Genomic DNA, 57671 nt, shown 5'->3' with positions numbered 1-57671 from the left:
CATATAATTTTTTAAGAGACAATGAACATTTAGGGAATAATATTATATTATTAACTTTAGGTGGATCATATGCATATGGAACAAATGTGGAAGGTAGTGATTTAGATATTAGGGGTGTAGCATTAAATAAGCCGCAAGAATTGATAGGACTGAGTAATTTTGAACAATTTCAAAATAGGGAAACAGACACAACCATTTATTCATTTAATAAAGTAGTAAATCTTTTATTAAATACCAATCCTAATATTGTTGAGATGTTTGGCTGTAAAGAAGATCATTACTTGGTTTTAACGGATATAGGAAAATTATTAAAAGATCATATAGATTTATTTATTTCACAAAGAGCGATAGATAGTTTTGGAGGATATGCAAACCAACAATTAAGAAGACTACAAAATGCATTAGCAAGAGATCATTATCCACAAGCTGAAAAAGAGCAACATATATTAAATAGCATAAACAATCAAATTTCTCACTTTGAAAGAATTTATGCAGCAGAATATGGAATTAAATTATATATTGATAAATCTGATAAAGAAGATTATGAAAATGAAATTTTTATGGATATAAACACAAAACATTATCCATTGAGAGATTTTAATGGTATTTATTCAGAAATAAATAATATAGTAAAAGAATATGGAAAATTGAATCATAGGAATAGAAAAAAGGATGATTTACATTTAAATAAACATGCACAACATTTAATTAGATTGTATTTAATGGCAATTGAAATATTAGAAGGAAATGGCATTCACACTTATAGAGAAAATGATAGAGAATTACTGCTATCTATAAGAGGTGGAGCATATATGAAAGAAGATGGGAGTTATAGACAAGAATTTTTTGAAATGGTAAATGATTTAGATAAAAAATTAAAATATGCTGAGAAAAATACGACATTGAAAAAATCTCCAGATATGAAAAAGGTAGAAGAATTTGTAATGGAAGTAAATAAGAAGGTGATTTGCAATGAAAAATAAAATTCCAAGTAATGTAAAAATAATAATGAAAAAATTCATAGAGAATGGACATGAATGTTTTTTAGTTGGTGGATGTGTTCGAGACATGTTATTAGGCTTAGCTCCAAAAGATTATGATTTATGTACCAATGCCATTCCTGAACAAGTAGAAAAAATATTTCATAAAACAATACCTACTGGAAAAGACTATGGAACCATTACTGTAATGATTGACAATGAAGGATATGAAGTAACTACATATAGACTGGAATGTGATTATGATGGGAGAAGACCTAAAGTTGTTAAATTTTCTAATATATTAAAAGAAGATTTATCAAGAAGAGACTTTACCATAAATTCTATGGTAATGGATATTAAAGGTAATGTCATTGATTATTTTGGGGGAGAAGAAGATTTACATCGTAAGGAAATAAAATGTGTTGGAGATGCAGCCCAGCGGTTTAAAGAAGATAAACTTAGAATTCTTAGAGCTTTTAGATTTGCAAGTCGATATAATTTTACTATAAGTGATGAAATATACAATGCTATTCTTATAGATAACAATATTTCTAATTTAAGTAAAGAACGCTTAAGAGAAGAATTGAACAAAATAATAGTGAGTGAAAAACCTAGTGTATGGTTAATAAAAATGAAACATTTTGGATTATTAGAACAAATAATACCTAATATTTCTAAATGTTATGATTTTGATCAACATAATCCTAATCATAATAAAGATGTTTTTAAACATATATTATCAGTTATAGATAATATACAACCAAAGTTAGAGTTAAGACTAGCTGCTTTGTTTCATGATATAGGAAAACCAAATGTATTTACTATAGATGAAAATGGAATAGGGCATTTTTATTCTCATCATAAAGAATCTTCAAGAATATGCAGAAAAATTATGATAGATTTAAGATATTCAAACAAAGAGATAGAATATGTTTCTGAATTGGTTTATTATCATATGACAAGATATGAAAAATTAAGATCATCTTCAGTTAAAAAATTTATAAACAAAGTGGGAATAGATAAATTGGAAGATATATTTAAATTGTTTATTGCAGATAGGGTAAGTACCAAACCGCCTTATGATTTTGAAGAAATTTATAGATTGAAATTTGAATGTGAAAAGGTATTATCTGAAAAACAACCATTAAATATAAAAGATTTAGATATTACAGGAAGAGATCTAATAAATTTAGGTGTTCCACAAGGCAAGGATATAGGAATAATATTAAATAAATTATTAGAGAAAGTATTAGATAATCCCAAATTGAATAAAAAAGAATATTTGTTAGACGAGGTAAAATCATTATTTAAATAATATGTTCATTAAAATATATGTAAAATCATATAAAAAAAGTAAAATGAATATTGTATTTCAAAAAAAAATATGGTAATATAAACTCGGTTGACATGGAGACAGTCAAACCCACTCATTTTATCCATTTAATTGCATAGACCTATAGCAAATTCTGCTCTGATCTATAAGACAGGGACTGAAACGGCGAAGGGGAAATTTGTATCAAAGTATTTTTGAATTTTTTGCATGAGATTATGCATTTTTGAATCTTGTGTATGAAGTCATATTTTGATGAAAACCTTTTTATGCCTTTGGTCATAAAAAGGTTTTTTTAATGGAAGGAGGACAGAAAATGGAAGAATTTAAAAAAGAAGATTTTGTAGAAGATCCACGTTACAAGCAATGTAATAAAGAAGCATTAATGGGAATCGGTCTTGGAATTTTAAATTTAATTTGGTGGTACGCATGGGGATATGGATTAGGATCTACTTCTCCTGAAAAGTATACTTATGTATTTGGACTTCCTATGTGGTTTTTTATGAGCTGTATAGTAGGAGCTATTCTTTTTTCAGGTCTTACGATTGTTATGGTAACAAAGTTTTTTAAGGATATGCATTTAGATAAAATGGATGAAGATGAAATATAACAAAGAGGAGATAAGTTAGATGAATCATGTTAATTTTAATGTATTGATTCCTTTGATACTATATTTTATAGGAGTTTTTGTAATAGGTTTTTATAGTATGAAATTTGTTTCTAAAGCAAGTCAATCCGAAGGAGAAGAAAACGGTTTTTTATCTGAATATTTGGCAGGAGGGAGAGATTTAGGAGGCTTTGTTCTAGCTATGACTTTAGTAACTACTTACTTAAGTGCAGGAAGCTTTATTGGAGGACCAGGAGCTGCGTATACATTTGGAATGGCATGGGTATTTCTTGCTATGAGTCAGATGCCAACTGGATATTTTACTTTAGCTGTTTTAGGTAAAAAATTTGCAATTGTAGCTAGGAAAATAAATGCAGTGACTATTACGGACTTTATTAGAGCTCGTTATAAAAGTGATGCTTTGGTTATGATTTGTTCTTTATCTATTGTTGCTTTTTTTATTGCAGCTATGGGTGCTCAATGGATTGGAGCAGCAAGACTTATTGAAGGATCTGTTGGAATTTCATATCAAAGTGCACTCATTTTCTTTGCCATAACAGTTTTAATGTATACGACTATTGGAGGATTTCGTGCAGTAGCTTTAACAGATACATTACAAGGGATTATTATGACAATAGGAACGATAGCTTTATTTGTAGCTACGATTCATGCAGGAGGAGGAATTTCTTCTGTTGTTCAAAAAATGTATCAAATTAATCCAGGGCTAATTACTCCATATAGTATAAAAGAAGGTTTTGCAACAAAGGCATGGGTTACATCTTTTTGGATTTTAGTAGGGTTTGCAGTTGTAGGACTTCCTAGTGTTGGAATGCGTGCTATGAGTTATAAAGATACTAAAAGTTTAAAAAAAGGAATCATCTATGGGACTATTGTTTCTATCATATTAATACTGGGAATGCATTTGATTGGAGCATTTGGAATTGCAGTAGTACCAGGAATTGATTCGGGGGATTTGGTTGTTCCAACTATTACTACAAAGCTATTTCCAGCATGGATTGCAGGGATTATTTTGGCAGGACCATTAGCTGCTGTTATGTCTACAGTAGATTCTCAACTTTTAATTGTAGTAGGAGCCATTGTAAATGATGTTTATTCTAATTATATAAATCCTAAGGCAAAAAAAGATAGCAAAAGAATGGCAAAGATGAGCTTTGTAAGTACTATAGTAGTAGGAATTTTAGTGTTTGTTACTGCATTCAACCCACCACCTATTATGGTATGGCTCAATCTTTATGCTAATGCAGGTCTTATATCTACTTTTTTATGGCCTATCATATTAGGGCTTTATTGGAAAGGTGCCAATACAAAAGGAGCATTTGCATCTATTATTACAGGAGTAGGAAGTTATATTTTATTTAGTAAAATATGGGAAAGACCATTAGGTATGCATACCATTGTACTTCCTTTAGCATTGTCTTTGATTGCTTTTATTATAGTGAGTTTATGTACAGAAAAACCATCTAAAGAAGTAATTAAACTGTTTTGGGGAGTTTAAGAAAATTATTTTTTCCTCTATTTTTTTAAAAATAGAGGAATTCTTTTCTTCTATGAATAACTATAGTATAATAAACATAGTTTTAAAGCTGTTTTAGAGGAGAGAAATATATGAGAAATACGGATGCAGTTATGATAAAAAAAGCAATTGTTCATGTACTAGATAGAAATAGTGATGAACCTATTTTTACGGATTTTGAGCAAGACATACAAGAGGATGTACATGAATTTTTAGAAAAGCATATTATTAAATCTTTACAAGATGAGGAAAATAGAAAAGGAAAATTTCGTGGAGGAGTAACAGCTGTAAAAGATGCATGTATTAAAATTTTTACAGAAGAACAAGATTTTATAGAATGTTCAAAAGAAATAGCAGCTCATTTATTTAAAGCCATGAAAAGCAATAATAATATTTCTTCTTCGGATTTGGTGATTTGTTTATATGAATCTTTTGAAAAAAATTATGTAGGAATTTTAAAGCTTGACTATAAAAAGTCTTTTATTCATCAAGTAGAATTTGTAGAAGATAAGCTTAAAGTTTCTATTATACCTCAAACCATTAGTTTGCCTGGAATGAGTCAGAGACTTCAAAAATGTGCTTTTATAAAAGAAATTGATGAAGAAGATGAATATGATTTGATTGTTTTAGATAAACAAAATTATGGAAATGAGGAAGATGGAGAGATTGCACAATTTTTTGTTCAAAATTTCTTAAATTGCAGTATACTAGTAGATAATAGAGACAAAACAAAATTATTTAAAAAGGCTACTGAAAAATGGACAAGAAGAAATTTAAAGGAAGATATAGATAAAGCTCAAGAAGTAAGAGAAGAAGCTATAAATTCTTTGAAAAATTGTGCAGAAATAGATGTAGAAAAATTTACTCAAAGCATATTTGGAAATGATCAACAAATGCAGGAAAATTTTATTCAGCATCTAGATCAAGAAGGTCTTCCAGTAGAAAATTTTGATATTGATAAAAAATGGGTAGAAAAAAAGATGAAAAAAAGAAGTATCAAAACAGATACAGGAATAGAAATCAAAGGAGAATATGAAGATATAGAAGATAAAATGAAATTTGAAATCAGAAGGAATGGTGATGGTACTGTAAGTATTATTATCAAAAATGTAAGAAGTTTTCAAGAAAGATAAGGAGGAGAGAAAATGTTGAAATTTTTAGATATCAAAAAACAAAATATAACAGTTTTAAATAAAATGATTATTCATATGAATGCTCACTTTATTACAGACACTTCACAATCTTGGATTTTTAGCAATATAAAAAAAGAAGAGGGAATTTGTGAAGTCTATATCCATTACATATCTCCAGAAAATAATAAAAAGATGATGATGGAGCAACCTTTATGGAAAAGTTATATAAATGAAGAATTAAGAGATGAATCAACAAAAGAAAAGTTTTTTGAAAATATCTGTGAACCTATCATTCATGTAATTATAAATATTCACCATGATTATAAAAATTTATCAGAGGATTTATTTGAATTTGTGTATGGAGCGATCAAAAAAAATAATCCTGGGATAGAAGAAATCATTATTGATCGATTTATCTATACAGAGATTATTGAATCAGAAAAAGAATAAAAATTTTTATAAGTTTAAAAAAGGACACAAGATATAGTGATATCATGTGTTCCTTTTTAGTTTTGGTAGATTTATTCTAATATGTTTTTGATAGCACTTCTACAAACTTGGGTTACAAGATCCATATCTTTTTTTTCTATAATAAGAGGAGGATTAAAATAAATAACATCTCCAAGGGGACGCAAAAGAACTCCCATTTTAAGAGCTTCTTTATAGACCTCATATCCTATTCGTTTTTTACTCTCAAAAGATTTTTTGTTTGATGGATCTTGTACAAGTTCAATCGCATTAATTAAACCAATATTTCTTATATCGCCTATATATGGATGATTAGAAAAAGTTTCTTGAATTAGAGTATGGAAATACTCTCCATTAAGCTTTGCTTTTTCTAAAATATCTTCTTCATCAAGAATATTCAAAACCTCTAAAGCAGCTGAACAAGCAAGAGGATTTCCACAATAAGTATGACTGTGCATAAAGGCTTTTCCATCATTATAATCAGCATAAAAGGCATTAAAAATAGTGTCTGTAGTAACTGCAAGAGCCATAGGCATATAGCCACCTGTTAGCCCTTTTGATAGACACATAATATCAGGAGAAATTTGAGCATGTTCACAGGCAAACATCTTTCCAGTTCTACCATAGCCTACTGCAATTTCATCTGCAATCAAGTGTACATTATATGTATTACAACAGTTTCTTAATTTTTTGAGATATGCAGGAGGATAAATCTTCATTCCTGCTGCTGCTTGCACAAGGGGTTCAACTAGAAATGCACTTGTTTCATAGCCATATTTTTCAAAAGCTTTTTCTGCATTTTCAAAGCATTCTGCATTGCAATAATCACGAAAGTTTCCGTATTTGCACCGATAACAATCAGGACCTTCTATACGCACAATATCAAGTAACAAGGGCTTATAAATTTCAGAATACAAATCTACACCACCTACAGATAGTGCACCGAGAGTTTCACCATGATAAGCATCAGACAATGCCATGAATTTCTTTTTTTGAGGGTTGCCTGTTTGATAGTGATATTGAAAACTCATCTTCATGGCTGCTTCTATTGCTGAAGAACCATTATCTGTAAAGAAGAATTTAGTAAGCCCTTTCGGAATTTTTTTTGATAGTCTTTCGCATAGGTTAATAGCAGGTGTATGACTAAAATTTGCAAAGATGACATGTTCTAATTTATCAAGCTGCTGTTTTATAGCATCGCTAATTCTTTCATTACAATGGCCTAAAAGATTGCACCACCAAGAGCTTACCACATCAGCATATGGCTTGTTTTGTGTATCATAAATATATAATCCTTTTGCATGGTCTATTATAATAGGGGCAAGTTCTTCGTAATCTTTCATTTGAGAGCATGGATGCCAAATATATTTTAAATCTGATTGTATTAAATTCATATCTATACCTCCTTAAAAATGTCTGTAAGAATCGTAAGATCCATATCTAGATCACAAGCATGTTGAGCGACACATCCTATTACAGAAACTCCAGTCAAGGATTCAATTTGTTTTTTGTTATCTACATGAAGGAAATTTTCTTTGTTAAAGCTGTTTAATATAATTCCTTTTATGTTTATTCCAAGTTTTTTTGCATATTCTACTGTAAGAACGGTTTCATTTATTGTTCCAAGGCAAGAGGATGCAATAATAATAATATCTAGCTGTAGCATTTTTATAATATCAGTTAACATAATGGTCTGAGTATCTATTCGTAAGGGGCAGATAATTCCGCCACTTCCTTCAACACATATGTATTCATATTTGAATTTTAGTCGATCAAAATCTCTTAAAATAATACTTTTATCAACAGGATGATTTTCAATTTTAGCAGCAAGATGTGGAGATACTGCTGTTTCATAAATAAACGAAACAAGATTTTGAGGATCATCTTTGATTCCTGAAATATCACATACATATTTTGCATCTCCCGGAACAAGTGATTTTCCTGTTTTTTGTGCTCCACTTAAAGCGGCTTTATAATATCCTGCGTGGATGCCATGATCCCGAAGTTTTTTAACAATAAGAGCTGTTACAAAAGTTTTTCCTACATCTGTTCCAGTAGCTGTTATAAATAATCCTTTATTCATAGCATTTTCACTTCAAATCCAAGTTCTGAGATTATGCTAAGATCCTCATCAATGCTGATACCTGCTGTTGTTAGCATATCACCTGATATAGCACCATTTGCTCCAGACTGTAAGACGCTTTTACCTTTATCTTGTAAAAGTCCTCTTCCTCCAGCAAGACGTAGGGTAGCTTTAGGAAGAATAAAGCGAAAAATTGCAATGATTCTTCGTACTTCATTAATTGTAAGCAATGAAAGATTCTCGTAAGGAGTTCCTTTAATAGGATTTAAAATATTGATAGGAATAGATTTTATAGAAAGTTTTCTTAAATCAAGTGCCATGTCGATTCTATCCTCCATAGTTTCTCCAAGACCCATAATACCTCCACTACATACTTGAAGTCCAGATTTTTGAGCATCTTTTATAGCGTTGATCTTATCATCATATGTATGAGTTGTGCATATATTTATAAAATTGCTGCGTGAAGTTTCAAGATTATTGTGATATCTTTTTACACCTGCTTCTTTTAATTTGACAAATTGTTCATAGGATAATAATCCATGGGAAGCACACAAAGCAATATCACAGTTGGAAGTTATATTCTTATAACTTTTACATATATTTAGAACTTCTTTATCTGTTAATTTTCTACCAGATGTTACAACAGAATATCTTAGAATTCCCTTGCTATGATTATATAAAGCCTCTTTAAGAAGTGTATCATCATCAAGCAATGGATATTCTTCAACATGGACTGTATAATGAGAAGATTGGGCACAATATTTGCAATCTTCGGAGCATTTGCCGCTTTTGCCATTAATGATTGTGCAAATATCAAACCCATTGCCACAAAAATATTTTCTTATCTCATTAGCAGCTAAGCACAACTCTTCTAAATCTGCATGGATCAATTTTATTGCATCCTGTCTATGGATTTTATGTTTATTCAATATTTTTCTTTTTAATTCTTGAATCATTTGTGTAGGCCTCCTGTTTTTTAAAAAAAGTATAACACATACAAAATTGATTGTAAACTAAATAAACAAATAAGGTTTACAATATACTAACAAAAATTATTTAAAGAAATACAAAAGCTGAGATTTTTAAGGAATTTTCCCTTGAAAATCTCAGCTCATGAATTTTAGAGATATACAATCTGTAGATAAACTATTTTTTTATAACTTGATCTTCAGCAAACTTTATTAAATCTTCCATAGATTTTCCACCTACATAGTCTCCGCTATTTTGGCGATACGTAAGATCATTTGTATTTTCTACCTTTTGAGTTATAAGTTCACTTGAAATTTCAGTATCATATGTGGTAAAAGTTTTTTCATTTCTTTTGAATGTTCTTTTTTTCATAATTCATCAATCCTTTCAATTATAGTTTTTGTAGAAAAAAAAACCTTATACTTGGAAAAAATATAAAATAAATTACATATATAGGAATAAATCAGTTCTTTGACAATTTATTAAAATGTGTTATAATACATTATGTAAACCACCCCGCTCCACATCATTTTTAAAGGGGGTATTATTATGTTGAAAAATAAAAAGAAATTATTTTTAATGGCTATGATTATTATAATAGGTTTGATGGGCACTATAGCTTATTTTATGTTATGGAATCAACAAGAGCCTCAAAAGCTATCTTATAATCAATTCATGGATTATATTAAAAATGAAAAGGTTCAACGAGTATATTTATTAGATGAGCCCAAGATTAAAGGAATATTAAAGGATGGAAAAGAATTCATAACAGACAATCCAAGAACAGAAAATTTCAAAGAAATTCTTTTGACCCATAATGTTTTGGTAGAAGAAAATAAGGGAAGTCTTGTGGTTACTAATATTATTAGCTTTATAGGATTTATTATAGCTATTAGTGTTATGGGGTTTTTTTTATCTAAGCAATCTTTACGACAGACTTCTAGAGAGTTTTCAAAAATGTCTAGTATGGAAGCTATTGACCAAGGAAGTATAAAAATTACTTTTTCAAGTGTAGCTGGAAATGAAGAGGCAAAAGAAAGCATAAAGGATTTAGGAGATTTTCTACAGAATCCAGATAAATATGCAAAATATGGTGCAAGAATTCCAAGGGGAGTAATTCTTTATGGGCCTCCAGGAACAGGAAAGACTTTACTTGCTAAAGCTTTAGCAGGAGAAGCTAATGTTCCTTTTTATGCAGTTTCTGGATCAGATTTTGTACAAATTTATGCTGGATTAGGAGCAGGAAGAATAAGAAGTTTATTCAAGAAAGCAAGAGAAAAAGAAAAATGTGTAATATTCATTGATGAAATAGATGCTTTAGGGAAAAAAAGAGATGGACTAGGTGGAAACGATGAAACAGATCGAACTCTAAATGCATTGCTAACAGAAATGTCAGGATTTCATGATAATGAAGGAATTATCGTAATGGCAGCAACAAATAGACTAGATACTTTAGATGAAGCATTACTTCGTCCAGGTAGATTTGATAGACAAATTGAAGTTTCACTTCCTGATGTAAATGCTAGATATGAGATTTTAAAATTATATAGTGAAACAAAGCCTATTTCAAAGGATATTGATTTAAAGAATTTAGCACAGGAAACAGTGTATTTTAGTGGAGCTCAATTAGAAGCTCTTTTAAATGAAGCAGCTATTTTAGCTGCTAAAGAAGATGCAAAACAAATTGATACACATCATATAGACAAAGCTTTTTATACAGTGATTGCAGGAGAAGAGAAAAAAGATAGAAGTACAATTTCTCAAATTGACAGAAAAATTACGGCTTACCATGAAGCTGGACATGCATTAGTGACAAAGCTGATTGCTCCTGAAAATAAGGTAACAAAAGTTACGATTATTCCAAGTACAAAGGGAGCGGGAGGATTTAGTATGAATATTCCTCCAGATAGAATGTATCAAACAAAAAAAGAAATGCTTAGCCACATAAAAATTGCCTTAGCAGGAAGATGTGCAGAAGAGATGATTTTTGGAGAAGAAAATATTACCACAGGTGCAAGTAATGACATACAAAAAGCTACAGAAATAATCGTAACCATGATGAAAAAATTTGGTATGAATAAAAAAATAGGTATGATTAATTATGATGTTCTATATGGAAATAAGGGAAGCATGGATCATAAGTTATTAGAAGAATGTACAAAGACCATGGAAAATTTATATAAAGAAACGAAAGAATTATTACAACTTCATAAAGAATTATTGGATAAAATCGCACAACAACTTCTATGTAAAGAAACTTTAAATGAAGAAAATATCAAAGAGATCATTCAAAGAGTTGCTTAAAAAATAATGAAAAATTAAGGCATATCTACTCTTTTAAAATGTAATAAAATAGTGTATAATATATTTAATGATTCCTGGAGTGTGCGTGAAAGCCTTAAAATTCAACCTACAAAGGACATACGGGAGCTCGTGTTCCTTTACTGATGAAATGCCTCCAAAGAGTGGACTTCAAAAGTGAAGGATAGATCACCCACTTAGGTGAGTGGCGGGTATGAATTTTCAGGTAAACGGCATTCTGGGGAGGGCTATATAGCCCTCTTTATTTTTTTTGAGTGATAATCCATTTTAAAGTTTTAATGCTTATGCTTTTAGACAATATAATGGCACTCATATAAACAATAAATCCTATGCTTATACTTAAAGCAATATTGATCAAAGGAATAAAATTCATACAGGTACATTGAGCATAAGTAAACTTTATAGAAATAATCATCAAAATTGTTGATAAGATAGGTTTTAGAATATGATTGAAAAAATGAAAGTCTAATGGCATAAAGTGATTGAGACTTTTTATATTTAATAGACAAATAATAAATGTAGATAAAATGAAACCCAAGATAAATCCATTTTCTGCAAAACGTGGATTTGCTACTAGATAGTAAGTACAAATTAACTGAATGACCATTCCCAAAAGGTGATGAATTGTTGTGACTACTTGTTTTCCCATTCCATGAAGAATTCCAGATACCGTATGATGTAGACACAAAAATACAGTTGCACAGGAAAGATAAGATAGGTATGTATCTACATAATCTACATCATATAAAAAGCTACATATTGGTTTGGAAAAAAATAAGAATATAGCCATGATGGGAAGGGAAATAAGTAAAGTAATTCGAATGGCAATATGAGATTTTAAACGAATTTCTCTAAAATTTTTCACAGCCATTTCCTGTGATATAGATGGAATAATGTTGACTACTAAAGCAGAAGTTACAATAAAAGGTAAAAATAAAAGGGGCATAGCCATTCCAGTGATTTTTCCAAAAGTAGCTATCGCTGATTGAAAGCTATAGCCTGATAATTGCAATCTCTGTGGAATAAGCACTGAATTTATAGATTGCATGATGACAGCAATAAGCCTTGTAAGTGTAATTGGAAGAGATATATATATAATTTTTCCTAAGAGTGTTTTATTTGTATTTTTTATTTGAAGATTTGGAATATAAATATTTTTATGAGATTGAAATTTAAAAATAAGCCATAATAAACCTGCCAATTCTCCTACAGCTATTCCTATGACTGCGATCATAGAAGCATGTTTTACTTCTAAAGGAGAAAGTAAGTACAAACTCCCTAATACAAAAGAAATCCTTACAATTTGTTCTAAAATTTGAGATATTCCAGGAGGTTCTACGTTTTTCATACCATAATAATATCCTCTAAATATAGATGATAATGTGATAAAGACAATAGAAGGAGGTAGTGCTATAAGACTTTCATAGGTGTCTTTGTTTTTAATAAAATAAAAACTTATATGTTTGGCATAGAAAACAAGGAATATACAAAGAATTAAGCTTATAAAAAAACCTAAGATTAAAGCTGTTTTTAAAATTTTTCTACATGTTTTTTCATCATGTAAAGAAAAATAATGAGCTGTAAGCTTAGATACAGCAACAGGAATCCCAGCAGTAGTAAAAGTAATCAATATCATTAAAATAGGGAAAACTAAATGAAAAAGACCTATTCCTTCTGCACCTATGATACGAGAGAGAAAAATTTTATAGGCAAATCCTAAAAATCTTACAATAAAATTTACAATTACTAAAATAAAAGTAGCATAGATAAATGAATTTTTTCGCATAGAAAACCCCTCTTTATATAGCAATTTACTGTTTATACATATTCTAATAAGAAGGGATATATTACAAAAATTATAGTATTTTTAATAGGAGGATAAACAGTATAAATGTTTTTAAAATGTTTACCATAGGGTATAGATATATAATATGATAAATATATAATTTTAAAGAATAGGAGGGCTGATATGGAGAATATGGTTTTTTTAGTTGCAATTCCAAAAGGACCTCTCTACAATTGTTGTGTAAAAATACAAAGGTCTCTTTGGAAAGAATATGATTTAGGAAAGGATTTACTACCTCAAATTCATTTGACTATAGATGGGTTTTATTATAAGGATGAAAAAGAAATCAATGAAATACAAAAAAAATTAGAACGAATTCTTTTAGAAAGTAGTCCTTTTGAAATAAGATCAAATGGGTTTGGTTATATTCCTAGTCCTCACAAATGTATTACCCTACATATTGTAAAAACAGAAGAACTAAAAAATATTTACTCCTTTATACATAAAAGTATGCAGGAGAATGGATTTAGAGTAAGGGAATTTAGTCCAGAAGAAATGATTTTTCACATTAGTTTGGCGGGAATACATGGAAGAGAATGGAGTGAAGAAGAGATGAAACAAGCTTGGGAAAAAGTAAGAAAATTTCAATTTATAGAATCATCTCTGATTGATCATTTAGAACTATGGTATCCTAATTTAAATCCTAAAAAAAGATTGATAAAAAAACTAAAAATTGGGCAAACAATAAATAAAGATAAAAAAATGGAGGCGGAATAATGGAGCTAGTTTGTCCTATTTGTAATGGTATGGCAGTTTATTTATTAAAATGTCCTATATGTGGAAAACATATGGAGAATAAAGGACCATTTACTGATTTTTTAGATGATTATAGTCCATATTTACCTATAAATATTACACAGTTAAGTGATGGAGTAGATGAAAATAAGTGTATGCATTTATTTTACTGCGAAAGTTGTCGCTATGATAAAAGAGTTCCTATTCATTGTGTAAAGATATAAAAATTCCTAATTTTTTTAGGTCTTTTGATTTTAAAATAAAAATATATTTCATTAAAATGTACATAATAAATATGGAAAAGTAAAAAATATAGTAGAAAAGATAAGGAGGTGTTGCTAATGGAAATGAATACAAGAGATACGATTATGAAAAAATTACTAGATGCTCAAGAAAATGTTCGTGATTATGAAATGTTTTCAAAGAAAGTACAAGATCAAGAAGTTGCAAGTACTTTTAAACAATTTGCAGAAGAGTCAGGGATGCAAGCAAGAAAGTTACAACAATTTATTGATAAATATGATAGAAATTAATAAAGTGCGGAATTCCGCACTTTATTAATTTGTAGCAAAATAATATAAAGTCTTGTATAATGGAGAGGAGTATATAAAATGTACCATAACAAAGTAAATATTCAATAAAAGATTTAGATACAGGAGGTTATAATGGACGTTTATAAAAATATTTCTTTAGATAAGAAAGCTCCTCAGCATCTTTATATACAGTTATTTCAAAAAGTACGTCAATTGATTCTAGACAACAAAGTAAGCGCCAATGAAAAGCTTCCACCTATTAGACAGCTTGCCAATGATTTAGGGGTAAATACAAGTACAGTTGTGAATGCATATGATCTTTTGGAAAAAGAAGGATTTGTACATAAAAAAATTGGTAGTGGGACTTTTGTAGCACCTCGAAAAGAAGAAAGTTTCTCAGGAGATTTATTTGAAAAATATCCTTTAGATGAGGATTTTAAATTAATGGATAGAGGACAGATGCAAATTAAAGAAAATATGATTAGCTTTGCTAGTGCTACACCTACTTCGGATTTGTTTCCAGTAGAGGATTTTCAAAGACTTTTAAATGAAGTATTAGATAGAGATAAAGGAGATGCTTTTAGTTATCAAGAAAGTCAGGGATATTATCCTTTGAGAGAAGCTTTAGTAGATTATTTAAAAGAGATTTGTATCCATACAAAATTTGAAAATGTTCAAATTATATCAGGAGCACAACAAGGTATTGATGTGATCTCTAAAGCGTTTGTAGACTATAAAGATACTATTATTGTAGAAGATCCTACGTATACAGGTGCCATTGGAACATTTAAGTCAAGAGAAGCAAAAATTGTAAGTGTTCCTATTGAAGCAGATGGAATTAATATAGAAATTTTAGAAGAAAGCATTAAAATGTATCATCCCAAATTAATTTATTTAATGCCTAATTTTCAAAATCCTACTGGATATTCTTATAGTAAAGAGAAGAAATTTAAAATTATTGAATTAGCTCAAAAATATGGAGTTTTTATTGTAGAAGATGATTATTTAAGTGATTTAAGTTTTTATAGTAAGGACAATACTACCTTAAAAAGTCTTGATACAGAGGATTGTGTTATTTATATTAAAAGCTTTTCAAAAATTTTTATGCCTGGATTGAGACTAGGATTTTTAGTTCTTCCTAAAAGAATACATCATAAAATTTTAGCTGCCAAACATACATCGGATATTTCAACTTCAGGGCTTAATCAAAGAGTCTTTGATTTGTATTTAAGAAAAGGTATATGGAAAAGACATATTGAGTATATGGAAAGAATATACAAAGATCGATTTGATCAAATGAAAATTTGCATAGACAAATACTTTAAATCCTTAGATCTTGAATATATACTTCCATCAGGAGGTTTGAATTTTTGGTTTGCTCTTCCACAAGGATATGATGCAGATCAACTTTATTTGGAAGCTGCCAAACATAATATACTGATTTTACCTGGATCTATATTTTTTCCTACCAAATCAGAAAATAGATTTTTTAGACTTAGTATTGCTTCTGTATATCCTAAAGATATTGAAGTAGGAATGAAAAAATTAGGTCAAGTGATCAATACGTTTATTCAAAAAGATTCTGTACAAAGAAAATCATCAGATGGATATACACCACTTTTATAGAAGAATAAAAAAAGTCATTTAAAAAATCATGAGGTGATAAAAAATGAAGGCAAAATTTATTATAAATCCTTCATCGGGAAAGCAGTTGCTTCAAAAAAAATTAGATAGAATCATTGGAAATTTAATATTAGAAGGAACTCTAAATCATATAGATGTACTTATATTAAAGAAAAAGGGCGATGCTTATGAGAGTGTAAAAGCATTAAAAAAAGATGAATATGATTATGTGGTTGCTGTAGGAGGAGATGGAACCGTCAACGAAGTAATTAATGGAATTATGATAGGAAAAAACAAAATACCTCTAGCCATCTTACCAGCAGGAACTGTAAATGATTTTGCCAATTATCTACAAATCCCTACAGATGTATGGGGATTTTGTAATATGCTTAAAAAAAATCAAAAGAAAAAAGTAGATGTAGGAAAAATAGGAGATCGCTATTTTATTAATGTATTAGCAGGTGGAATTTTAACAGATGTAGGGTATAAGGTTTCATCTAATGTAAAAACATGGCTAGGAAAATATGCTTATTATGTAGAAGGAATGAAAGAAATTCCTAAGCAAATGTTTAAAAGTATTAAACTTTCTATGGAAACAGAAGAATGTCTAGGAGAAGAAGATACCTTTATGTTTATCATTAGTAATACTCCTATGGTAGGAGGATTTAAAAGATTAGCTCCTAAGGCTAAGATTGATGATGGGATGCTTGATATATGTATTATAAAAAAATCGGATATACCTGAATTTATTGGATTATTTTTTCAAGCTATGAAAGGAGAACATATCTATCATCCTAAAGTAGTGTATTTACAATCTTCTAAAATAAGATTAGAATGCAAAGATTATACAAAAGTAAACTTAGATATAGATGGAGAAGAAGGAGGAGCTCTTCCAGCAACAATTGAGGTGATTCCAAAAGTTTTAGAAGTTTTTACACCTTAAAAAATACTTATATTCGAAGAAGGAAATGGTATAGAAGCTGTAGAAAGATATAAGATATAAGTAAAAATATATGGGAACGGGAGTGAATACTTTGAGTATAACAATTAAAGATGTAGCAAAGAGGGCAGGTGTTTCCATATCTACTGTTTCTCGTGTGATTAATGGATCTAAACCTGTAAGTAGTGAAATTAGACAAAAGGTATTGCAAGTTATTGAAGAAACAGGATATCGTCCCAATCCTGTGGCAAGAAGTCTAGTAATGAAAAAAAGTCAATTAATCGGTGTCGTTATTCCAGATATATCTAATTTTTTTATTGGAGAAATATTAAACGGAATAGAAGAAGTAGGGAAAATGTATGGATACGATATGATTTTATGTAATACATATGCAGATGTGGAACAGGAAAAAAGATATCTAAACTTTTTAAGATCTAAACAAGTAGAAGGAATTATATTTATGACATGGAAATTTCAAAATATTGTAGATGAATTAGAACATATAGATATTCCAATGGTTACCATCAATAGAAACACTAGTGAATTAGAAATTCCTTCTGTATCTATTGATAATTTTGAGGCTGCTTATGAAATAACAAAATATTTAATTGAAAATGGACATAAGAAAATTGCACTCATTCGAAATACTTTAGATCAAGATGCTTTTGGATATGATCAATATAGAGGATATAAAAAAGCATTAGAAGAATATAATCTAGCATTAGATGAAGAATTGATTCAATACGGAAATTTTAAATTAGATGAAAGCTATGAGATTGTAAAAGAATTTATAGAAAAAGGAAACCTCCCTAGTGCAATTTTTGCTACCAGTGACGTAATGGCTATAGGAGCTATAAACTGTTTATTAGATCATGGATATAAGGTTCCAAGAGACATTTCAGTAGTGGGTTTTAACGATATTAAATTAGCATCTATGTATAGACCAAAGCTTACAACTATTCATCAACCTATTTATGATATTGGTGCTGTAGCTATGAGAATGATTGTAAAACAAATTGAGAAAGAAGAAGTAGATAATAAAGTGGTGATTCTTCCTCATGAGCTCATTGAAAGAGAGAGTAGCAAAAAAATATAAAGTATATTTTTTCTTCTAAGTAGGAATAATAAAATTGCAAAGTCCTACATTAGGAGGTGTATAAGCTGTGAAAAAAGTTGCTGTAGAAAAATCATTAAAAAATATAAAAAGTTATTTAAGTATACAAGGATACGAAGTAAGAGATTTAGAAAGTAGTAGAAAAAATTTAAAAAATTTTGATGCCATCATCGTATCAGGACAAAATAGTAATATACTAGGAATGCAAGATACAAATACAAAAACATCTGTAATCAATGTATCAGGAATGACTCCGGAAGATGTGGCTACTCAGTTAAATAATACTCTTAGCTAAAGACCTCAAATGAGGTCTTTTTTGTAGTCATTTTGTAAAAAACATATTATAATATAGGTATTGTTGTGATAGGAGAGATAGAAAAGATGATAAAAAGTGAGTTTTTACCTATTTGTAAAGAGGATATGCAAAAAAGAGGTTGGGAGCAATTAGATTTTATTATTATTACAGGAGATGCATATGTAGATCATCCGAGCTTTGGAACAGCTGTTATTTCAAGAGTATTAGAAGATGCAGGATATAAAGTAGGAATTATTGCCCAGCCAGATTGGAGAAGTACTTCTGATTTTAAAAAATTAGGAAGACCAAGACTCGCTTTTTTAATAAATGCTGGAAATTTGGATTCTATGGTAAATCATTATACAGTGAGTAAAAAAAGAAGAGATAAAGATTTGTATTCGCCAGGAGGAAAAATGGGTCTTAGACCTGATCGGGCAAGTATTGTGTATACCAATATGGTTAAACAAGCATATAAAAAAGTACCTATTATTTTAGGAGGGTTAGAAGCAAGTTTAAGAAGATTTGCTCACTATGATTATTGGAGTGATAAGGTAAGAAGATCCCTGTTATTTGATAGTGAAGCAGATCTTTTGATATTTGGAATGGGAGAGCGACAAGTTATTGAAATTGCAGATCTTTTAAATAATGGATTAGATATAAAATATATTAGGCATATTCAAGGTACATGTTATACAGTAGAGAATTTAGAAGAGGTGTATGATTATATAGAGGTTCCTTCTTATGAGGAAGTATCTACAGATAAAAAAGCTTATGCAAAAGCTTTTAAAATTCAATATGAGGGACAAGATAGTATTAGAGGAGAAGTGTTAATACAAAAGCATAAAGATGTTTATATTGTACAAAATCCTCCAGTACTTCCTTTAAGTCAAGTGGAATTAGATAGAGTGTATAGTCTTTCTTATATGAGAAATTATCATCCTGTTTATGAAAAAATGGGAGGAGTTCCTTCTATTCAAGAGGTGAAACATAGTATTATTAGCGAAAGAGGATGTTTTGGAGGCTGTTCTTTTTGTGCACTTACTTTTCACCAAGGAAGAGTGATTCAAAGTAGAAGTCAAGAATCTATCATAGAAGAAGCACAAAAGATTGTAGGAGATAAAGATTTTAAAGGTTATATTCATGATGTAGGAGGTCCTACTGCAAATTTTAGGCATGTAGCTTGTGAAAAACAAAAAAAACATGGAACATGTAAAAATAAACAGTGCTTATACCCTAATCCTTGTAAAAATTTATATGTGGATCATGAAGAATATTTAGATCTTTTAAAAAAAATAAGAAGCATAGAAGGTGTAAAAAAAGTTTTTGTTCGCTCTGGACTTCGATATGATTATATTATGGCAGATAAAAAGGATGAATTTTTACAAGAATTATGTAAACATCATGTAAGTGGACAATTAAAAGTAGCACCAGAGCATATTTCTCCTAAGGTATTAGATTTAATGGGTAAACCAAGAAGAGAAGTATATGATAAATTCGTAGATAAATATTATAAAATCAATGAAAAAATAGGGAAAAAACAATTTTTAGTTCCTTATTTGATGTCTAGTCATCCAGGAAGTGATTTAGAGGCTGCTATTGAAATGGCAGAATATTTAAGAGACATTCATTATCGTCCAGAACAAGTACAAGACTTTTATCCTACTCCGGGAACTTTATCCACTTGTATGTTTTATACAGGATTTGATCCAAGGACGATGAAAGAAGTATATGTTCCTAAAAGTAGAGAAGAAAAAGCTATGCAAAGGGCACTACTTCAATATAGGAATCCTAAAAATTATGAATTAGTCAAAAAAGCACTTCTTTTATCAAGAAGAAAAGATTTGATAGGATATGGTCCCAAAGCTTTGATTCAACCTAAAGGAGAAGATAAGAAAAATATAAAAACAAAAGATATAAGAGGAAAAAAACATAAAAGAAAAAGAAAGTGATTTGACGAAAAAATTTCTTTCTTATAAAATATTAAAAGAATAGAGAGGTGAAAAATTGTGATTACAAAAGAATTAATAGAGCGTATTAATTTTTTAGCAAAAAAATCAAAGCAAGAGGGATTAACAGAAGAAGAGAAAGTGGAACAGAAAAAATTAAGAGAAGTTTATTTAAAAGGTTTTCGTGAGAACTTTAGAAAACAACTAGAAAATATTGAGTTGGTGGACTAAAAAGAATAAATGTAAATTTATTCTTTTTTTGTAAAAGAAAAAGGAAAATGATTAGTTATATAGAATATATATTATGAAAAGAGTATATCAAAAACTTACATTCTACTATGGTAGTTGAAAATAAATTTTTAATAAATGTAGAGGGGGATTTAAAATTGGCAGAATGTCAATATGTAATATTTAAACTTGAGGGAGAATCTTATGGAGTAGATATTATGAATGTAAAGGAAATTACAGAATATAAACAAACTGTAAAAGTTCCCAATACACCTAATTTTGTAGATGGAATTATTAATCTTAGAGGAGAAATTATTCCTATCATTAACTTAAAAAAAAGATTTCATTTAGAGGATATAGGAATTCATTCAGATACAAGAGTCATTGTAATTCATTTAAAGGAAAAACAGGTAGGATTTGTTGTAGATGAAGCTTCACAGGTATTAAGAATTACAGAAGAAAACATTGAACCTGCACCAGATATGATTGTAGGAGTAGATAAAAAATATATAACTGGAGTTGGAAAATTAGAAGATAAGATTGTTTTACTACTAGATTTAGAATATGTTTTGACAGATGAAGAAAAGGAAAAAATACAAGAAATTTCTGAATTCTAATATTTGTTGACGAGAATAAGGAAATTTATGATGATTCTATAGTTAATAAAGGATTTATGGTGAAATTTTAAAAAAATAGATTTTTGTGTAGATAAAAAAAAAGTATTTGACAACAGCAAAGGTCAAATTTCAAACTATAGCTAGTGTATAATAAATTAAAATACACAAGATATAGGAGGAACTTTACAATGAAAAAGGCTTTGCTGTTTTTTTTAATCTTAGTGACGACTATGCTTTATGCAAAGATAGGTTTTGTAGATGCAAAGACAAAATGGAGTATACAAAGCAACTTTGAAAAAGAAAAAAAATTAATTGAACAGCTTTTTAAAGAAAGAGCGAATTTATGGAATGAGATTTATAAAGAAGATATGGATCAAGAAATTTGGATGGAAGAATTACAAAAAATTGTAACAAATCCTTTGTTATCTTTTGATGAAGAAGCATTTAGACAAGTATATGAATATCCTACAGATATGGATAAAGTCGTAGATGTAAATATTTCAAATATAGAAGATGTAGTGTGTAAAAAAAATGAAATAACAGCTAAGGTAAATATTATATGGAAAATGGAAAGTTTAGATACAAAATATGAAGAGGAAATTACCTATAATGTTCTCCTAAAGCAAGAAGGCGAGCATTGGAAGATTTCTGACTATAATCTAAATTAATAAAACTGTCTATATAGACAGTTTATTATTTGTATATATAATATTTTCAATAATAGAAGAAGGAATTTGATTATTGTTGAAGAAATGTTTTAGAGAATAATGTCGAATGAAGACTAAAATACATATGGCTTTGTCAAGAAGTATATAAATAGAGGTGGATTATGTATAAACCTGCATTAAGTGTAAAAAAGATGAATGAGATATTAGGACATACTATTGATGCCATTGAAAAGGGAAAAAATGAAATATTTGAGATTGCTGAAAGATCTAGAAAAGAATGTAAATCATTAGAAGAAGAACTTCTGATCATAAAAAAAAAGGCACTTCATATTATTAATGAAGTAGATATGTTAGAAGGATTAGAAAAAAAGAGTAGATATAGATTAGCTATGGTGAGCAAAAATTTTAGTAAATATTGCGAAAAAGATATCAAAGCAGCGTATGAGGAAGCAAGTGAATTACAAGTAAATATAAGACTAAAAAGAAATGAAGAAAAAGAATTACTAAGACAAAGATCAGACTTGGAAAAAAGACTCAAAAGTGCTTATGAGGTAGTAAAAAGTGCAGAAACGTTAGTTTCACAAGTAGGTGTTGCATTAGGCTATCTAAGCGGAAACTTAAAAGATGTACTGGAACATTTAGAAGGAATTCAACAAAAAGAAGAAATAGGGATTCGAATCATTAAAGGACAAGAAGAGGAAAGACAAAGAGTAGCTAGAGAAATTCATGATGGACCTGCACAATCTATGGCAAATGTAGTCATTAAAGCAGAAATTTGTGAAAAACTTCTTCAAAAGGATATAGATCAAGCAAAATATGAATTAGAACAGTTAAAAGGTATTGTAAGAGGATGTTTAAAGGATGTAAGAAAGATTATATATGATTTAAGACCTATGTCTTTAGATGATTTAGGATTAGTTCCTACCATTGAAAGATTGATTATAAATTTTAAAGAAGAAACGAAGATACCTGTAAATTTTTCTGCAAATTGTACACAAGAAGTAGAAAAGACAGTTGTGCAACTTTCACTATTTAGAATTATTCAAGAAGCTTTAAATAATGTAAGAAAATATGCAAAAGCATCTACTGTAATTGTCAAAATAGAGTCTATGGATGATAAAATAAATGTTTTAATCATAGATGATGGAGTAGGTTTTGATATGGAGAAGATATCACTTACAAATAAACAAGAGAGTGGATTTGGTTTATTTATTATGAGAGAGAGAGTAGAACTATTAAAAGGGAAAATTGATATTCAAAGTAGTGTTGGAATGGGAACGAGGATAAAAGTAATCATTCCTTTAAACGATGAGGAGGGAAATTAAGTGTATGATGTAATAAGAGTCTTAATAGCAGATGATCATGAATTGATGAGGCAAGGGTTAAAACAAATTATAGAGTTAGAAGATGATATTAAAGTAGTAGAATTAGCAGTAGATGGAGAGGATACTATTAAGAAATCTCAAAAACTTAAACCGGATGTAATTTTATTAGATATAAATATGCCTAACATGAATGGAATTCAAGCTCTAAGAAGATTAAAAGATATGGGAACAGATTCTAAAATTATTATGTTAACTATTCATGAAGATCAAGAATACTTATTTGAGACGATCAATATAGGAGCATCAGGTTATGTATTAAAGGATGCAGAATCTTCTAGCTTAGTAAAAGCTATAAGAGATGTTTATTTGGGTCATTCTTATATTCATCCTTCTCTTGCTTCTAGTCTGGTAAAAGAGTATAACAAACATGATAAGTCAGATGATCTGTATAAAAAAGATAAATTAACGAGGAGAGAGTATGAGGTATTAGGTTTAATTGCAGAGGGAAAAAATAATAGAGAAATTGCTGATAATTTGTTTATTAGTGAAAAAACAGTAAAAAATCATGTGTCTAATATATTTAGAAAAATTGAAGTAAGTGATCGAACCCAAGCTGCTATTTATGCGTATAAGCATAATATAAAAAAAATATAGGAGGGAGTAATATGAATACAAGTGATGTTTTTTCTTTCCAAAAGGGTTGGGAAATCATTGATAAGAAAAAGAAAGAAAGAGTATTTGAGTTTTGTCAAGACTATAAACAATTTCTTGATCGAGGAAAAACAGAAAGAAAATGTGTTGAAGAAATGATTAAAAAAGCTAAATTAAATGGATATAAAGATATAAAAGAATACATAAGTGGAAAAGAAAAGATTCAAATTGGAGAAAAAATTTATGTAAATCAAAAAGGAAAAGCACTAGCACTATTTGTAATCGGACAAGAAAGTATAGAATCTGGAATGAATATTGTTGCAGCGCATATTGATTCCCCAAGACTTGATTTAAAACCTTTTCCTCTATATGAGGATGGAGAATTAGCTCTTTTAAAAACTCATTATTATGGAGGTATTAAAAAATATCAATGGACAACAATTCCTCTAGCAATGCATGGGGTGTTTATCAATAAAAATGGAGAAAAGATAGATATTTGTATTGGAGAAGAAGAAACAGATCCTGTATTTTATATTACAGATTTATTGCCACATCTTTCTAAAAATCAAAATGAAAAAAAATTAAGTGATGCAATTACAGGAGAAGGTCTCAATGTTATTATAGGTAGTATTCCTTGTGAAGATGAAGAGATAAAAGAAAAAATAAAATATAATGTATTGCATTTATTATATGAAAAATACAATATGGAGGAAGAAGATTTTTTAACTGCTGAAATTGAGATTGTTCCTTCAGGAAAAGCGAGAGATGTAGGAATAGATAGAAGTCTTGTAGGAGCTTATGGTCAAGACGATAGAGTATGTGCATACACTGCTTTTAAGGCTATACTCAATATAGATCATCCTGCTCAAACAGCCGTTGCATTGTTTGCCGATAAAGAGGAAATAGGAAGTGTAGGAAATACGGGTATGCAATCAAGATTTTTTGAAAATGCAGTTGCAGAGTTGATTAGTTTGCAAGAAATAAATTTAGTAGATTTAAAGCTAAGAAGAGCATTATCAAACTCAAAAGTGTTATCTGCAGATGTAGGAGCTGCTTTTGACCCTAATTTTCCTGATGTTTTAGATAAAAGAAATGCAGCCTTTTTAGGTAAAGGAGTTTTAGTTTCTAAATATACAGGTGCAAGAGGAAAATCAGGATCAAATGATGCCAATGCAGAATTTTTAGGAGAAATAAGAAATATTTTCAATAACCAAAATGTTTTATGGCAGATTGGAGAGTTAGGGAAAGTAGATCAAGGAGGAGGAGGAACAATAGCTTATATTCTTGCTGGATATGGAGCAGAAGTCATAGATTGTGGAACTCCTCTTTTAAGTATGCATGCTCCTATGGAGATTGCTAGTAAATTTGATATATATATGACCTATAAGGCATATAATGCTTTTTTGGATAGATAAAGTTTAAGAAAAATGAGTAAAAAATCGGGTATATACTCGATTTTTTACTCATTTTGAGATGTAAGCATAAAAGTTTTAAATGTTTCTGCTAGAGGAGATAAAATCCTAGGTTTGTAATATACAAAATAAAATTTACGCGAAGTATCTACATGAGCAAGTTCTATTTTTTTTACAAGATTAAATTTTATTTCATCTTGTATAGCCAAATTAGAAATAATACTCATACCTAGTCCATTTCGTACACATTGTTTTAAAGCACCAGTATTTTCTATGTAAGCTACCACATGTAGTTGCTCTAAAGATAAATTGTGCTCCTGAAGAATTTGTTCAAATATTTTTCTAGTACCAGAGCCTTTTTCTCTTAGTATGATTTTTTCTTTTAATAAAAAGTCAATAGATACATGATCCATATTTTTATAAGGATCTGTATTGGGTGCAATGAGTACTAGATTGTCTTTAAAGACTTGGATATATTCTAGATGCTTATGCTCTACTTTTGCGCCTACAAAGCCAAAATCTATTTTACCATTTAAAATGGACTGGACTACTTGTGTTGAATCATAATGTAGAAGATTGTATTGTACCTCAGGATATTTTTTATGAAAAGATTGAAGTAGTGGAGGCAATATATATTGTTCAGGAATTGTACTACAAGCAATTTCAAGGGTGCCTTCTATTCTATCTTTAAAAGATTCTAAAGAAAATAGTGCTTGCTCTCTTTTGTTTAAAATTTCTATAGCATGTGTAAATAATATTTCACCAGCTTTTGTTAAGGTCACTTTTTTGTTAGATCGATTGATAAGTACTGTACTTAATTCATTTTCTAAATTCTGAATATGATTGCTAATAGTAGGTTGGGTTAAAAAAAGGGCATCCGCTGCTTTGGAAAAACTTTTTAACCTAGCAATGGTTATAAAAGTTTCAAGTTGTCTAAAGTCCATTAGGTCACCCCCTAGGTTTATGGTCTATATTAATAGTATCATTTACTAGAATAATTATCAAATATTTGTTTTTTTTAGAAAAAATAAGGTATACTGAATATATAAAATAAAGCATATGATATATAGTAATCATTTTACCATCTTTGAAGGGAATGGTTTTATGAATATTCAAAAACTTAAAATTTTGCTAAAACAAAAAGAAGGAATGAAATTAGATTTTAAGGAGAGCTTATATCTTGAGACTGAATCACAAAAAAAAGAATTTGCAAAGGACGTTATCGCTATTGCGAATAGTATTGGAGGAAGAGGCTATTTAATTATAGGGATAAAAGATAAAGAAAAGAAAATAATAGGTATGCATCCGAATCATTTAATAGAAGAAAGATTACAACAGATTATTAGTCAAAGATGTGATCCACCGGTTAATATTAGAGTAGAGCATATTTTGTATGATGAAAAATATATAGGGGTTATTACCATTTTTAAAAGCTTTCAGAGACCACATCAAATGAGACAAACTGGAGCTTTTTATATACGAAGAGGATCGACTACAGATATAGCAAGGAGAGATGAAATTGCAAGTATATTTCAAGAAGTAGGATTGATTCATAATGAACTTACACCTTTATATAATCTAAAAATTGATGTTTTAAATAGAGAATTGATTAATCAATATATGAATAAAATGGGGATGAAAGATTATGAAAATTTTAAAAAACAAATTTGGAATAGTCTTGGTATTATTCATTTAGATCATGAAACAAATCAAACGTATCCTACTATTGGAGGGGTCTTACTTTTTTGTGATAATCCTCAAATATATTTAAGTTATTGTGGCATTAAAATCATTACATTTGATAAAGGCAAAAAAATTATTCATAGCATAAATGGAAATATTATACATATGCTCAATAAAAGTAAACAATTTATATCTAATTATTTAAAAAATATAGATTATCCTAAAGAAGCTATTTATGAATGCATTGCAAATGCTGTAGTTCATAGGGATTATACAGATATATTAAGAGATGTTGTAGTTGTAATAGGAGATCAAAAAGTAGAAGTGAGCAATCCAGGAACACTACCAAAGGGTAGTAATATTCATACTATTATGAGAGATTCAAACCCTTCTAAAAGAAATCATTGGCTTTATAATAGACTTTTATTATTAGATGATCATAATCAATTTATAAGGACGGGAATAGGGTTAGAAAAAATAAATAAAATTTTTGAACCTATAGGGAAAGTAAAATTCTTAAATTTAGAAAAAAGAAATATTTTTAAAGTAGTGATGCCTGGAATAAAATAGTCATAAAAAAAGATAAAAGGAAAGCTTTTATCTTTTTTTATGACTATTTTGAGATTTTGTTTCAATGAAGGTAGCTTTTATAGAAAGAACCATAGTAAAGGGATCTTTTTTTTTGAATCTATTTTTGGTACAAAGTTCTAGATGATGTGAATTTTTTATATAAAAAAGAATCATATGAAAATCTAATGGGAGTATATTTTGGATAAGAGTAGTTAAAATTTTTTCGTCATAATTTTTTTGTACATAGATTTTAGGAATACAAAATTCTTTAATATCTACATAAGACTGTATTCCATCACTATAAAAGACAAGAATAATTTTTATACCTTCTTTAGAATAATAAATGAATTCCCATTGATTTTGTAAAGGATGAGTAAATACTTGGCAATAAAATTTATGATTTGTCATTTTTTTCAATGTTTTTGTAAGTTGCATCCATTTCATAGGAAAAAATTTTTCATAGATAGGGACAAGATTCTTTTGTTTTTCCATATACAGGAGACCTCCTATTTAAAAAGGTTGTTTCTTTTATTATATATGAACAAATAAAAAAGATTATTACTTTGTATACTTAATTTTAAATAGAGGAAATAATAAATGTATGATAAAAAGGTAGAATGTATTGAAAAGAAAGGATTAATTCTTATGAAGTTATTGAAAAGATCCATAAAAGTGTTCAAAAAAACAAAAGGAATTTATAAACTCATCAAAGATCCGAAGGTTTCTAAATGGAAAAAAATAATGATAGTAGGCTCTATTGTATATGTAATAAGTCCAATTGATTTAATACCAGATCCTATCTTAGGTTTGGGATGGATAGATGATGCTGTAGTAGTAGGTTATATGATTTCTAAAATTTCTAAAGAACTAGATAAATATATACAAAAGGATGTAGAAGATTTTGAAAAGAAAAAAGTTATTGAGGATGTAGAATATAAAATAGATGATGAGAGATAAGAATGAGTTGCGTAGTGGATGATTATACTAAATAAATTGGGTATATAATAAAAAAATTGTAGGAGGTAATGACCATGAAGATTTATACAAAAACAGGAGACAAAGGAGAAACTAGTTTGTATGATAATACAAGAGTAGATAAAGACAGTATAAGGGTTGAAAGCTATGGAACCATTGATGAATTAAACTCCATATTAGGAGTAGCAAGAAATTATATAAAAGATCAAAAAATTAAAGATATATTATATGGTATTCAAAGACAATTGTTTGATGTAGCAGGGGAATTGGCTACAAAGAATCGTGAAAAATTTCCAGAAAAAATAAAAGAAGAACATATAGAGGAATTAGAAAAAACAATTGATATTTATGTAGGAAAGATGGATACAGTCAATCAATTTATTATTCCAGGAAGCAACATAGAAAGTGCTTATTTACATGTAGCAAGAACTGTTTGTAGAAGAGCAGAAAGAAGAATTCTTACATTAAGTAGAAAAGAAGAAGTAAGTCCTATTTTGATTAAATATGTAAATAGACTTTCTGATTTGATATATGCATTAGGAAGATTTTTAGAAACAGATTTAGTATATGTAGAATTTGAGAAACTACCTAACTAGATGAAATGAAAAAGACGAACGATATATAGAATTTGAAAATCAATGTACACTATATAAGAAACTATGCTATAATATCAATATGAAAAAATAAAAGAGGTGAAATTTGTGAAAGAGGATGTAGCACAAATATTATTCAGTGAAAAAGTATTGAATGAAAAAGTAGAAGAGTTAGGAAAACAAATTGCAATGGATTATAAAGACAAAGATCTTTTGGTAGTAGGTATATTAAAAGGTGCAAATGTATTTATGAGTGACTTAATAAGAAAAATTGATCTCCCTATATCTATTGATTTTATGGCTGTATCTAGTTATGGACTTTCGACTACTAGTTCAGGAGTAGTGAAAATTATAAAAGATTTAGATGATAGTATAGAGAAAAAAAATGTTTTAATTGTAGAAGATATTATTGATACTGGTCTTACTCTTCATTATTTATGTAAAAATCTTTTGTCAAGAAAGCCTAAAAGCTTAAAAATATGTACGTTATTAGATAAACCAGAAAGAAGAAAGATAGATTTAAAGGTAGACTATAAGGGATTTGACATACCAGATGAATTTATTATTGGTTATGGAATTGATTATGCTGAAAAATATAGAAATCTTCCTTATGTAGCTATACTTAAAAGAGAAGTATATGAAAAATAAATAAGACAAGAATAAAAAAATAATTATTCCTCATAATAATATAGAAACTATTTATATTGTATAGGAGTTGATAATATGAACACTAATTTTGAAGAAGTAAAACAAAGATTTAAAAATGCAGATGTAGATGAACAAATAAGAATATATACTACGACTGAAGGACTAACTGTAGAACAATTTAAAGAACTTTTAAGGATGTTTCCTATTCAGTATTTAGACAAATTAGAAAGAGCTATGGCATAGATTTTAGTGTTTTTTATTAGATTGTAAATCAACCCGTACTTTATAGTAAATAGAGTGCGGGTTGATTTACATCCTATTTACACTTTTTTTATATAATTTAATATTTTAGACCACTCTAAAGGAATAGGATATCCATAAAGGATATAGTTTTTTAAATAGTTAGATTCAGTATGGCTTAAAAATTTTATTGGAATACATAAAGTGTATCCATTTTGAGATAATATTTTTTTAAGTTCATGTTTTTCTTTGATGTAGAGAGGAATAACTTTTTCTATTTCTTGATCTTTACATAATACAGCTGTTTTGTATGTGTGTTTGTATTTGTTTTCTTCTTCTAATTCTATATATCTTGTAATTTCTTTAGTTGTATATTCAATAAGATGGTTTTTAAATTTTTGATTCTTTTCAAGTCTTGGATAATCTTGTAGCCAAGAAGGTTTTGGGTTTTTTGTTAAAAGGGTGGTTACAAAAAAGTCGTATTTTAAAGAGCCATTTTTTAATCCTTTATAATATTTTCGGATATTTTTTTTGATGTGATTTTGCAATTCGATTTTGGTGTGATCAGGTAAATTAAAAGTTTGCACAAGGAAGCCTCCTTTATTGAAGTAATATTATTATTACCAAATATTATAAAAATTATGAAAAATTAGAAAAAATAAAAATTGTTTTAAATAAAAAGTTGACATATACTAAGGAATATAAGAAAGAGGGGTGAAAAATTTGAAGACATTGGCAATTTTGGGAAGTCCTCGAAGAAATATGAATACAGATACTCTTTTAAATAAAGTAATAGAGGGAATGAAAGAACAAGATATAGAAGTAGAAAAGATAGAACTTGCAAATATGCATATTCATTCTTGTACTGCATGTGGAGCTTGTGAGAAAACAGGATTTTGTATTATTAAGGATGATATGAATAATCTTTATAAAAAATTTGATCAATCAGATGTTGTTATTGTAGCTTCTCCTATTTATTTTAACTCTATTAGTAGCATTACGAAGATTATGGTAGATCGGTGTCAGATGTTTTGGTCTAGTAAATATATTTTAAATGAACCATCTATCAATCGAAACAAAAAAAGAAGAGGATTATTTATTGCTACTGGTGGGAGTGTACAAAAAGAGCATCAATTTTTAGGAGCAACGCTAGTAATGGATTTGTTCTTTAAGGCCATTAATACAGAGTATACATATAATCTTTTTGCACAAGATACAGATAGATTGCTTACAAAGGATAGACCTAAATTATTACAAGAAGCTTTTGAATTAGGGAAAAAATTAGCTGAAATTTCAAAATAAGACAAAAAAATATTTTTGCATTGATTTTTTCAACTGATACATATATCATAGTAATGTGAGCATTTTATATATAAGTAATGCTATATCATTTATAGATTAGGGGTGTTTTTTATGTCAAAAATTTTAGTACCTGTTGGATTATCCAATAAACATATTCACTTAAGCAAAGAACATATTAACATTTTATTTGGAGAAGGTCATGAATTAACACCAATGAAAGACTTAGGACAACCGGCTCAATTTGCCTGTGACGAAAAAGTTGACATTGTAGGTTCAAAGGGAACATTAAAAGGTGTGAGAGTATTAGGTCCTGCTAGAGCACAAACTCAAATTGAAATTTCACTTGCCGATGGATTTGTATTAGGAGTTAAAGCACCAATCAAAGCTTCAGGAGATTTAGCAGGAACTCCAGGTGCGAAAATCGTAGGACCAAAAGGAGAAGTAGACCTTAAAGAAGGAGTAATTGTAGCTGCAAGACATCTACATATGCATACTTCTGATGGAGAAAAATTTGGAATTAAAGATAAAGACATTGTAAAAATCAAAGTAGATGGAGAAAGAGGGATGATTTTTGAGAATGTCCTAGCAAGAGTAGGCGATACACATGCTCTTGAATTACATGTGGATATGGATGAAGGAAATGCAGCAGCGATGAAAAATGGACAAATGGTTGAAGTAATTAAATAATAAACAATAATATTTTAGCTGTTCACAAAATAGAAAAGGAGTTTCCTTAAAAAGGAAACTCCTTTTCTATTTTGTGAAATAACATATAGTAAGTATAAACAATATTGGCTATTCGTCATTAAGACAATTCTACCTAATACAGTTATTTTATATACTCTAAACTTGTTTAAATGAAGATGTACTCGATATTGCTGATAGATATATTTTGTTGAATAAGCAATAAAAAAGTGAAAGGCTATAAAAATAAGGACTTAAGTTGCATACATGATTATACAAAATTTGATAAAATATAACAAGATTCTTTGTACTGATGAATATTGTATAGGACCATATAAATTTTAATAAAGAAAGGAAAGAAGAAAAATGAAATTAAATATTAAATCTAAACTATCTTTAAGCTTTGCAGTATTATTGATTATTTTTATAGGATTTTTAGTGTATATGCAAGGTGTTATGAGTGATGTGAATCATCAATCTTCCATTATTGCTAGTGAAGAAATACCCTGTATTCGTTTATTACATGCTATGAATACTATGACTTTTGATTTTAGAATCAAAGAATTTGACCATATTGCATCTACAATCATTGAAGAAAAAGCGAATTTAGAAAAAGAGATGAATGAAAATAATGAAAAAATTCAAAGGGCATTAGATGATTATGGAAAATATATCAAAGAAGAAGAAGAAAGAAAAATATTTGAAGATGTAAAATTAAAGTGGAGTCAATACATAAATATAAATCATCAGATTGTAAGTGCAAGTAGAGAATTTAATAAAGAACAGGCAACAAATATTATGTCTAATGAATCTAGAAAATTATTTGATGATGTATCTAATAATTTAGTAGAACTTTTAAAATACAATGAAAATAGTGCAAAAAGATCTAGTGAATATGGAAATCAGCTTTATAAAAATTCTATGAAAAAAATGTCAATGGGAATTGTAACTGTTTTGATATTAGCGGTGATTATGGCAGTTTTGATTATTAAAAGTATTATTCGTCCTATTAACATATTAAAAAAAGAATTAAATGAATTAGCAGAAAATGGAGGAGATTTAACCAAGGAAATTAATATAAATAGCAAAGATGAAATGGGAGAATTAGCTTATGCAATTAATAAATTTTTACAAGGTTTAAAAGAAATGATTCAATCTATTTCTCAAGTTTCACAAAATGTAAATAGAAATACAAATCTATTAAACCAATCATCAAAAGAAGTACAAACAGGAAATGAACAAATATCTGCTACTATGCAAGAAATGGCAGCAGGAATTGAACAACAAGCAAGTTCTGCTAGTGAAGTTTCTTATTCAGTAGAAGGATTTAATAAACTAATTGAACAAGCAAATGAGGATGGGCAAAAATTAAATGACTTATCTACAATTGTTTTGAATATGTCACAAAAAGGGAATCAACAGATGATCGAATCAGTAAAACAAATGAATTCTGTCAATGAGACAGTAAAAAATTCTGTCACAAAGGTAGAAGAATTAGAAAAAAGATCAGAAGAAATTTCTACATTGGTACAAGTAGTCAATGAAATTGCTGGACAAACTAACTTGTTAGCATTAAATGCAGCTATAGAAGCAGCAAGAGCGGGAGAAGCGGGAAGAGGTTTTGCAGTTGTTGCAGAAGAAATTAGAAAGTTAGCTGAACAAGTAGAACATTCTCTAGAAGAAATTACAAAGATAGTAGTAGGGATACAATTTGAATCCAAATCAATGGGTGAGTCTTTGAAAAAAGGATATTTGAAAGTGGAAGAGGGAACGATTCGTGTAAAAAATACAGGGGAAGCTTTTGAAGAAATTAACCATAAAGTTTCTAATATGGGAGATAGAATCAAGGAAATGTCTGCTCATCTAGTAGAGATTACGAAAGATAGTCAAAAGGTAAATACATCGATTTCAGAAATTGCAGCCATTACAGAAGAAAGTTCAGCAAGTATTGAAGAAACTACAGCTTCAATAGAAGAGCAAAATAGTCATATGCAAAATATTTTAAGCCAAGTACACGAAGTATCTAATTTATCGAATCATTTAAATGATATGATTGGAAAATTTAAAATCCAATAGAAAATTTACAAAAAATATTTTGAAATTGTTGACTATAGATTTAGGATATGATAAAATGTATAAAAATAATATAGAAAAAGATGATGACAGAGAGAAAAGCATTGAAACTGTAACTACAGAGAGTCAGGGTAGATGAGAGCCTGATGTTATAAGACAATGTGAATATTCACTCTAGAGTTTTTGTTCCAAAAGGTTTCCAAGTAGGAGCAAAGGGTTGTCTCCCTTATGAAGACTATAGTTTAGCTTTTGAATATACTTGATCAATATATTTTAAACGCAGACTAGAAAAGAGATTATCTAAATGATTTTATCATATAGATAAAGTAGAGTGGTACCGTGAATCCAAGCTTCGCCTCTATATAGGGGGCGAGGCTTTTTTATTTGCTTAAAAAGCGCTTTGTATTTCAAAATATGAATTAAATGTTGACCGGTCAGATATGAAAAAAATTAAGTTTGTGTTAAAAAAAGGAGGGTTACAATGGATATTATTGATAAAAGTCAAGGAAAACAAAGAGATCAATGGACATCTAAGATAGGATTTATCCTTGCAGCAGCAGGTTCAGCAGTAGGACTCGGAAACCTTTGGAAATTTCCATATAGTGTAGGAACTAATGGTGGTGGAGCATTTGTTATGATCTATTTTATATTTTTAATCTTAATAGGTTTCCCTCTTATGCTTGCTGCTATTACCATAGGAAGAAAAACTCAACTTTCAGCTGTAGGAGCATATAGAAGTATCAAAAAGAACTGGGCTTTCGTAGGAGGATTAGGTGTTGTTTGTGGATTTTTTATATTAGCTTTTTATAGTACTGTAGGAGGATGGGTAATTTATTATTTGATAAAAGCATTAAGTGGAGATTTGGCTATTAAAGATCCAAAATTTTTAGGAGAAATATTTGGAGGTTTTATATCTTCTCCAACAGCTAGTATAACTTACCAAGGAATATTTTTGATCATTACATTACTCATTGTGGTAAGAGGAATTAGTGGAGGAATAGAAAAAGCTAGTAAAATAATGATGCCAGCACTCTTTATGATGTTGATTATGATCGCTATAAGATCTGTAACACTTCCAGGAGCTATGAAAGGAGTAGAATTTTTCTTAATACCTGATTTTTCAAAAATAGATATGAATGTGATTATGAATGCGTTAGGACAGGTATTCTTTTCTTTAAGCATAGGGATGGGTGTTATGGTCACTTATGGAAGCTATTTAGACAAAAATACAAATCTTTTAGGACCTTCGAATTCTATCCCTTTATTAGATACAACGATTGCTATGGTAGCAGGGTTTGCAACATTACCAGCAGTATTTGCATTAGGATTTGAAGCTTCTGAAGGACCAGGACTTATGTTTGTTACATTACCAGCAGTATTTGCAAGTATGCCTTTAGGAAATGTATTTTGTATATTATTTTTTATTCTTGTACTTTTTGCAGCTTTGACTTCATCTATATCTATGCTAGAGGTATGTGTATCTTATTTTGTAGATGAAAAAGGTGCAGATCGAATAAAATCTTCTATTATTATTTCAATCATTATATATATTGTAGGATTACCAGCATCTCTTTCTATGGGACCTTGGAGTGATCTTCGTATTTTAGGAAGTCTAAATTTCTTTGATTTTTATGATAAACTAACTTCTAATATACTTCTTACTTCAGGAGGATTACTTCTTTCTATCTTTGTAGGATGGATATGGGGGGCTGACAATGCAATAGAGGAGATCAAAAGAGGAGGAATAAAATTTCCTTTAGCACCTGTATGGAAGTTTTTAATAAAATTTATTGTTCCACCAGCAGTTTTAATTATTCTAATTAATTCATTTAAAGATGTAATTAGTGCCATATTATCATAATAACAAAACCATCTCTACAATAGAGATGGTTTTGTTATTTTATGCTATGATTTAAATTTTTGTGTATTTACTTTGTGATCATCTTCATAAAATACTTTGAAATCAGGATCAATTTTACCAATTCCTAAATGTCTAGCTTTATAGTCTTTTAGTAATTCCATAAATTTAGGGAACAATAATACTAAAGCTATAACATTAGAAAAAATGGGTAAGGCAGAGGATGCATCTGAAAATAGCCAAACTATAGTACCTGGAAATTCATAATAAACTGCAATAAATACTAAAGCTAAACTTGGTATAGGGTAAAGCCATTTATACATATTTAATAATAAATCTTTCTTTTTATTTTCTCCTACAAGATACCTTATAACGACTTCCATTTGAGCATATATACCAGAGGATGTGGTAAGACCAAATAAAAATACTCCTATAGCTATGATAATTTTAGCTGGTGTTCCTATTCCTACTTCAAAGGCAGAAAGAGTAAGAGTAGCTCCATCTAAACCAGAAGACCATTGACCTGTCATAATTATAGTTAAAGCTGTAATAGAACATATTACAAAAGTATCAATAAAAACCTCAAATACTCCCAGTATACCTTGATTTATAGGATGATTTGTCTTTGCAGAGGCATGTATCATAGGGGCAGAACCCCAACCTGCTTCATTGCTGAATACAGAACGTGACATTCCAACTTTTATAGCTTGAGAAAAAGCTGCTCCTAAAAAGCCTCCAGTTGCAGCTGTACCAGTAAAGGCACTTTTGAATATTAATTCAAAGGCATAAGGCAATTGAATTATATTTTTAAATATAATAAAAAGTCCACTACTTAAATAAAATAAAACCATAAAAGGAACTAGAATCGAAGCAATTTTACCAAGAGATGTAAGCCCACCTGCTATCATGATATATAGTAATACGGTATATATGATCCCTGAAGTGATCATGTTAATATTAAAGGTATCTGCAATGGCTTCAGCAACAGTATAGGTTTGTATATTGATAAAGAAAGCTACAAGAAATCCAAAAGCAAAAAGAAAACTCAAGAAATGGTAGAGTGATTTCATTTTCTTTTCTGTGCCAATACCTTTTTGCATATAGTAATTTGGTCCACCATATGTACAACCATAGGTATTCTTAGAGCGATAATGAACTGCCAAAGTAATTTCTGTCATTTTTATGATTTGTCCAACAAAACCAGCTACCCACATCCAAAATATAGCTCCTGGACCTCCAAATGCAATAGCTGTAGCTACTCCTCCGATATTTCCTACTCCAACTGTTGTTCCTATTGCAATACTCATAGCTTGTAAAGGTGAAACTATACCATCATTTGTTTTATCACGATTTTTTTTAAATATCTCATTTATTGTTTTTTTAAAGGCATGAGATAGATATCTAAATTGAAAAAAATTTGAAGATATTGTAAAATAAATACCAGCTCCTAATATTGCCACAATAAGAGGAACACCCCACATATATTCCCAAACAAGAACTTCTAAAAATTCTAAGAACATTATATTCCTCCTCTTTAAAATCTAAGAGATAAACAACTGAGCCCTCCGTCTAATTTTTTGTACTCTGATGTGTCTACTTCAATTACATCATACCCTAAATTTTTTATAGCTTTCTTAGTCTTTGGATATCCTTGTGGAACTAATACATAACCATTCATCCAAATACAATTAGCTCCATAACTTTCATCTTCGGGGATAAGTATTTTATTAAAATCTTTAAATCTTGGATCTTCTATGAATTCACCAGCTATTAATAGGTTATTGTTTTCTAAGTAGGCTAAACCTGTTTTTAAATGAAGTACTTCTTTTAGAGGTACTATAGTTCCGTTATAACCATACTTTCTAAGGAATTCTATAAATTGTATAGCCCCTTCTTTATTAGTTCTGTTAGATAATCCTATATAGAAAAAATCTCCAACCATCATAACATCTCCTCCATCAATAGTTCCTGGAGCTTTTACTTCTTCTATATTTTCATAAAAACTTTTTAGAGTTTCATGCATAAATATTTTTTCACCATTTCTTGAATCAGCTCCTGGATTACATATGATTGCACATTTTTTAGTTAATACAGCTGTATCTTCTACAAAACAAGAATCGGGATACTCTTCTAGAGCTTCTAGGATAGTTACATTTACTCCTGTTTTCTTTAAAGCTTCAACATAAGAGTTGTGTTGTTTTAATGTTTTTTCATGATTTGGTTTACCCAAACGCTCAGATCCTATACCATCTACTATAGATTTACCTGGTTTTCTTACAATAACATTTTTAAACATCTTTAATTCCTCCTAAATATTTTATTTTTTATAATTATACTTCCTAGTGAATAAAAATTCAAGTATAATATAAAAAAATATAAATTAATTCTAAAAAATGTTATTTTTACATAAGTGAACATACTTAAAATTTTTTTAAAGAGTAAATGATTGTAGAGATAAAATGATTCGAAAATATAATAAGATAAGATATAATAAATAGAAAAAAGGAGATTAGATATGAAAATGAGTTATAGTAATTTTAAGTTTCAATATATAATAAAGCGTAGTGACCGAAAAACTTTTGAAATAAGAATAGAACCACCAGATTTGGTGATTTTAAAAGCACCGAAAAAGGCAAAAGAAGAAGAAATGATAGAAGTATTAAAAAGAAAAGAGAAATGGATTCAAAATAAATTAGACTGTTTAAAAGAAATAAGTTGTATACAAAAGCAATACATAAATGGAGAAAATTTTTTGTATGTAGGGAAAAATTATTCACTGCAAATAATTATAAATCCTACTGCCAAAAATTCTGTAGAAATGGTAGATAAAAAGTTAATTGTTACAATGAAAGAAAAAGATCAAAAAGCTCTAAAGGATATCATTGTAAAGTGGTATGCACAAAAAGCTTTAGAAAAAATAGTAGATAGAATAAATTATTTCCAAAAATATTTTGAAGTAATGCCTAATAAAATTACAATGAAAAATCAAAAAACTCGTTGGGGAAGTTGTAGTTCAAAGAGAAATCTCAACTTTAACTTTAGAATTATCATGGCACCTAGTGAAGTGATAGATTATTTAGTAGTTCATGAAATGTGCCATCTTGTTCATATGAATCATTCAAAACAATTTTGGGAATTGGTAGAAAGTATCATTCCTGATTATAAAAAAAGAAGAGAATGGCTAAAGATTCATGGGATAGAACTTATCTTGTAAATAATAAATTTATTATTTACAAGTGTATTATAAAATGCTATTCTAAATATAGAATAGGAGGAAAGTTATGACTCAAATTGAAATCGTATTATTATCTCTTTTATATGATAAAGATTATTATGGGTATGAAATGGAATCTATTATAGAACAAAGAAATATGAGAGAATGGACAGATATAGGATTTTCTTCTATTTATAACTCTTTAAACAAACTTCAAAAAAAAGATTTAATAGACTCCAGGTATGAAAAGGAATATGGGTCTCCTAAAAGAAAAGTGTATTTTATAAAAGAGGAAACAAAGGAAATTCTTAAAGAAAATATTATCAAAAAATTAAGTGAGTACAGTCGTGATTTAAGTGAATTTGATGTTGGGATGGCATTTTCTTATTTGATTTCTAAAGAAGGATTTTATAAAGCCATTATAAAGCGTAAAGAAAATTTGACAAAAAGAAGGGGGTTTATTTTAAAAAAGTACCATCAGCATCCAACGGCTCAAAAAAGACCACATATAAAGGCTTTATTTGAAAGACCTATTGGATGTATAGATGCTGAGATCAATTGGATTGAAAACTTTATCAAAGAAAATTTTAAATGAGGAGATGTATCATATGGAAAAATCTTTAATCAGTAATGCATTTGAGACTTTTATGAATGAAGCACCAGAACATGCAAAAGCATGGATGGGTGCAGTACAAAAATTAGATCATGCGAGTGCACTAGATAAAAAAACAGAGGAGCTTTCATATATTGCAGTTTTAGCAGCAGCTAAATTAGAAAGTGGAATACCTTTTCATGTGAAGCAAGCAAAAGACCATGGTGCAACTAGAGAAGAAGTTATAAGTGCTATATTAATAGGATTGCCAGCAGTAGGAAATGCTGTGATTTCATCCCTTCCAATAGCATTAAAAGCTTATGATGCTTAGTAAAAATATATAGTAGGTAATTGGAGATAAAAACACAGTTTCGGTTGGTAGTCCGAACCTATCCATTATAAACAGATAGAAGTAACCTTCCCTCCTGGGGTTGTCCGTTCTCTATTTATGATGATTGAATCAGGAGGTATTTAAAAATGACAATAAGTATTAGGTTAACTGTATTATTTGAAGATCCTTTTTGGGTAGGGGTATTTGAAAGAACTTATGATGGAAGATATGAGGCTTCAAGAATTGTATTTGGTACAGAGCCTAAAGATTATGATGTATATGATTTTATATTAAAAGAATTTTACAATATAAAATTTACAAATTCTATTCCTATTGATAAAAAAATTGATAAAAAAATAAATCCCAAAAGGCTTCAAAGAAAAATAAAAAAGCAGGTAGAAGATAATGGAATGGAAACAAAAGCTCAACTTGCTATAAAACTTCAATACGAAGAAAACAAAATAGAAGGAAAAAAGAGATCAAAAGAAAAAAAAGAAGAAGAGCAAAAAAGAAAATTTGAGCTAAAACAACAAAAGAAAAAAGAAAAACATAAAGGACATTGATAGATATAAAAAGAAAAAAGTTTCTTATAGAAAAAATTAAATTTCTTCATGTATATATAAATGCTTATAGACTAAATGATTTTAGTTTATGGCATTTTTCTTTTTAAAAATACTATTGATTTGAAAAATGTAGAAATTAAAGGTAAAATGTAGATAGAATGATAAGGGTTTGTAAATAAATGTAAAAATTACATGAAATACTAAAGAAAAAATAGTATTAGAAGATGGAGGATTCTATGAGTTCTATGAGAGATCAAATTTTTCAAGAAGAGCTATTGAATATGAAACAAGGAGATTTTATTTCTATAGAAGAATATGAAAACGTTAAAAATGCTTATTCAAATTATTGTAAAGCAAGAAATATCAAAATGCAAGAGAATCAAAGAAAGAAGAAAGAATATAAAAAATTCATATCAAAAGATCAGCTAAAACCTAAAAAAGCCTTATCTTCTCAAGAAATAAGAGAGAGAAATATTAGCGTGGTATTATTTTTAGGAGTATTTTTTATTTTAATGTCTGGACTTATTTTAGCTACTACAAACTGGAGTATAATGAATAACATGACGAAAACAATCATCCTTACTATGGTTTCAGTTATGTTTTTTGGAATTAGTGTATTCGCAGAAAAGAAACTGAAAATCCAAAAAACTTCTATTGCATTTTGGGCTTTAGGTAGTTTGATGATACCTATTTCAATATTGTCAGCAGGGTTTTTCAAACTTTTTGGTCCATGGCTTTCTATTTTTGGAGAGGGCAAATATGTACTTGGAATTATAGGAGCATGCATTTGCTTAATAGTATATGTGTATAGTTCTTTCAAATATAAGAATAGACTTTATGTTTGGTTTAGTTTTATTGCTTTAAGTTTAAATATAAATTTTATTTTGGCGTCATTATATCTTCCAAGGGATTTATTTTATTTAGGGATTATTGTATATAATAGTTTGCTATTATTAGGACATAGAAAACTAAAAGAAAGAAAAAATCTATCTTTATTTATTAATGAGCTTTTTTTATTTATCCAATTCAATTTAGGATTTAGTGCATTAGGTATGTTGATTTTATTGGAGAATACAATTTTTTATGGACTAAATATTATTCTTGTCTCAATATTATATCTTGGTATCATGCTTATTTATAACAAAAAAGAATATCATTATGTTTTTAGTATATTATTGATTTATGGAATATATCAATTTGTTAGTCATTTAGAATTGAGAGAATTGGATATAGTTATTTTTGCAATTGTAGGATTTATATTTTTAGGACTAGATCAGCATTTAGTAAAGGATGACATACTTAAAAAGAATTTTAAATATACAAGTGCAATAGCACAGATATTAGTATTTATATACATATATTTTAAAGGAGTAGGAGGAAATATAGAAGAAGGTTCAATAGCAAGATTGATTTCTTATATGATTATTGCATTCAACTATATGTATTTGTCATATAAAACTGAAAATAAGATATGCTCATATCTAACAAGTATATTTCTAATAATAGCAGGACATGAAAAATATTTTATTTTCTGGTCAGAAAATAGTCAATATTACGGATTATTTATGTTTATAGTAACTCTTACTATATTTATTATCTTTTATTGTAAAAATAATTGGAAGTATACAAGGTCATTAAAAGAAGGAACAGCAGTTGTAACTTCTATATATCTACCTTTTTGTATTATAAAATTGTTATCACAAGATCAGTATAGTACAGCTTCTTTATTGTGTTATATATATTCATATGTATTGTATATTTTACATAAAAATAGTACAAGTGCAATAGGTAAAAAAATGATTCAGTGGACCATGCCTTTTGTAGTATTATTTGGAACTGTTACAATATATGAATCTTTGCAAGTATATAATAGAGCATATTATTTTGAACAGCATTTTGCTTTAAGCATAGCTATTTTGTTTGGATTAAGTATATTTTTTGAAAAGAAAAATAATCCTTTAGAGAAATCATTTTTTATGGTTTCTCAAGTATGTATATTGTTTGCAAGTTTTATTTATCCAACAAGCACAAATATTTTTTCTTTCACATCTATAGTTGCAATGGGGGTATATGTATATAGTATATTTAAATACAAAGGAGAATTTTTAATTAGAATGTTTTTATATGCATCATTTATTTCCTTTTGGAAATTCATATCAGATATGTCATCATACTTTAATGTGATGAAAAATTTAGATTACTATATACCTTTTATAGTAGGTACCTTTGTTAGTTTGCTTTGGTTTAAATGCAGTGATCTTTGGAAAAAGAGAATTACAATGTTTTTAATTCCATTTAATATTGTGAGTATTTGTTATATAAACTATCATTTTAAAAATCCGATTATAGATTTTTCTTTTATTTTAGGATATACGGTACTGATGCTTACTATTTTACATTATGAAAAACTACAATTATTCAATATCTTACCTCTTAGTTTATGTACTGCATCTTTATATATTTTTTATGAAAAGGAACTGAATTATGACCAAACCAAAATGTTAATAATATCTATTGTAGTATTTATTGTTATTAAAATAGTAGGTGAATTATTATTTGAAAAATTGTATGAAGTCAGTAAAGATGGGCTTAAAGTAAAGATTATTCACATAGATTGGTACTCGGTAGTTTCATTACACATGCTTATTCAATCATTTTATTACACAGTAGATGCTTGGGGGGTATTAGGAAAATTAATAGTACCTATACTTATGGTGTATTTCTTCTATTCACAAATAAATAGAGCAGAAGAGGAAATAGCTAAAAAAATAATGAAAACAATAACCCTTATAACTCTAATGATTCCATACTATAGATTTCTTAACAATATACAAATACCAAAGATTATTCAAAGGGAGTTAGATCTTTTACCATGGATAGGAATACAGATGGTAGCTTCGTGTAAAATATGGACAGTATATAAATCTTTAATGAGGAAAATAGAGTGGGGAATATTGGTTGTAATATCTATTATTTTATTAACAGATATTGTGATATACGATGAAACGAAAGATGCTTTGATATTTGGAGTACTGTCTCTTATTTCTGTAATAGGAGGTATGCAATTCAAGAAAAAATCTTATTTCTTTGTAGGAATAGGAAGTTTAATCATAAATGTTTTGATTAAAAATCAAAGATTATGGGCAAATATTCCTTGGTGGGGATATTTATTGATTACGGGTATAGTATTAATTACAACAGCAAGTATTCATGAAATGCAAAAAAATAACAAAATATCCAAGTATAAATTAAGTATAGAAGAAATAAAGAACAAATTTAAAAACTGGAAATAAAAATATATTAAAAACTCGATTCGTTTTGAATCGAGTTTTTAATATATTTTTTAATTTTTACACGTTAAATCTAAATAAAATTACATCTCCATCTTGTACCACATATTCTTTTCCTTCAAGTCTTACAAGACCTTTTTCTTTTGCGGTAGACATAGTTCCTACGGATACTAAATCATCAAAGGAAATAGTTTCAGCTCTTATAAATCCTCTTTCAATATCAGTATGGATTTTTCCAGCAGCTTGTGGTGCTTTTGTACCTATTTTAATCGTCCATGCACGAACTTCTTGAGGACCAGCAGTTAAAAAGCTCATAAGGCCTAATAATCTATATCCAGCTTTGATTAATTTATCAAGTCCAGATTCTTCAAGTCCTAATTCTTCTAAGAATTGTTGTTTTTCTTCATCATCAAGCTCTGATATCTCAGCTTCTATTTTTGCACAAACTACTACTACCTCTGCATTTTCTTCTTGAGCATGACCTCTTACCTCTTTTACCATGTAATTTTCTGCACCTTCTAAAAGGTCTTCCTCAGAAACGTTAGCAACATAGATAATAGGCTTGTAAGAAAGAAGACTATATCCTTTTACTACTTCTTTTTCGTCATCTGTTAAGTCCAAAGTTCTAGCAGATTTTCCTTCTTCTAGTGTTTCTTTAATACGTTCTAGAAGTTCTAATTCTTTTTGAAGAGATTTATCTCCCTTTAATAACTTTTTAGCCTTTTGAATACGACGATCAATCACTTCAATATCAGAAAAAATAAGCTCAAGATTGATAGTTTCAATATCTCGTAAGGGTCCTACAGAACCTTCTACGTGTACGATGTTTTCATCTTCAAAACATCTTACTACATGAACGATTGCTTCAACTTCTCTAATATGAGATAAAAATTTATTTCCTAGTCCTTCACCCTTGCTTGCTCCTCTTACAAGTCCTGCAATATCATAAAATTCGATAGCAGTAGGAACGATTTTTTGAGATTCATATATCTTTTGTAATACAGTTAATCTTTGATCTGGGACAGAAACTACTCCTACATTTGGTTCTATTGTACAAAATGGATAATTTGCAGATTCAGCACCAGCTTTTGTAATTGCGTTAAATAATGTACTTTTTCCCACGTTTGGTAAACCTACGATACCTAATTTCATCTATGATTCTTCCTTTCAAACGATCTGTGTTTTTATACAAATTTAATTATAACGGATAAATCAAGAGAAGGCAATCCTCTATATTGCTCACATATTTTATAAAAAGCTTCAATACAATAAAGTAGGGGGTGAGTATATGGAGTTTAGCAAAAGTATAGAGAACTTGTGTTTATCTATTTTATTTGGAATATTGCTCATTATTTATTTTGTAGCGGATAGCCATATAGAGAGAATCAGTATAGTATGTATTACTATACTTGTATATACCTTTGTAAAGGATATAAAAATAAAAAATATGTATTCTTTGTCTATCGTTATAGTAGGGATGATTATAGGTTTATTTATAGGTGGATATACTTTATATACTTTTGAATATGAACATAAAGATCAAAGTGAAAATATATCTATAGAGAAAAATCAAAATACAGCTGTATTGTTAATTTTTGATGGAGAACCTATGAGATATAATATCCCTATGCTATTACATAATATAAATAGAAAACCCAATATAAAGGATAAATTACTTATGCCCTATGCACTTTACTCTTATAAAAGAATATATGAAGAAGCAGGAATAAGTAGATATATAGATACTACACAAAGAATTCATAGAGAACTTAAAAATAGATTGGATCATGGATATGATGTTTATATATCTTGTTTAAATAATACTCCTTATTATTCTCAAATGGTTCAGTTGATTATAAAGGGAAATTATGAAAAAATAGTGGTAGCTCCTGTTTTTTTAACAGAAACAAAAGACTATGAATATATTGTACATACTTTAGAGGTAGAAAATCTTTATAAAACAAATGATCAAATTAAATTTATCCCTCCTTTATGGGATAGTGAGAAAATTCCTAGATCTATTGCAAAAAAATTAGTAAATACAGAATATAAAAAAGTAGAAACAGGGATTATACTTATGGGAAGTGTTTTTGAAAAAATGGATCGCTCCATCAATCCTAAAGCTATTCAGCAAGAAAGAGTTTTTATGGATAAAATCAAAGAAGAATTAATCAGTAGTGGATACGAAGAAAGAAAAATAAAATTTGTTCAAATGAGATCAAAAAAAGAAGAAATAGAAGATAGCATCCAACAATTGCAACAATATGGGGTGGGTAAAATATTTTTGATTGGAGTAGATGATATTATAGATAAAATAGAAGATCAACATTACATTAAAGATTTTATAAAAGAAAAAAATACAGAAAGTATAGACTTTGAATATATAAAAGGATGGGGAAATACAAATGAAGTCATTGAAGAATTAGAATTTAGAATTCGATTAATGAATGTAGATGATTGGAGTATAGATGATTCAAATGTATAGATTGGAAAATATTAACCATAATAAGTAGTGACAATATGGAGGTTTTAAGATATAAATATATAAGGAAATATAATTTAAGGAGGAGTTCATTTGCTAAAAAAATTAAAGCCCATTCAAATAGGGAAGCATATAAATTTACATATGATTCAAACAGATAAATTTAAAACCAATTTGATTAGTGTATATTTTCAAAGACCACTTAGGAAAGAAGAGGTTACTAAAAATGCATTAATTTCTATGATCTTACCAAGGGGAACAAAAACATATTCTTCTTCTAAAGAAATTGCAAAAGTATTGGAAGATTTGTATGGATCTTATATAGGCTGTGATGTAGCTAAAAAAGGAGAAAGAAATATTTTTCAATTTTACATGAAACTTCCTAATGGAAAATATATAGAAGACCCAGAAATATTTCAAAAGGGGATGAATATTTTAAATGAGTTTATCAATGATCCTTATAAAATAAATGGTTTATTGAAAAATGATTATGTTAATCAAGAAAAAGAAAATTTAAAAGAAAAAATTGAAGGTAGAAAAAATGATAAGATGAAGTATGCATATGATCGTTGTATAGAAGAAATGTGTAAAGAGGAGGATTATTCTTTATATGTTTATGGAAGTATAGAAGACTTAGAAAAATTATCAGAAGAAGAATTATATAAACATTATGAAAAAATTCTTCATACATCAGTGGTAGATATTTGTGTAGTAGGAGATTTTAATCAAGAAGAAATGGAGAAAATGATCAAAAAAAATATTAAAATTGATCAAAAGGAAGTTGTTTTGGTAGAAAGAGAAAAAATAGAGTATAACCCTTATGAAGTAAAACTCATAAAAGAACCTATGGATGTAAATCAAGGAAAACTTTCTTTGGGGTATAGGACAAATATTCCTTTTGAAAGTGAATTGTATCATCCTTTAGTTGTGTATTCAAATATTTTAGGAGGAGGACCAAATTCTAAATTATTTAGAAATGTACGTGAAAAAGAAAGTCTTTGTTATTCTATTTTTTCGAGGGTGGATAAGTTTAAATCATTGATGCTTATTAATGCAGGAATAGAATTTGAAAATTATGAAAAAACTTTGTCTTTAGTAAAAGAGCAAGTATCATCTATGAATCAAGGAGAGTTTTCTCAAGAAGATATAGAAAGTGCAAAAAAGTCGATTATCACGTCTATTCGATCTATGACAGATAGTCCTTATATGATGTCAGAGTTTTATTATACTCAAGCTATTTCTCATAATGAAGATACTATAGAAGAGATGATAGAAAAAATTAAGCATGTTACAAAAGAAGATATTATAAAAGTAGCACAAAAAATTAAGCTAGATACTATATACTTCCTTACAGGGAAAGAGGAGGTTTTATAAATGATGGTCAATGAAATAAATAATAAAGTGTTAAAAGAAAAAATGTTTGTAAAAGAATTGGATAATGGACTTAAAATTTTCTTTATGCCTAAAGAAGGATATACAAAACAATATGCTATATTTGCTACGAATTATGGATCTAATGATAGCAAATTTATTATTCCGGGAGAAAGTGAAATTACACAAGTTCCAGATGGAATTGCACACTTTTTAGAACATAAACTATTTGAAGAGCCAGAGGGAAGTATATTTGATAAATTTTCAGAATTAGGCTCTGATGTAAATGCGTATACTAATTTTAATTCTACTTGCTATCTTTTTTCTTCAACGGACAAATTTTACGAAAATCTTGAGCTTTTGGTTCATTTCGTACAATCTCCTTATTTTACAGATGAAAATGTAGAAAAGGAAAAGGGAATTATTGGGCAAGAAATCAAAATGTATGATGATAATCCGAATTGGAAGGTGTTTTTTAATTCTCTAAAAGCAATGTATCACAATCATCCTGTAAAAATAGATATTGCAGGTACCGTAGAAAGTATTTCTAAAATAACAAAGAAAGATTTATATAAGTGTTATGATACTTTTTATGATCCTTCTAATATGATTGTATTTGTAGTAGGGGATCTAGATTGTGAGAAGGTATTTTCTATCATTGAAAAAAATCAAAAGAAGAAAGAAAAAATAAAAGAAGAAATAGAAAGAATTTATCCTGAGGAACCAAGTACTATTGTACAAAATATGATAGAAGAACATTTAGATGTTTCTATTCCTCTTTTTAATATTGCATTTAAAGATGTAGATCATTCTTTAGATGGAAAAGAACTGTTTAAAAAAGATATTGCTACAAAAATAATACTAGATATGGTATTTGGAAGAAGTTCTTCTCTTTATACAAAACTTTATGAAGAAGGACTAATAAATGACACCTTTGAAAGTGAATATACAGGAGAGGTAGATTATGGATATTCTATGATTGGAGGAGAATCTAAAAATCCAAAAGAAGTATTTAAAAAAGTTTTAAATCACATTCAAAATTTAAAAAGCTTAGGACTAGATCAAGAAGATTTTGAAAGAATCAAAAGAAAACATATTGGAGAATATGTAAGCTATTATAATTCTGTAGAATATATTGCTACTACTTTTGTAGCTTATCATTTTAAGAATATACATATTTTTGATTATCTTGAAGTTCTTAAAGAAATAGAGTTTGATCATATTCAAAAAAGATTTGAAAAACATTTTAATCAAGATTGTTGTGTATTATCTATCATTTCTCCAAAAGACGTCCACTAAAAAATATCATTGTAAATACATATACGTTTTTGGAAAAGGAGTTGATTTTATTGAATCCCATAGCGTTTCAATTATTTGGATTAGAAATAAGATGGTATGGAATTTTAATTTCCATAGGAATGGTATTAGGAACGATTTTAGCATTAAAAAGAGCAAAAAAAGAAAATATTAAAGAGGATCATATCTTTGATCTTCTTCTTTTTGCTATTCCTGTAGCGATTATAGGAGCAAGAACTTACTATGTTATTTTTAACTTAAGTGATTATGCAGGGAATTTTTATCATATGATCAATATTAGAGAAGGAGGACTTGCCATACATGGAGGTGTCATAGGAGGAGTTTTAGTAGGTTATTTTTATTGTAAAAAACATAAAATTCCCTTTAGGAAGATGGCAGATTTATTTGCACCAAGTATTATTTTAGGACAAGCTATTGGTAGATGGGGAAACTTTGTGAATCAAGAAGCATATGGAAGACCTACAAATCTTCCATGGGCTATTACAGTAAATGGTGTAGGGGTACATCCTACTTTTTTGTATGAATCTATATGGAATTTATGTGTATTTGGTTTTCTTCTTTGGTACGATCAAAAGAAAAAATTTAATGGAGAGATATTTCTTCTTTATGCAGGCTTATATTCTTTAGCAAGATTTTTTATTGAGGGACTTCGCATAGATAGTTTAATGCTGGGCTCCTTTAGAGTAGCACAATTAGTAAGTCTAATCACCGTAATGATTTGCGGAATTGTAATATATATTGGAAGAAAAAGAATAACCATTAAAAAAGTCGAATAGGGTATATATTTTAATGAATTTTTATGAATATATAGAAATGTCATAAAACTGTAACTATATTGTCATAGAATGTTGTTGACACGAATTGGAAATTGTACTAATATATACACGTATGAATTTTACAAAACATGGGGTGTTGAGATGTTGAAAATGGAAATAGAGATTTTAAGAGAACAATTAAATCATCATATACAATATGGATCTAGTTATGAACAAATTTATGATGTCAGTATTCAATTAGATCAATTAATTACTGCATTTTATCAAAACCAAAACAAAAAAATTATTGTATAAAACAAAAATACCTTTAAGCATGAGCTAAAAGGTATTTTTGTTTTTAAGAACCCCGAATTTAAATGTAATGAAGAGCTTTATATAAGGTGATTAATAGATAAAAAAATCAAAAATTTGATTGATTTTATAAAATGAGGAGCATATACCTATAAAAAAAAATATTTTATTAGAAGGATTTTTTCTATCCCTATAGAAATAGTAGTGGTGAGAAGTGGTGAGAAGTGGTGACTCTTTCCTAGAATGGGGTGGAAAAATTGTTTATTGGAGAATATTTTCATACAATTGATACTAAGGGAAGAGTGATTATTCCTTCTAAATTCAGAGATGAATTAGGGGAAAAGTTCATTATGACAAAAGGGCTAGATCATTGTTTGTTTGTATATGCTCCTAATGAATGGAGAGAGATTGAAAAGAAACTAAAAAGTTTGCCACTAACAAATAAAGATGCTAGAGCTTTTGTAAGATTTTTTTTCTCAGGAGCTACAGAATGTGAATTAGATAAACAAGGGAGAATTACTATTGCGCCTAATTTAAGATCTCATGCTAAGGTAGAAAAAGAAGTGATTATTATTGGAGTATCTACAAGGGTAGAAATTTGGAGTAAAGAGGAATGGGAAATTTACAATGAAATAGCTGATTTAAGCTATGATGATATAGCAGAAAAAATGGTTGAACTAGGAATTTAAATATTTTACACTCTATTAGTAGATAATATCTTAAAAAGTAGAAAGTAGGTGTAGTTTTGGATTTTAAACACGTTTCAGTATTATTAGAAGAATGTATTGAAAATCTTAATATAAAGCCCAATGGTATTTATGTAGATGGAACATTAGGAGGAGGAGGTCATTCTCAAAAAATTTGTGAAAAATTAGGGAAGGAAGGCCTATTGATTGGAATTGATCAAGATCAAGAAGCTTTATGTGCAGCTCAAAATAGATTAAGGGGCTATGAGAATAAAAAACTTTTTGTACATGATAATTTTTCTAATATTAAAAATATATTAAAAAATAGTAATATAGAAAAAATAGATGGTGTTTTATTAGATTTGGGAGTTTCATCTTATCAACTTGATGAAGAAAGCAGAGGGTTTTCTTATATGCATGATGCACCTTTAGATATGAGAATGGATAAAAGAGCAACCTTTACTGCAAAAGAAATTGTTAATGATTATGATGAAAAAGAGCTAGGAAGAATTATTAAAGAATATGGAGAGGATAAGTGGGCTAAAAGAATTGCAAGCTTTATTGTAAAAGAAAGAGCATCAAAGCCTATTGAAACGACAGGTGAATTAGTAGATATTATTAAAAAGGCAATCCCTGCTTCTGCAAGAAGGGAAGGACCTCATCCAGCTAAAAGAACTTTCCAAGCCATAAGAATAGAAGTAAATAATGAATTAGGAATTTTAGAAGATACAGTACGAGAGGTTTCAGAAAAATTAAACCAAGAAGGAAGAATATGTATCATTACATTCCATTCCTTAGAAGATCGTATTATAAAAAATGTCTTTAAAGATTTAAGTACTGCTTGTAAATGTCCACCACAGTATCCTATATGTCAATGTGGGGGAGTGGCGATTTTAAAAAGAATATCTAGAAAGCCTATTTTACCATCTGATAGGGAGGTAGAAGAAAACCCAAGATCTAGAAGTGCAAAATTAAGAGTAGCACAAAAGATTTAACGTTCTAAAAAAAGAAGGGGGGGAATAAGTTTGATAATAGCACAGAGGGAATATAAGCATATGAATGAAAAATATTTACAACCTTCACCTAAAAAGGAAAGAAAGAAAAAAACACAAAACAAGGTTAAAGCCGTTCATAAAATACAAATTATTTTTGGACTGTTAATAGTTGGAAGTTTATGTATAGGGATTTTATTAGGATATGTGCAATTGACAGAATTAAAATATAAAATAAATGGAATAAATAAGGATATTCATCAAATGCAGGCACAAATAGAAAATCTTAAAGTAGAAGTAGAACAAATAAAAAGAAGTGATTGGATTGAAAAAAGAGCAAAAGAAGAATTAGGGATGCAATATCCTGAAAAATCACAAATGGAATTTATTAATGTAAATAGTAATAGCATACAAAATACTTTAAACACACAAGAAGAGACAAAAAAATATGAAGAAAGCAATCAGAAAGGTCTAGTAGCAATCATAAAAAAAACTACAAGTAAAATAATAGGGTTACTAGATTAGTATCTGATCATAAGGGGGCAGTATCATTGGCAACGCCTACTATTTCTAATAAAAAAAGATTAGTTTTTTTATTGTTTGCAGTAAGCACTGTATTATTTTTATTGATTTTTAGAGTTGGATGGATTCAAATTGTAAATGGAGAGAAATATAGGCAACTTGCACATATTCAGCAAACAAGAGATATTCCTATTCCTGCAAAAAGAGGAACCATTTATGATCGTAAAGGAAAGGAATTAGCCATTAGTGCGAGTACCAATACAGTTTGGGCAAGACCAGTAGAAGTAGTAAAAGACGGAAAACTAGATGAAACAGCAAAAAAATTAGCCAAGATTCTTGAAATGGAAGAGAAAGAATTAAAAGAAAAGTTATCTCAAAGAAATACTGGACTTATAAAAATTAAAATGTGGATTGATAAGGATAAAGCAGATAAAATTAGAAAGGCAAAACTAGAAGGAATATGGATTGCAGAAGATAATAGAAGACATTATCCATTTGGAAATTTTTTATCTCATATACTAGGTCATACTACTTATGATAATCAGGGACTTATAGGAATAGAACTTCAATATGATAAATATTTAAGTGGTTTGCCAGGAAGATGGATTAAAAATACAGATGCAGCAGGAAGACAGCTACATTATGGAACAGATAAGTACTATAAAGCAGAAAATGGATTAAATGTGGTATTGACTATTGATGAAGTAATACAGCATTTTGTAGAAAAAGCAATTGAAGATGCTGCGATGAAAACTCAAGCTAAAAGGGTATTTGGAATTGTTATGGAACCAAAAACAGGAGATATTTTAGCAATGGCTGTAAAACCAGATTATAATCCAAATGATCCTAGAATTCCTATAGATGCAAATCAAAAAAGAGAATATGAAAATACAGATCAAAAAGGAAAAAGTAAAATATGGAATGATATGTGGAGAAATCCAATCATTAGTGATACTTATGAGCCAGGATCTACTTTTAAGCTTATTACATCAGCAGCTGGGTTAGAAGAAGGAGTAGTTACTCCAAACTCTCCTTTTTATTGCAAGGGACATATTATAGTAGCTGGTCAAAGATTAAGATGTTGGAGGTATTATAATCCTCATGGAGCACAGACCTTTACACAAGCTGTTCAAAATTCATGTAACCCAGTTTTTATAGAAGTAGCCCAACGATTAGGAGTAGAAAAATATTATGATTATATAGAAGCTTTTGGGTTTAATAAACCTACAGGAATTGATTTACCTGGAGAAAGTAGTGGGATTATACAAAATAAAAAATATGTAGGACCTGTAGAGTTAGCTACCATGTCTTATGGACACGGAATTTCTGTAACACCTCTACAACTAATTAATGCTATATCTGCTATTGGAAATAATGGGAAATTGATGCAACCAAGAATTGTAAAGGAATTAGTAGATGATTCAGGAAATGTGATGCATCGATATGAACCTAAAATGATTAGACAGGTAGTTTCTGAAAAAACAGCAAAAGATTTAGAATTAATTATGGAATCTGTAGTATCTAGTGGATCGGGAAAACATGCATATATTCCTGGATATAGAATTGGTGGAAAAACTGGAACAGCTGATAAAATAGAAAATGGAAAATACGCAAAAGGAAAAGTGTATTCTTCATTTATAGCCCTTGCACCTGTAGATGATCCTAAAATTGCTGTTTTAGTAGTAATAGATGAACCGCAGGGAGTCCATTTTGGAAGTCAAACGGCAGCTCCTGCCGCTCATGATATTTTAAAAGACACTCTTAGATATCTAGACGTAGAACCAAGATTTAGTGAAGCAGAGGCTAAGGAATACAAAAAAAATCAAGTAGTAGTTCCAGAACTAAGGAATATGACACTAACTGCTGCTACAAAAGTATTAGGAGAACATAATTTACAATATGAAACAGAGCCTTATGAGGTAGATCAACCAGATACAATTATTATAGATCAATTTCCAAAACCAGGAGCACATATTCAGGAACAATCTATGATTATTTTATATTTAAAACAATAGAAAACAACTTAATTTATTTAGTAAATCCATAATAATTTTGAAGAAAGATAAAAATTATGTGTTATAATGAAAACAAATAAAATACAAAAGGCAACTTCATTCATAGTAAAATTATTGGGGATGAAGTTGCCTTTTGCTGAGTTTTGTTTATGAAAACAAATAAAAGTCTATACTATTAAGATATAGATATTGTAGACAAAGTCATAAAATTCGTCACTGATTTTCAAATTTGGGAAATATGAAGAAACAATCGAAAATTATTGATATGAGGGGAGATTATATGAAGATAGATCAATTAATGAAAGGGCTAAAGATTACTAAAATTACAGGAAAAAAAGATATACAAGTAATAGGAATTGCCTATGATTCAAGAAAAGTAAAAGAAGGTTATGCTTTTGTAGCGATTGCAGGATTTAAAACAGATGGGCATGAGTATATTGATCAAGCCGTAAAAAATGGAGCAAAAGTAGTGATTGTTCAAAAGCATATTGATTTTATAGAAGGGGTTACTATCATTCAAGTAGAAAACAGTAGAAAAGTATTAGCCTATATTTCATCTCATTTTTATTATGATCCTATCAAAACTATGAATCTTATTGGAGTGACAGGAACAAATGGAAAAACTACGATTACTCATTTAATCAAAAGTATATTACAAAAAAACCATGTAGCTACAGGATTGATAGGAACCATTGCTCATGAAATTTTAGATAAAAAATATAAGGCAAATAACACAACACCTGAATCCTTAGATTTACATAAGCTTTTTAAAGAGATGGTAGACAAAGAAGTAAATACTTGTGTGATGGAAGTATCTTCTCATTCTCTTGATTTAGATAGAGTAGCAGGGATACCTTATAAGATAGGAGTATTCACAAATTTAACACCAGATCATATGGATTTTCATGAAACTATAGAAAATTATAAAAAAGCTAAGACAAAACTGTTTTATCAAACTACCAAGGCAAATATAATCAATATAGATGATCCATATGGGAAAGAAATTGCACAAGAAGTCAATCGTTTAGATACAAAGCTTATTACTTATGGGATTTATGATCAAGCAGATATTTATGCAAAAGACATAGAAACTTCCTCTAAAGGAACAACCTTTACTTTGATGACACCTCAATTTAGTGGGAAAATTTCTATTCAAACTCCTGGAATGTTTTCTGTATATAATGCTTTGGCTGCTATGGGAGTATGTTATGTTTTAGGATATAGTTTTGAAGAAATAAAAATAGGGATAGAATCAGTAAAGGTACCAGGAAGATTTGAAACAGTTCCTGATACAAAAGAACATAACATTATTGTAGATTATTCTCATACTCCTGATGCATTAAAAAACGCACTACATACCATAAAAGATTTTGTAGAGGGAAGAATTATTACTGTTTTTGGATGTGGAGGAGACAGAGATAAAACAAAAAGACCTATGATGGGAGAAGTTGCTGGAAAAATTTCTGATTACTGTGTGATAACAAGTGATAATCCTAGATCAGAAGATCCAGATAAAATTATGAAAGATATTGAAGTAGGAATAAAAAGGACATCATGTAAATATAAAATGATAGAAGATAGAAAAGAAGCAATTAAGGAAGCTATTAAAATGAGTAAACCTGAAGATGTGATTTTAATAGCAGGGAAGGGTCATGAAACTTATCAAATTCTTAAGGATAAAATTATTGATTTTGATGATAAAGCAGTAGCTTCTGAAATACTTAGGGAGGAAAAGTAATATGAAATTAACCATAAAAGAGATTATAGATGCTACGAAAGGAAAACTTTTACAAGGAGAGATACAACAACAAATCCAAGGGATCTGTATAGACTCAAGGAAAATCAAAAAAGATGAACTATTTATTCCTTTAATGGGAGAAAATTTTAATGGACATGATTTTATAAAAGATGCAATAAAAAAAGGGGCTTGTGCAGTACTAATTAGTGAAGAAAATTTTGAAAAAAATGATAATTTATCTGTGATCAAAGTAACAGATACTTTAAAAGCACTTCATGATCTTACGCGATATTATGTATCTAAATTTTCTATTCCCATTATAGGAGTAACAGGTAGTACTGGAAAAACATCTACAAAAGATATGATCTATAGTGTCTTATCTAAGAAATATAAAGTTTTAAAAAATAAGGGAAATTTTAATAATCACATTGGACTTCCTTTGACTGTTTTTGAGTTGGCAAAAGAGCATGAGATAGCTATTTTTGAGATGGGAATGAGTGCATTAGGTGAAATAGACTTACTTGCAAGTTTAGTCAATCCTCATGTAGGGATTATTACTAATATAGGTCTTTCTCATATAGAACATTTAAAAACACAAGAGAATATTATGAAGGCGAAGATGGAGATTACTAATTATTTTAGGGAGGATCAAGTGCTTATTGTCAATGGAGATGATGATCTTTTAAAGATATTAAAGAAAAAGAAAACGGATTACAAGAAATATTTTATAGGAAAAAAAGAAGGGTGCGATTATAGAGTAAGCAACATACAAGATTTAGGGGAAAAAGGAATATCTTTTGATTTGATTTTTAACAATAAAGAGTATTCTTTCTTTTTAAAAGTACCTGGAATTCATAATGTATACAATGCTTTGTGTGCCATTGCTGTTGGAATTTTGTTTAAAGTAGATATGAATTTGATACAGGAAGGGATTAGAGAATTTGAAGGAAGTAATATGCGCCTTAATATTTTTACTACTAAAGAAGAAATAAAAGTCATCAATGATGCATACAATGCAAGTCCAGATTCTATGAAAGCAGCTATATGTGTGCTAAGTAAAATGAAATGCAAAAGAAAAATTGCTGTTTTAGGAACGATGCTAGAAATGGGAGAATACGCTCAAATTGGACATTATCATGTAGGAAGTGATGTAGCCAAAGCTAATATAGATTATTTGATTGCTGTAGGAAATCAAGGAGAGCATATTGTTATAGGGGCTACAGAAAATAGATTTAAGAAAGATAGGACTTATATATGTAAAAATAATCAAGAAGCTATTGAAGTATTAAAAAAATTATTAGATAAAGATGATGCAGTACTAATTAAAGGTTCAAGGGGAATACATATGGAAGAGATCGTAGAATATATACAAGAGAGGAGTTAAATAGACGATGCAGTATAAACAACTTATTATTACAATTATCACATCTTTCCTTATTACATTAATTTTAGGGCCTCTAGTAATACCCATATTACAAAGATTAAAGGTAGGACAAAGTATAAGAG

58 protein-coding genes, 1 other RNA gene and 1 other annotated feature (2 of these 60 cut by a window edge) are annotated in these 57671 nt (G+C 28.8%); of the genes, 48 read left to right on the top strand and 11 right to left on the bottom strand.

The window, feature by feature from the left end; translation table 11 throughout:
- From EK368_RS03730 to EK368_RS03705, 6 genes are all read left to right on the top strand, one after another.
- Window positions 1-983, top strand: the 3' portion of a protein-coding gene (locus EK368_RS03730; protein WP_129596547.1) for a DNA polymerase beta superfamily protein. 40 nt of this gene lie to the left of the window's left edge; the window shows 983 of its 1023 coding nt (coding positions 41-1023); its start codon lies off the left edge, out of view; the stop codon is at window positions 981-983.
- Complete coding sequence (locus EK368_RS03725; protein ID WP_129596546.1) at window positions 973-2295, top strand: CCA tRNA nucleotidyltransferase; 1323 nt, start codon at window positions 973-975, stop codon at window positions 2293-2295. Before EK368_RS03730 ends, EK368_RS03725 begins: the two co-directional genes overlap by 11 nt.
- 331 nt (window positions 2296-2626) lie before the next feature.
- A complete protein-coding gene (locus EK368_RS03720; protein WP_129596544.1) occupies window positions 2627-2920 on the top strand; it encodes a YhdT family protein in 294 nt (97 codons plus the stop codon).
- A gap of 19 nt (window positions 2921-2939) precedes the next feature.
- Entirely contained in the window at window positions 2940-4433 is a 1494-nt protein-coding gene (gene panF, locus EK368_RS03715) for a sodium/pantothenate symporter (protein WP_129596542.1), read from the top strand.
- A 110-nt stretch (window positions 4434-4543) separates the two neighbouring features.
- A complete protein-coding gene (locus EK368_RS03710; RefSeq protein ID WP_129596540.1) occupies window positions 4544-5584 on the top strand; it encodes a nucleoid-associated protein in 1041 nt (346 codons plus the stop codon).
- A 12-nt stretch (window positions 5585-5596) separates the two neighbouring features.
- Window positions 5597-6034, top strand: a complete 438-nt coding sequence (locus EK368_RS03705) for a hypothetical protein (protein ID WP_129596538.1) — start codon at window positions 5597-5599, stop codon at window positions 6032-6034.
- A 71-nt stretch (window positions 6035-6105) separates the two neighbouring features.
- Here EK368_RS03705 and bioA read toward each other — a convergent pair whose 3' ends face one another.
- The 4 genes from bioA to EK368_RS03685 form a co-directional block, all read right to left on the bottom strand.
- Window positions 6106-7446: an adenosylmethionine--8-amino-7-oxononanoate transaminase gene (gene bioA, locus EK368_RS03700; RefSeq protein ID WP_129596536.1), complete on the bottom strand. Its 1341-nt coding sequence runs from the start codon at window positions 7444-7446 to the stop codon at window positions 6106-6108.
- Window positions 7447-7448: 2 nt separating this feature from the next.
- A complete protein-coding gene (gene bioD / locus EK368_RS03695) occupies window positions 7449-8135 on the bottom strand; it encodes a dethiobiotin synthase (protein WP_129596534.1) in 687 nt (228 codons plus the stop codon).
- Window positions 8132-9091 carry a biotin synthase BioB gene (gene bioB / locus EK368_RS03690; RefSeq protein ID WP_129596531.1) on the bottom strand — a complete coding sequence of 320 codons (960 nt, stop codon included), beginning with the start codon at window positions 9089-9091 and terminating at the stop codon, window positions 8132-8134. The genes bioD and bioB overlap by 4 nt, the downstream gene beginning before the upstream one ends.
- 190 nt (window positions 9092-9281) lie before the next feature.
- Window positions 9282-9476: a hypothetical protein gene (locus EK368_RS03685; protein ID WP_129596529.1), complete on the bottom strand. Its 195-nt coding sequence runs from the start codon at window positions 9474-9476 to the stop codon at window positions 9282-9284.
- Window positions 9477-9653: 177 nt separating this feature from the next.
- Between EK368_RS03685 and EK368_RS03680 the strand changes: the two genes are divergently transcribed.
- The gene (locus EK368_RS03680; protein WP_129596527.1) at window positions 9654-11408 is read left to right on the top strand and encodes an ATP-dependent metallopeptidase FtsH/Yme1/Tma family protein; all 1755 of its coding nucleotides are present in this window, start codon (window positions 9654-9656) and stop codon (window positions 11406-11408) included.
- Window positions 11409-11476: 68 nt separating this feature from the next.
- A non-coding RNA gene (gene ssrS / locus EK368_RS03675) (6S RNA) lies at window positions 11477-11654 on the top strand.
- A gap of 13 nt (window positions 11655-11667) precedes the next feature.
- Here the strand turns inward: ssrS and spoVB are convergent.
- Complete coding sequence (gene spoVB, locus EK368_RS03670) at window positions 11668-13212, bottom strand: stage V sporulation protein B (protein ID WP_129596525.1); 1545 nt, start codon at window positions 13210-13212, stop codon at window positions 11668-11670.
- 183 nt (window positions 13213-13395) lie between these two features.
- On the opposite strand from spoVB, the gene EK368_RS03665 reads away from it, so the two are divergent.
- The 14 genes from EK368_RS03665 to EK368_RS03600 all read left to right on the top strand — a co-directional run bounded on the left by EK368_RS03665 (window position 13396) and on the right by EK368_RS03600 (window position 25362).
- Window positions 13396-13989, top strand: a complete 594-nt coding sequence (locus EK368_RS03665) for a 2'-5' RNA ligase family protein (RefSeq protein WP_129596523.1) — start codon at window positions 13396-13398, stop codon at window positions 13987-13989.
- Window positions 13989-14231 (top strand): hypothetical protein, encoded by a 243-nt coding sequence (locus EK368_RS03660; protein WP_129596521.1) that lies wholly within the window; start codon window positions 13989-13991, stop codon window positions 14229-14231. Before EK368_RS03665 ends, EK368_RS03660 begins: the two co-directional genes overlap by 1 nt.
- A gap of 117 nt (window positions 14232-14348) precedes the next feature.
- On the top strand, window positions 14349-14540 hold the full coding sequence (locus EK368_RS03655) for a hypothetical protein (RefSeq protein ID WP_129596518.1): 192 nt from the start codon (window positions 14349-14351) through the stop codon (window positions 14538-14540).
- A 132-nt stretch (window positions 14541-14672) separates the two neighbouring features.
- Entirely contained in the window at window positions 14673-16166 is a 1494-nt protein-coding gene (pdxR, locus tag EK368_RS03650; RefSeq protein ID WP_129596517.1) for a MocR-like pyridoxine biosynthesis transcription factor PdxR, read from the top strand.
- A gap of 43 nt (window positions 16167-16209) precedes the next feature.
- On the top strand, window positions 16210-17106 hold the full coding sequence (locus EK368_RS03645) for a diacylglycerol/lipid kinase family protein (RefSeq protein WP_129596515.1): 897 nt from the start codon (window positions 16210-16212) through the stop codon (window positions 17104-17106).
- 91 nt (window positions 17107-17197) lie between these two features.
- Window positions 17198-18199 carry a LacI family DNA-binding transcriptional regulator gene (locus EK368_RS03640; protein ID WP_243109352.1) on the top strand — a complete coding sequence of 334 codons (1002 nt, stop codon included), beginning with the start codon at window positions 17198-17200 and terminating at the stop codon, window positions 18197-18199.
- Window positions 18200-18266: 67 nt separating this feature from the next.
- On the top strand, window positions 18267-18512 hold the full coding sequence (locus EK368_RS03635) for a YkuS family protein (RefSeq protein ID WP_129596511.1): 246 nt from the start codon (window positions 18267-18269) through the stop codon (window positions 18510-18512).
- A gap of 86 nt (window positions 18513-18598) precedes the next feature.
- A complete protein-coding gene (locus tag EK368_RS03630) occupies window positions 18599-20461 on the top strand; it encodes a YgiQ family radical SAM protein (protein ID WP_129596509.1) in 1863 nt (620 codons plus the stop codon).
- Between the two features lie 57 nt (window positions 20462-20518).
- Complete coding sequence (locus EK368_RS03625; protein ID WP_129596507.1) at window positions 20519-20689, top strand: DUF896 domain-containing protein; 171 nt, start codon at window positions 20519-20521, stop codon at window positions 20687-20689.
- Window positions 20690-20844: 155 nt separating this feature from the next.
- Window positions 20845-21303: a chemotaxis protein CheW gene (locus EK368_RS03620; protein ID WP_129596505.1), complete on the top strand. Its 459-nt coding sequence runs from the start codon at window positions 20845-20847 to the stop codon at window positions 21301-21303.
- A 188-nt stretch (window positions 21304-21491) separates the two neighbouring features.
- Complete coding sequence (locus EK368_RS03615) at window positions 21492-21971, top strand: hypothetical protein (RefSeq protein ID WP_129596504.1); 480 nt, start codon at window positions 21492-21494, stop codon at window positions 21969-21971.
- 161 nt (window positions 21972-22132) lie between these two features.
- Window positions 22133-23296 carry a sensor histidine kinase gene (locus tag EK368_RS03610; RefSeq protein WP_129596502.1) on the top strand — a complete coding sequence of 388 codons (1164 nt, stop codon included), beginning with the start codon at window positions 22133-22135 and terminating at the stop codon, window positions 23294-23296.
- Window positions 23297-23950 carry a response regulator transcription factor gene (locus EK368_RS03605; protein ID WP_279222254.1) on the top strand — a complete coding sequence of 218 codons (654 nt, stop codon included), beginning with the start codon at window positions 23297-23299 and terminating at the stop codon, window positions 23948-23950. It abuts the gene before it with no gap.
- 11 nt (window positions 23951-23961) lie between these two features.
- A complete protein-coding gene (locus tag EK368_RS03600; protein ID WP_129596500.1) occupies window positions 23962-25362 on the top strand; it encodes an aminopeptidase in 1401 nt (466 codons plus the stop codon).
- A 44-nt stretch (window positions 25363-25406) separates the two neighbouring features.
- Here the strand turns inward: EK368_RS03600 and EK368_RS03595 are convergent, their stop codons facing one another.
- Window positions 25407-26303 (bottom strand): selenium metabolism-associated LysR family transcriptional regulator, encoded by an 897-nt coding sequence (locus tag EK368_RS03595; protein WP_129596497.1) that lies wholly within the window; start codon window positions 26301-26303, stop codon window positions 25407-25409.
- Window positions 26304-26463: 160 nt separating this feature from the next.
- On the opposite strand from EK368_RS03595, the gene EK368_RS03590 reads away from it, so the two are divergent.
- Window positions 26464-27612 carry an AlbA family DNA-binding domain-containing protein gene (locus EK368_RS03590; RefSeq protein WP_165000310.1) on the top strand — a complete coding sequence of 383 codons (1149 nt, stop codon included), beginning with the start codon at window positions 26464-26466 and terminating at the stop codon, window positions 27610-27612.
- 27 nt (window positions 27613-27639) lie between these two features.
- On the opposite strand, the gene EK368_RS03585 is transcribed toward EK368_RS03590, so the two are convergent.
- Window positions 27640-28104, bottom strand: a complete 465-nt coding sequence (locus tag EK368_RS03585; protein ID WP_129596493.1) for a hypothetical protein — start codon at window positions 28102-28104, stop codon at window positions 27640-27642.
- Window positions 28105-28209: 105 nt separating this feature from the next.
- Between EK368_RS03585 and EK368_RS03580 the strand changes: the two genes are divergently transcribed.
- The 4 genes from EK368_RS03580 to EK368_RS14785 all read left to right on the top strand — a co-directional run bounded on the left by EK368_RS03580 (window position 28210) and on the right by EK368_RS14785 (window position 30071).
- Complete coding sequence (locus EK368_RS03580) at window positions 28210-28569, top strand: YkvA family protein (RefSeq protein ID WP_129596491.1); 360 nt, start codon at window positions 28210-28212, stop codon at window positions 28567-28569.
- Between the two features lie 74 nt (window positions 28570-28643).
- Window positions 28644-29183: a cob(I)yrinic acid a,c-diamide adenosyltransferase gene (locus EK368_RS03575; protein WP_129596489.1), complete on the top strand. Its 540-nt coding sequence runs from the start codon at window positions 28644-28646 to the stop codon at window positions 29181-29183.
- 105 nt (window positions 29184-29288) lie between these two features.
- Window positions 29289-29828, top strand: coding sequence for a hypoxanthine phosphoribosyltransferase (hpt, locus tag EK368_RS03570; protein WP_129596487.1), 540 nt, complete (start codon window positions 29289-29291; stop codon window positions 29826-29828).
- Between the two features lie 75 nt (window positions 29829-29903).
- On the top strand, window positions 29904-30071 hold the full coding sequence (locus EK368_RS14785) for a hypothetical protein (RefSeq protein ID WP_165000308.1): 168 nt from the start codon (window positions 29904-29906) through the stop codon (window positions 30069-30071).
- A 77-nt stretch (window positions 30072-30148) separates the two neighbouring features.
- Here the strand turns inward: EK368_RS14785 and EK368_RS03565 are convergent, their stop codons facing one another.
- Window positions 30149-30655, bottom strand: a complete 507-nt coding sequence (locus EK368_RS03565) for a hypothetical protein (protein ID WP_129596485.1) — start codon at window positions 30653-30655, stop codon at window positions 30149-30151.
- Window positions 30656-30791: 136 nt separating this feature from the next.
- Between EK368_RS03565 and EK368_RS03560 the strand changes: the two genes are divergently transcribed.
- The 4 genes from EK368_RS03560 to EK368_RS03545 all read left to right on the top strand — a co-directional run bounded on the left by EK368_RS03560 (window position 30792) and on the right by EK368_RS03545 (window position 35988).
- Window positions 30792-31370: a flavodoxin family protein gene (locus tag EK368_RS03560; protein ID WP_129596484.1), complete on the top strand. Its 579-nt coding sequence runs from the start codon at window positions 30792-30794 to the stop codon at window positions 31368-31370.
- A 111-nt stretch (window positions 31371-31481) separates the two neighbouring features.
- A complete protein-coding gene (gene pduL / locus EK368_RS03555) occupies window positions 31482-32057 on the top strand; it encodes a phosphate propanoyltransferase (protein ID WP_243109351.1) in 576 nt (191 codons plus the stop codon).
- 363 nt (window positions 32058-32420) lie between these two features.
- Window positions 32421-34130, top strand: coding sequence for a methyl-accepting chemotaxis protein (locus EK368_RS03550; RefSeq protein ID WP_129596482.1), 1710 nt, complete (start codon window positions 32421-32423; stop codon window positions 34128-34130).
- 74 nt (window positions 34131-34204) lie between these two features.
- Window positions 34205-34490: a binding site (T-box leader), on the top strand.
- Window positions 34491-34608: 118 nt separating this feature from the next.
- On the top strand, window positions 34609-35988 hold the full coding sequence (locus tag EK368_RS03545) for a sodium-dependent transporter (protein ID WP_129596480.1): 1380 nt from the start codon (window positions 34609-34611) through the stop codon (window positions 35986-35988).
- Window positions 35989-36032: 44 nt separating this feature from the next.
- Here EK368_RS03545 and EK368_RS03540 read toward each other — a convergent pair whose 3' ends face one another.
- Window positions 36033-37505 carry an alanine/glycine:cation symporter family protein gene (locus EK368_RS03540; protein ID WP_165000307.1) on the bottom strand — a complete coding sequence of 491 codons (1473 nt, stop codon included), beginning with the start codon at window positions 37503-37505 and terminating at the stop codon, window positions 36033-36035.
- A 14-nt stretch (window positions 37506-37519) separates the two neighbouring features.
- Window positions 37520-38281 carry a dimethylarginine dimethylaminohydrolase family protein gene (locus EK368_RS03535; protein ID WP_129596476.1) on the bottom strand — a complete coding sequence of 254 codons (762 nt, stop codon included), beginning with the start codon at window positions 38279-38281 and terminating at the stop codon, window positions 37520-37522.
- Window positions 38282-38500: 219 nt separating this feature from the next.
- Between EK368_RS03535 and EK368_RS03530 the strand changes: the two genes are divergently transcribed.
- From EK368_RS03530 to EK368_RS03510, 5 genes are all read left to right on the top strand, one after another.
- Complete coding sequence (locus tag EK368_RS03530) at window positions 38501-39199, top strand: M48 family metallopeptidase (protein WP_129596474.1); 699 nt, start codon at window positions 38501-38503, stop codon at window positions 39197-39199.
- 67 nt (window positions 39200-39266) lie between these two features.
- Window positions 39267-39794, top strand: a complete 528-nt coding sequence (locus EK368_RS03525) for a PadR family transcriptional regulator (RefSeq protein WP_129596472.1) — start codon at window positions 39267-39269, stop codon at window positions 39792-39794.
- Window positions 39795-39807: 13 nt separating this feature from the next.
- The gene (locus EK368_RS03520; protein ID WP_129596470.1) at window positions 39808-40122 is read left to right on the top strand and encodes a carboxymuconolactone decarboxylase family protein; all 315 of its coding nucleotides are present in this window, start codon (window positions 39808-39810) and stop codon (window positions 40120-40122) included.
- 146 nt (window positions 40123-40268) lie between these two features.
- On the top strand, window positions 40269-40685 hold the full coding sequence (locus EK368_RS03515) for a YjdF family protein (protein WP_129596468.1): 417 nt from the start codon (window positions 40269-40271) through the stop codon (window positions 40683-40685).
- Between the two features lie 236 nt (window positions 40686-40921).
- Window positions 40922-43978 carry a hypothetical protein gene (locus EK368_RS03510; RefSeq protein WP_129596467.1) on the top strand — a complete coding sequence of 1019 codons (3057 nt, stop codon included), beginning with the start codon at window positions 40922-40924 and terminating at the stop codon, window positions 43976-43978.
- A gap of 57 nt (window positions 43979-44035) precedes the next feature.
- Here EK368_RS03510 and ychF read toward each other — a convergent pair whose 3' ends face one another.
- Window positions 44036-45127, bottom strand: a complete 1092-nt coding sequence (gene ychF, locus EK368_RS03505; RefSeq protein ID WP_129596465.1) for a redox-regulated ATPase YchF — start codon at window positions 45125-45127, stop codon at window positions 44036-44038.
- 136 nt (window positions 45128-45263) lie between these two features.
- On the opposite strand from ychF, the gene EK368_RS03500 reads away from it, so the two are divergent.
- The 12 genes from EK368_RS03500 to mraY all read left to right on the top strand — a co-directional run.
- Window positions 45264-46460, top strand: coding sequence for a hypothetical protein (locus tag EK368_RS03500; protein ID WP_129596463.1), 1197 nt, complete (start codon window positions 45264-45266; stop codon window positions 46458-46460).
- A 90-nt stretch (window positions 46461-46550) separates the two neighbouring features.
- The gene (yfmF, locus tag EK368_RS03495) at window positions 46551-47831 is read left to right on the top strand and encodes an EF-P 5-aminopentanol modification-associated protein YfmF (protein WP_129596461.1); all 1281 of its coding nucleotides are present in this window, start codon (window positions 46551-46553) and stop codon (window positions 47829-47831) included.
- A complete protein-coding gene (yfmH, locus tag EK368_RS03490) occupies window positions 47832-49127 on the top strand; it encodes an EF-P 5-aminopentanol modification-associated protein YfmH (RefSeq protein ID WP_129596459.1) in 1296 nt (431 codons plus the stop codon). It begins immediately after the preceding gene.
- A gap of 5 nt (window positions 49128-49132) precedes the next feature.
- A complete protein-coding gene (lgt, locus tag EK368_RS03485) occupies window positions 49133-49921 on the top strand; it encodes a prolipoprotein diacylglyceryl transferase (protein WP_423243534.1) in 789 nt (262 codons plus the stop codon).
- A 141-nt stretch (window positions 49922-50062) separates the two neighbouring features.
- The gene (locus EK368_RS03480; protein WP_165000306.1) at window positions 50063-50215 is read left to right on the top strand and encodes a Spo0E family sporulation regulatory protein-aspartic acid phosphatase; all 153 of its coding nucleotides are present in this window, start codon (window positions 50063-50065) and stop codon (window positions 50213-50215) included.
- Between the two features lie 254 nt (window positions 50216-50469).
- Entirely contained in the window at window positions 50470-50901 is a 432-nt protein-coding gene (gene mraZ / locus EK368_RS03475; RefSeq protein ID WP_129596453.1) for a division/cell wall cluster transcriptional repressor MraZ, read from the top strand.
- A 56-nt stretch (window positions 50902-50957) separates the two neighbouring features.
- Window positions 50958-51893 (top strand): 16S rRNA (cytosine(1402)-N(4))-methyltransferase RsmH, encoded by a 936-nt coding sequence (gene rsmH, locus EK368_RS03470; protein WP_129596451.1) that lies wholly within the window; start codon window positions 50958-50960, stop codon window positions 51891-51893.
- Window positions 51894-51923: 30 nt separating this feature from the next.
- Entirely contained in the window at window positions 51924-52415 is a 492-nt protein-coding gene (locus tag EK368_RS03465) for a septum formation initiator family protein (RefSeq protein WP_129596449.1), read from the top strand.
- A gap of 26 nt (window positions 52416-52441) precedes the next feature.
- Window positions 52442-54427, top strand: a complete 1986-nt coding sequence (locus EK368_RS03460) for a stage V sporulation protein D (RefSeq protein ID WP_129596447.1) — start codon at window positions 52442-52444, stop codon at window positions 54425-54427.
- 280 nt (window positions 54428-54707) lie between these two features.
- A complete protein-coding gene (locus tag EK368_RS03455; RefSeq protein WP_129596445.1) occupies window positions 54708-56165 on the top strand; it encodes a UDP-N-acetylmuramoyl-L-alanyl-D-glutamate--2,6-diaminopimelate ligase in 1458 nt (485 codons plus the stop codon).
- Between the two features lies 1 nt (window position 56166).
- Window positions 56167-57549 (top strand): UDP-N-acetylmuramoyl-tripeptide--D-alanyl-D-alanine ligase, encoded by a 1383-nt coding sequence (locus EK368_RS03450; protein WP_129596444.1) that lies wholly within the window; start codon window positions 56167-56169, stop codon window positions 57547-57549.
- 7 nt (window positions 57550-57556) lie between these two features.
- Window positions 57557-57671 carry the 5' end (the start) of a phospho-N-acetylmuramoyl-pentapeptide-transferase gene (mraY, locus tag EK368_RS03445; protein WP_129596442.1) on the top strand. It continues 845 nt past the right edge of the window, so only the first 115 of its 960 coding nucleotides appear in the window; its start codon is at window positions 57557-57559; the stop codon falls past the right edge of the window.

The organism is Anaerophilus nitritigenes, from assembly GCF_004138215.1.
GTDB lineage: Bacteria > Bacillota > Clostridia > Peptostreptococcales > Thermotaleaceae > Anaerophilus > Anaerophilus nitritogenes.
The sequence above is the reverse complement of the archived record's forward strand: the minus strand, read 5'-3'. Positions and strand labels throughout refer to the sequence as shown.

What these genes read in the sequence shown, in the direction of transcription:
- EK368_RS03725 (WP_129596546.1), top strand. Translation starts at nt 973, where the DNA reads ATGAAAAATAAAATTCCAAGTAATGTAAAAATAATAATGAAAAAATTC.
- EK368_RS03720 (WP_129596544.1), top strand. Translation starts at nt 2,627, where the DNA reads ATGGAAGAATTTAAAAAAGAAGATTTTGTAGAAGATCCACGTTACAAG.
- panF (WP_129596542.1), top strand. Translation starts at nt 2,940, where the DNA reads ATGAATCATGTTAATTTTAATGTATTGATTCCTTTGATACTATATTTT.
- EK368_RS03710 (WP_129596540.1), top strand. Translation starts at nt 4,544, where the DNA reads ATGAGAAATACGGATGCAGTTATGATAAAAAAAGCAATTGTTCATGTA.
- EK368_RS03705 (WP_129596538.1), top strand. Translation starts at nt 5,597, where the DNA reads ATGTTGAAATTTTTAGATATCAAAAAACAAAATATAACAGTTTTAAAT.
- bioA (WP_129596536.1), bottom strand. Translation starts at nt 7,446, where the DNA reads ATGAATTTAATACAATCAGATTTAAAATATATTTGGCATCCATGCTCT.
- bioD (WP_129596534.1), bottom strand. Translation starts at nt 8,135, where the DNA reads ATGAATAAAGGATTATTTATAACAGCTACTGGAACAGATGTAGGAAAA.
- bioB (WP_129596531.1), bottom strand. Translation starts at nt 9,091, where the DNA reads ATGATTCAAGAATTAAAAAGAAAAATATTGAATAAACATAAAATCCAT.
- EK368_RS03685 (WP_129596529.1), bottom strand. Translation starts at nt 9,476, where the DNA reads ATGAAAAAAAGAACATTCAAAAGAAATGAAAAAACTTTTACCACATAT.
- EK368_RS03680 (WP_129596527.1), top strand. Translation starts at nt 9,654, where the DNA reads ATGTTGAAAAATAAAAAGAAATTATTTTTAATGGCTATGATTATTATA.
- spoVB (WP_129596525.1), bottom strand. Translation starts at nt 13,212, where the DNA reads ATGCGAAAAAATTCATTTATCTATGCTACTTTTATTTTAGTAATTGTA.
- EK368_RS03665 (WP_129596523.1), top strand. Translation starts at nt 13,396, where the DNA reads ATGGAGAATATGGTTTTTTTAGTTGCAATTCCAAAAGGACCTCTCTAC.
- EK368_RS03660 (WP_129596521.1), top strand. Translation starts at nt 13,989, where the DNA reads ATGGAGCTAGTTTGTCCTATTTGTAATGGTATGGCAGTTTATTTATTA.
- EK368_RS03655 (WP_129596518.1), top strand. Translation starts at nt 14,349, where the DNA reads ATGGAAATGAATACAAGAGATACGATTATGAAAAAATTACTAGATGCT.
- pdxR (WP_129596517.1), top strand. Translation starts at nt 14,673, where the DNA reads ATGGACGTTTATAAAAATATTTCTTTAGATAAGAAAGCTCCTCAGCAT.
- EK368_RS03645 (WP_129596515.1), top strand. Translation starts at nt 16,210, where the DNA reads ATGAAGGCAAAATTTATTATAAATCCTTCATCGGGAAAGCAGTTGCTT.
- EK368_RS03630 (WP_129596509.1), top strand. Translation starts at nt 18,599, where the DNA reads ATGATAAAAAGTGAGTTTTTACCTATTTGTAAAGAGGATATGCAAAAA.
- EK368_RS03615 (WP_129596504.1), top strand. Translation starts at nt 21,492, where the DNA reads ATGAAAAAGGCTTTGCTGTTTTTTTTAATCTTAGTGACGACTATGCTT.
- EK368_RS03610 (WP_129596502.1), top strand. Translation starts at nt 22,133, where the DNA reads ATGTATAAACCTGCATTAAGTGTAAAAAAGATGAATGAGATATTAGGA.
- EK368_RS03600 (WP_129596500.1), top strand. Translation starts at nt 23,962, where the DNA reads ATGAATACAAGTGATGTTTTTTCTTTCCAAAAGGGTTGGGAAATCATT.
- EK368_RS03595 (WP_129596497.1), bottom strand. Translation starts at nt 26,303, where the DNA reads ATGGACTTTAGACAACTTGAAACTTTTATAACCATTGCTAGGTTAAAA.
- EK368_RS03590 (WP_165000310.1), top strand. Translation starts at nt 26,464, where the DNA reads ATGAATATTCAAAAACTTAAAATTTTGCTAAAACAAAAAGAAGGAATG.
- EK368_RS03585 (WP_129596493.1), bottom strand. Translation starts at nt 28,104, where the DNA reads ATGGAAAAACAAAAGAATCTTGTCCCTATCTATGAAAAATTTTTTCCT.
- EK368_RS03580 (WP_129596491.1), top strand. Translation starts at nt 28,210, where the DNA reads ATGTATGATAAAAAGGTAGAATGTATTGAAAAGAAAGGATTAATTCTT.
- EK368_RS03575 (WP_129596489.1), top strand. Translation starts at nt 28,644, where the DNA reads ATGAAGATTTATACAAAAACAGGAGACAAAGGAGAAACTAGTTTGTAT.
- EK368_RS14785 (WP_165000308.1), top strand. Translation starts at nt 29,904, where the DNA reads ATGAACACTAATTTTGAAGAAGTAAAACAAAGATTTAAAAATGCAGAT.
- pduL (WP_243109351.1), top strand. Translation starts at nt 31,482, where the DNA reads ATGTCAAAAATTTTAGTACCTGTTGGATTATCCAATAAACATATTCAC.
- EK368_RS03550 (WP_129596482.1), top strand. Translation starts at nt 32,421, where the DNA reads ATGAAATTAAATATTAAATCTAAACTATCTTTAAGCTTTGCAGTATTA.
- EK368_RS03545 (WP_129596480.1), top strand. Translation starts at nt 34,609, where the DNA reads ATGGATATTATTGATAAAAGTCAAGGAAAACAAAGAGATCAATGGACA.
- EK368_RS03540 (WP_165000307.1), bottom strand. Translation starts at nt 37,505, where the DNA reads ATGTTCTTAGAATTTTTAGAAGTTCTTGTTTGGGAATATATGTGGGGT.
- EK368_RS03535 (WP_129596476.1), bottom strand. Translation starts at nt 38,281, where the DNA reads ATGTTTAAAAATGTTATTGTAAGAAAACCAGGTAAATCTATAGTAGAT.
- EK368_RS03530 (WP_129596474.1), top strand. Translation starts at nt 38,501, where the DNA reads ATGAAAATGAGTTATAGTAATTTTAAGTTTCAATATATAATAAAGCGT.
- EK368_RS03525 (WP_129596472.1), top strand. Translation starts at nt 39,267, where the DNA reads ATGACTCAAATTGAAATCGTATTATTATCTCTTTTATATGATAAAGAT.
- EK368_RS03520 (WP_129596470.1), top strand. Translation starts at nt 39,808, where the DNA reads ATGGAAAAATCTTTAATCAGTAATGCATTTGAGACTTTTATGAATGAA.
- EK368_RS03515 (WP_129596468.1), top strand. Translation starts at nt 40,269, where the DNA reads ATGACAATAAGTATTAGGTTAACTGTATTATTTGAAGATCCTTTTTGG.
- EK368_RS03510 (WP_129596467.1), top strand. Translation starts at nt 40,922, where the DNA reads ATGAGTTCTATGAGAGATCAAATTTTTCAAGAAGAGCTATTGAATATG.
- ychF (WP_129596465.1), bottom strand. Translation starts at nt 45,127, where the DNA reads ATGAAATTAGGTATCGTAGGTTTACCAAACGTGGGAAAAAGTACATTA.
- EK368_RS03500 (WP_129596463.1), top strand. Translation starts at nt 45,264, where the DNA reads ATGGAGTTTAGCAAAAGTATAGAGAACTTGTGTTTATCTATTTTATTT.
- yfmH (WP_129596459.1), top strand. Translation starts at nt 47,832, where the DNA reads ATGATGGTCAATGAAATAAATAATAAAGTGTTAAAAGAAAAAATGTTT.
- EK368_RS03480 (WP_165000306.1), top strand. Translation starts at nt 50,063, where the DNA reads ATGTTGAAAATGGAAATAGAGATTTTAAGAGAACAATTAAATCATCAT.
- EK368_RS03455 (WP_129596445.1), top strand. Translation starts at nt 54,708, where the DNA reads ATGAAGATAGATCAATTAATGAAAGGGCTAAAGATTACTAAAATTACA.
- EK368_RS03450 (WP_129596444.1), top strand. Translation starts at nt 56,167, where the DNA reads ATGAAATTAACCATAAAAGAGATTATAGATGCTACGAAAGGAAAACTT.